We start from the raw sequence: 57,671 nt of genomic DNA on the forward strand, positions 1-57,671 counted from the left end.
TTTCATTACGTTCTGAGTCCGGGAGGGCACGGTCAAGCAGTGATTGCACCGCTTCATACCCCATCCGCAGGGCGCTATATAAAATATAGATACCAATCCCTAACGCAAATAACGCATCGGCCCGATGCCAGCCATACCAGGCCAGACCGAGCGCAATAAGAATAGCCCCATTCATCATAACATCAGATTGATAATGAAGCATATCCGCCCGTACGGCCTGGCTTTGCGTTTTGCGAACGACCCAGCGCTGGAACGTTACCAGAACAAGTGTGCATATAAGCGCGACGACAGTCACCACGACGCCAACGCCGGGATCGTTCATCGGGGTCGGCGAAACGAGATGCTGAATGCCGGTGAGGAACAGGAAAAGCGCAGAACCGGAAATGAACATACTTTGCGCCAGCGCGGCCAAAGACTCCGCTTTGCCGTGCCCAAACGTGTGCTCTTCATCCGCTGGCTGCAGCGAGTAACGTACCACCAGCAGATTGGTTAACGAGGCGGCAATGTCCATCAGCGAGTCCACCAGCGCCGCCAGAATACTGACCGAGCCGGTATACCACCAGGCAAAAATTTTAATCAGTAACAGGCTGGAGGCCATGACGGTCGCCGCAATGGCGGCCCGGCTTACCAGTCTTCCATAGGATTGATTCATAAACGCTCCTGTCATGTCATGCCGCTATTATAACGGAAGCATGGGGAGTCGAAGGATGAATAAACGGTTAGCAAATCAGAATGGCAGGCAAAAAAAACCCCCACATCATGTGGGGGAAGACAGGGATGGTGTCTATGGCAAGGAAAACAGGGTTTACTGGTTACTACGGGTACTGCTATTGCTACTGAAAAACGTTGTTTCTGAGCTTCGCTGCATCCGTGCAACCTCACGCAGCTGGTCCATTCGCTGCTGATGTCTGGCATTCAAAACCGCTTGCTGCTCGGGCGTTAGCAGGTGGAACATCTGGTTGCGGACCTTCGCCATCTCTACCTGGCGGGCAACCTGTTCCTGTGCCATTTTTTCGGCCTGAGCGCGTACAGCGCTTTCGTCAAAATTTTCTGCGGTGACAAGGCGATGCATTGTCTCCATTTCGCTAACATTAACAGGGGGCTGGTCGTGTCGTGCCCTCTGCATCAGATCTCGCATCTGTTGACGCTGATGTTCGGTTAAACTTATGCCGTCAAACATATGGCTTTGGCTACTGAGCTGCGTTGCGCCCTCTGGTGAGGGACCGTTATCGCCGTTGATAGCTACAGCAGCCTGGCTAAACGCACTGAACGCCAGCGTTGAGGCCATGACGGCAGCGGTAACTTTGCGCATCACTTGCTCCCAAAATCTTTCGTGTCGCGATTCAACGAGAGACAGTCTACGATTCAGGCTGCAAACATGCGTCAGGGGGTGTAAAACAACGTAAAGTCATGGATTAGACAGCCTTGATGTCGTAATTTCTGCCTCGGAGGTATTTAAACAATGAATAAAATCCTGTTAGTTGATGATGACCGAGAGCTCACATCCCTTTTAAAGGAGTTGCTCGACATGGAAGGTTTCAACGTCCTGGTTGCCCACGATGGCGAGCAGGCGCTGAGTCTCCTTGACGACAGCATCGATCTACTTTTGCTCGACGTGATGATGCCGAAGAAAAACGGCATTGATACGTTGAAAGAGCTTCGCCAGACACACCAGACCCCCGTTATCATGCTGACCGCGCGCGGCAGCGAGCTCGACCGCGTACTTGGCCTTGAGCTGGGCGCGGATGACTATTTACCGAAGCCGTTTAACGACCGTGAACTGGTTGCCCGTATTCGCGCGATCCTGCGTCGTTCCCACTGGAGCGAGCAGCAGCAAAATACCGACAACAGCTCGCCTACCCTTGAAGTCGACTCCCTGAGCCTGAACCCGGGCCGTCAGGAGGCGAGCTTTGATGGCCAGACGCTCGAACTCACCGGCACGGAGTTCACCCTGCTGTATCTGCTGGCACAGCATCTGGGCCAGGTGGTTTCACGTGAGCATCTGAGCCAGGAAGTGCTGGGCAAACGTCTGACCCCGTTTGACCGCGCCATCGACATGCACATCTCTAACCTGCGCCGTAAGCTGCCGGAGCGTAAAGACGGTCACCCATGGTTTAAAACCCTGCGTGGTCGCGGTTATCTGATGGTTTCCGCTTCATGATAGGAAGCTTAACCGCCCGCATCTTCGCCATCTTCTGGCTGACGCTGGCATTAGTTTTAATGCTCGTACTGATGTTGCCAAAACTCGACTCACGCCAGATGACTGAGCTTCTCGACAGCGAGCAACGTCAGGGCGTGATGATCGAGCAGCACGTGGAAGCCGAGCTGGCAAACGATCCGCCGAACGATTTAATGTGGTGGCGCAGGCTGTTTCGCGCTATCGACAAGTGGGCACCGCCCGGACAACGCCTGCTGCTGGTGACCAGCGAAGGCCGCGTTATTGGGGCCGATCGCAATGAAATGCAGATTATCCGCAACTTCATTGGTCAGGCAGATAACGCCGATCATCCTCAGAAGAAGAAATATGGCCGCGTAGAGATGGTCGGGCCTTTTTCCGTCAGGGACGGCGAGGATAATTATCAGCTCTACCTGATTCGCCCTGCGAGCAGCTCCCAGTCCGATTTTATCAACCTGCTGTTTGACCGCCCTCTCCTGCTGCTGATTGTCACCATGCTGGTCAGCTCGCCGCTGCTGTTATGGCTGGCGTGGAGCCTGGCGAAACCGGCCCGCAAGCTGAAAAACGCCGCCGATGAAGTGGCGCAGGGTAACCTGCGACAGCACCCTGAACTGGAAGCCGGACCGCAGGAGTTCCTTGCCGCCGGGACCAGTTTTAACCAGATGGTCAGCGCTCTCGATCGCATGATGACCGCACAGCAGCGTCTGCTGTCGGATATCTCGCACGAGCTGCGTACGCCGCTTACGCGCCTGCAGCTCGGCACCGCCCTGCTGCGCCGCCGCAGCGGTGAGAGCAAAGAGCTGGAGCGTATTGAAACGGAAGCTCAGCGTCTGGACAGCATGATCAACGACCTGCTGGTCATGTCGCGCAATCAGCAGAAAAACGCGCTGGTCAGCGAAACGGTGAAAGCCAATCACCTGTGGCATGAAGTGCTGGATAACGCGGCGTTCGAAGCGGAGCAGATGGGCAAATCCTTCACCGTCAACTTCCCGCCGGGCCCGTGGCCGCTGTACGGTAACCCTAACGCGCTGGAAAGCGCGCTGGAGAACATCGTGCGTAACGCCCTGCGCTACTCGCACACGAAGATTGAGGTGGCGTTCTCGGTAGATAAAGACGGGATCACCGTTATTGTCGATGACGACGGCCCTGGCGTCAGCCCGGAAGACCGCGAGCAGATTTTCCGTCCGTTTTACCGTACCGACGAGGCGCGCGACCGCGAATCCGGCGGCACGGGGCTGGGTCTGGCGATTGTTGAAACCGCCATGCAGCAGCACCGCGGCTGGGTGAAGGCCGATGACAGCCCGCTGGGTGGGCTTCGCTTGACGCTGTGGCTGCCGTTGTATAAGCGTTCGTAGTTTTCCCCTCACCCTAACCCTCTCCCCATAGGGGAGAGGGGACTGCTCAGTGCAGTCTTTTCACCCTCGCCCCTTTGGGGAGAGGGGACTGCTCAGTGCGGTCTTTTCACCCTCGCCCCTTTGGGGAGAGGGCCGGGGTGAGGGGCAGTTATTTCCCCCATAATCTCCGCGAATTATCCTCGATCTTGCCGCTTAAGCGCCGCTTCTGCATCGTTCTGGTCCAGCTTGTCGAGAGCCCCGCCGCCGACAGCAGGCGGTGATACTGCTCGTCATCAAACGGCATATGCCAGGCAATGGCGCAGGCGTCATAAACCGACACGTCGCTCAGGCGTGAAGCCAGCTCAAGCGGCGCGTCCGCCGAAACCTGTCCGGCCAGCACCACGCGATACAGCCAGCCGGTTTTACCCGCGCTTTGCAGCTGGGACGACATGTCATGAATACCGAAGTGGAAGTTGAGCTTGAAGCACGGCGAGCGCGGCTGCGTCACCTGAATCAGGGCATCGCCCCAGCGGTAGATATCGCCGATAAATACGTTCTTTTCGGTGAGCCCTTCAGTGGAGAGATTCTCACCAAACGCGGGGGCTACGAAGAGATCCGCCTGCTCGGGGAATTCGGTTTTCCAGTGCTGATAGTGCTCGCGGGGGTAGTGGCACAGCGCGCGCTCCGGCCCGCCGTGGATTTTCTTTTCGGCCTGCTCGTCGCCCGCCAGCCCAAGCTCGGTTAACGTCAGTTCGCCGTCGACCTGAATTTTGGCGATGGCGCTCGGGCGGCTGCCGTCGTACTCCCTTACCTTGCCTGTAAACACGTTGACCGGATAGTGGTGCATATCTACTCCTTCAGATACAAAAAAAGCGAGTCATCAGACTCGCTTCTCACAGGCGTCAATGCAACCTTATTTTTTAGCGGCGAAACGCGCTGCGGCTTCGTCCCAGTTCACCACGTCCCAGAAGGCTTTGATGTAGTCCGGACGACGGTTCTGGAATTTCAGGTAGTAAGCGTGTTCCCACACGTCCAGACCCAGGATTGGGAAACCGGATGCGCCAGAAATCGCTTCACCCATCAGCGGGGAGTCCTGGTTAGCGGTAGACACCACCGCCAGCTTGTCACCCTTCAGTACCAGCCACGCCCAGCCGGAGCCGAAACGGGTAGCAGCGGCTTTTTCAAATTCCGCTTTGAAGTTGTCAACGGAACCGAAGTCGCGCTCGATAGCCGCTTTCAGGTCGCCCTGCAGGGTGGTACCGGTTTTCAGGCCTTTCCAGAACAGGCTGTGGTTAGCGTGGCCGCCCGCGTTGTTGCGCAGCACGGTTTTCTTATCCGCTGGCAGCTGGTCCAGCTTGGTGATCAGCTCTTCAGCAGACAGGTTAGCGAACTCTGGCAGGCTTTCCAGCGCGGCGTTCGCGTTGTTCACGTAGGTCTGGTGGTGTTTAGTGTGATGGATTTCCATCGTCTGCTTGTCGAAATGCGGTTCCAGTGCGTCGTAGGCATACGGCAGGGATGGCAGTGTATAACTCATAATCCTCTCCATTATTGTCGGGCGGCACAGCTGTTAATGCCGCGTAAGCAGTTGGTTCATTATAGTTAATTAAATGATATTGAAAATGATTATCAATGCCGTAGTTTTTCTAAGGTTATTCGTTTTTCAATGAATAGCAGAAATGTGAGTCTGCTCACGTGGTTAACGTGCTGATTGCCATCAAGAACAGAAGGGCGGCAACCTTCTGAAGGTTCCCAAACTGCCTAATTTTTACACTCATCAAGTCGACGGGAAGCCGCCGACGCTAAAAACGACGAGGATGTAAAAATGAATCATGCGATTACGATGGGTATCTTCTGGCATCTGATAGGCGCCGCCAGTGCTGCCTGTTTCTATGCCCCGTTTAAAAAAGTGAAAGGCTGGTCATGGGAAACCATGTGGTCCGTTGGCGGTACCGTGTCATGGCTGATTTTGCCGTGGACCATCAGCGCCATGCTGCTGCCCGATTTCTGGGGCTACTTTGCCTCCTTCAACGCGTCTACCCTGCTGCCGGTGTTCCTGTTTGGCGCGATGTGGGGCATCGGTAATATCAACTACGGCCTCACCATGCGCTATCTCGGTATGTCGATGGGCATCGGCATCGCGATTGGCATTACGCTGATCGTCGGCACCCTAATGACGCCAATACTCAACGGTAATGTCGACGTGCTGATTAACACGCAGGGTGGACGAATGACGCTGCTGGGCGTCCTGGTCGCGGTGATCGGCGTCGGTATTGTCACCCGCGCGGGCCAGCTGAAAGAGCGCAAGATGGGCATCAGGGCCGAAGAGTTCAACCTGAAAAAAGGGCTGCTGCTGGCGGTAATGTGCGGCATCTTCTCGGCGGGGATGTCGTTCGCCATGAATGCCGCCAAGCCGATGCACGAAGCGGCCGCGGCGCTGGGCGTCGACCCGCTGTACGTTGCCCTACCCAGCTACGTGGTGATTATGGGCGGCGGCGCGCTGGTTAACCTCGGCTTCTGCATTGTTCGTCTGGCAAAAGTGAAGGATCTGTCGATAAAAAACGACTTCTCGCTGGCGAAACCGCTTATCATCACCAACGTGTTGCTCTCCGCCCTCGGCGGCCTGATGTGGTACCTGCAGTTCTTCTTTTATGCCTGGGGCCACGCCAGCATTCCGGCGCAGTACGACTACATGAGCTGGATGCTGCACATGAGCTTCTACGTGCTGTGCGGTGGACTGGTGGGTCTGGTGCTTAAAGAGTGGAACAACGCCGGACGCCGTCCGGTGGGCGTGCTGAGCCTGGGCTGCGTGGTGATTATTATCGCCGCCAACATCGTCGGCCTCGGCATGGCGAACTGATTACGCTGCCTTTCGACTGCGATGACGCCACTGAACCGGCGTCATCCCCACCTCGCGGTTAAACACGACCGAAAAGTAGTTACTGTCCTCAAAACCGCAGCGCATTGCCACTTCACTCACCAGCAGCTCCGTGTGCTGCAGCAGATACTGGGCGTGGCAGATGCGCAGCTGGCGCAGGTAATGGTTTACCGTCATCCCCGTCTGGGTGCGAAACTGCTGGCGCAGCGCGCGCTCGCTGCACTGTTCCTGCTCGCAGAATTTCTCCAGCCCGAAGCTTTTGTTCAGGCTGCCCGCAAGCGTGGTAATGAGCTTATCCAGCAGCGCTTCCTGCGCCGTGGCGGAAGGATTATCGGTAGCGTAACGATGGCGCTTCAGCGTCATCACCAGCTGGGCAAAAAGCAGCTCCGCCATCTGGTTTGCGACGGGGTCGTTCTTCTGGCTTTCCTGCTCCAGGTGGGAAATGACCTGCCGCACCTGCGCCATGCCGCTGCCGCTCAAGCGCCAGTGCGCTTCGCCTCGGGCATCAAGAAAACCGGGGATGCAGGCCGCCCAGTCCACGTTGAGCCTCAGCCTGTCCGGACAGTAAATGACGTTTTGCAGCACCAGATCGTTAACGGAGGCGTAGGCGTGTTTATCTTCAGCGCGAATGTAAAACAGATCGCCTCGCGTGATGCGGTAGGGTCGATCGTTGAGGACGTGCAGGCCGTTGCCGCGCCAGACCAGCACCAGCTCGCAAAACTCGTGCGTATGCTCGGCAAAGACGTTTTGCGGGTAGCGGTCTGCCACCGCGACGGCCTGACTCGCAGAGGCGAAAAAAACATCTTTGCGAAGAACTAAATGAGCAGCCACAGCACAACCTCTACCGCCAATAACCGAACATTATTAGTCTTTTTACGCCCTGAAAACGGTGATTACCCTCGCGTTACTGAAGCAACGCGTCTTTCCCCTGTCGAATTTCACGCGGCGACCAGCAAAACTCGCGGCGAAAAAGCGTTGAAAAGTGATTACTGTCGCCGAAACCGCAGCAATAGGCGATATCCGTAACGCTTTCATCCGTATGGCGCAAAAGGTGACGCGCCTTGATTAACCGCAGGCGGTTAAGATAGCGCTGCGGCGTCAGTCCGGTCTGCTGCTTGAGCTGGCGATGCAGCGTGCGCAACGAGAGCGAGAAATCGTCCGCCAGCGTTTCCCAGCAGACATCTTCGGCAAAATGATCTTCCAGCCAGGCCATTAGCTGGTTCAGGCGCGCGTCGTTATTGTCCAGCCCTTCCACCAGGCTGCTGCGGCGCAGCAGCACCAGCAGCTGCATAAACAGCAGCTCACGCGTGGCAATGGCGTGCGTCTCCTGCCCGTCCCCGCTCTGCTCCATCTGACCTACCAGCTGGCGCACCTGCTGCAATATGGACTGATTTACCCGCCAGTGGGACGGATAGTGCCCGTCCTGCTCCTGCGGCAACAGCTGGTCTAAGCCAGAAAGAAACTGGAACGCGTCCGGGGAACGATAGAGCACGTTGGTCAGACATAAATTGTCGGTATGTTCATACAGGTGCCGATCGTGGTCCCGCACAAAGCACACCGTACCGCCGCTGATGGTGTACGGCTGGCCGTTAAATACGTGAATACCCGTTCCATGCTCAACGATCACAATCTCATGAAAATCATGATGATGTTCCGGGAACGCGGCCTGAGGGAGCCGCGGCTCAATCGCGACCGGAGCCGCTCCCGATGGAAAGAAATCGACGCTGTGCAGTACGGTCATAACGGCCCCCACTAATGAGAAATGTTCTCAAAATAGTAATTAAGGCCTTTCATGCTCACCTTAAATTTCCGGCAGCAAACCGCGCAAAAGCGGTTCGATTTTCAAGAAATCAGCGGAAAGATCGGGAAATGCGGTCAGCGTCACACTGCCTGAAAACCCCGCCACGGCTGGAAACTGTGAACTCCCTCACGTTCACCTTTGCTTTCTTGCCAGCGCAGGATTTGACCTGTCAGTGGCGAAAAGGCAGCTTTTTCTTCCCTTTCTTACACTCACCGCTAATGACTTAAGAAAGGACCCGACCATGACTTTTCGCCATTGTGTGGCCGTCGATTTAGGCGCATCAAGCGGCCGCGTAATGCTCGCCACCTGGGATGGCGACGTGCGCACGCTTTCGCTTCGCGAAATGCACCGTTTCGCCAATTGCCTGCAAAAGCAGGACGGTTTTGATACCTGGGATATTGATGCCCTGGAAGCAGAGATCCGCACCGGGCTGAACAACGTCTGCAACGACGGCATTCGCATCGACAGCATTGGCATTGACACCTGGGGCGTGGACTACGTGCTGCTCGATAGCCACGGCGAGCGCGTCGGCCTGCCGATTTCCTATCGCGACAGCCGCACCGACGGCCTGATGGCTCACGCTATCGCCCAGCTTGGCAAAGACAACATCTACGGGCGCAGCGGCATTCAGTTCCTGCCGTTTAACACGCTTTATCAGCTGCGCGCTTTGGTCGAGCAACAGCCGGAGTGGGTCGCGGACGTGGCCCATGCGCTGCTGATCCCGGACTACCTGAGCTACCGCCTGACCGGCAACATGAACTGGGAATACACCAACGCCACCACCACGCAGCTGGTCAACATCAACTCGGATAGCTGGGATGAACGCCTGCTGGCCTGGACGGGGGCATCACCTTCCTGGTTCGGCACGCCGACCCATCCGGGGAATGTGATCGGTCAGTGGATGTGCCCGCAGGGGAACGCAATCCCCGTTGTTGCCGTCGCGAGTCACGACACCGCCAGCGCGGTCATTGCATCCCCGCTGGCGAGCAAAGACGCGGCCTACCTCTCTTCCGGCACCTGGTCACTGATGGGTTTTGAGAGCAAAACGCCGTACACCAGCGACGCCGCTCTCGCAGCAAACATCACCAATGAAGGCGGTGCCGAAGGGCGCTACCGCGTGCTGAAAAATATCATGGGCCTGTGGCTGCTCCAGCGCGTGTTGAAAGAACAGAACATAACCGACCTGACTGCGCTTATCGCACAAACCGACACGCTGAAGGCCTGCACCTTCCTGATCAACCCTAACGACGACCGCTTTATTAATCCCGTCCACATGAGCGCCGAAATCCAGGCCGCCTGTTTTGAAGCCGGCCAGCCGGTGCCGTCCACGCCTGCCGAGCTGGCGCGCTGCATTTTTGATAGCCTCGCCCTGCTCTATGCCGACATCCTGAGCGAGCTGGCTGAGCTGCGTGGAAAACCCTTCAGCCAGCTGCACATCGTGGGCGGCGGCAGCCAGAACCGGTTGCTTAACCAGCTTTGTGCCGACGCCTGCGGCATCACCGTGATAGCGGGACCCGTTGAGGCCTCCACGCTCGGCAATATTGGCATTCAGCTGATGGCCCTGGACGAACTCTCCAGCGTTGACGATTTCCGTTCGGTGGTGGCCGCGAATACCCGTCTGACCACCTTCGCACCCGATCCCCGACATGAAATTGCCCGCTACCGGGCGCAGTTTCAGCAAAACCGACTGACTAAGGAGCTTTGCGCATGACCACTCAACTTGAACAAGCCTGGGACCTGGCTAAACAGCGTTTCGCCGCCGTCGGCGTGGATGTCGAAGAGGCGCTGCGCCAGCTCGACCGTCTGCCCGTCTCTATGCACTGCTGGCAGGGCGATGACGTCGCCGGCTTCGAAAACCCAGGCGGTTCTCTGACGGGTGGCATTCAGGCAACCGGTAACTATCCGGGTAAAGCGCGTAACGCGAGCGAATTGCGCGCCGATCTGGAGCAGGCGCTGAGCCTGATCCCAGGACCCAAGCGCCTGAACCTGCACGCGATTTATCTCGAATCCGACGAGCCGGTCGCGCGTAACGAAATCAAACCGGAACATTTTAAGCACTGGGTTGAATGGGCGAAATCCCACCGGCTGGGACTGGATTTTAACCCCTCCTGCTTCTCGCATCCGTTGAGCGCCGACGGGTTTACCCTTGCCCACGCCAACGATGAAATCCGTCAGTTCTGGATCGACCACGTCAAGGCCAGCCGCCGCGTTTCCGCCTGGTTCGGCGAACAGCTCGGCACGCCGTCAGTGATGAACATCTGGATCCCGGACGGCATGAAGGACGTCACCGTTGACCGTCTGGCCCCGCGCCAGCGCCTGCTGGCCGCGCTGGATGACGCCATCAGCGAGAAGCTGGACCCGGCGCATCACATCGACGCCGTGGAGAGCAAGCTGTTCGGCATTGGCGCCGAGAGCTACACCGTCGGTTCGAACGAGTTCTACATGGGGTACGCCACCAGCCGCCAGACCGCCCTGTGTCTGGATGCCGGGCACTTCCACCCGACGGAGGTGATCTCCGACAAAATTTCCGCCGCCATGCTCTACGTGCCGCGCCTGCTGCTGCACGTTAGCCGTCCGGTGCGCTGGGACAGCGACCACGTAGTGCTGCTGGACGACGAAACCCAGGCAATTGCCAGCGAAATCATCCGTCACGACCTGTTTGACCGCGTACACATTGGCCTCGATTTCTTCGATGCCTCCATCAACCGCATCGCGGCGTGGGTCATCGGTACCCGCAACATGAAGAAAGCCCTGCTGCGCGCCCTGCTGGAGCCTGTCGCCGCGCTGAAACAGCTGGAGGCTAACGGCGACTACACCGCGCGTCTGGCGCTGCTGGAAGAGCAGAAATCCCTGCCGTGGCAGGCGGTGTGGGAGATGTACTGCCTGCGCAACGACGTGCCTGCGGGCAGCCAGTGGCTGGACAACGTGCGGGCGTATGAGAGAGACGTGTTGAGTAAGCGCGGGTAACTGCCCCCTCACCCCTGCCCTCTCCCCAAAGGGGAGAGGGAGCAAACCATCCCCTCTCCCCTCTGGGGAGAGGGTTAGGGTGAGGGGTTCAACCTCACCGCGATAACTGGAAAAATAACTATGCAGACCATCACCACCTCCTGGTTCGTCCAGGGCATGATCAAAGCCACTTCCGACGCCTGGCTGAAGGGCTGGGACGAGCGCAACGGCGGCAACCTGACGCTGCGCCTGGACGATGCGGACATCGAGCCGTTCGCCGCCGACTTCTACCAGCAGCCGCGCTATATTGCGCTGAGCCAGCCGATGCCGCTGCTCGCCAACACACCGTTTATCGTCACCGGTTCCGGCAAGTTCTTCCGTAACGTCCAGCTTAATCCTCAGGCCAACCTCGGCGTGGTAAAAGTAGACAGCGACGGCGCGGGCTACCACATTCTGTGGGGTCTGACCGATGACGCGGTGCCCACCTCTGAACTGCCGGCGCACTTCCTCTCGCACTGCCAGCGCATCAAGGCGACCCATGGCAAAGACCGCGTGATTATGCACTGCCACGCCACCAACCTGATTGCCCTGACCTATGTTCTGGAAAACAACGCCGATCTCATCACCCGCAAGCTGTGGGAAGGCAGCACCGAATGTCTGGTGGTGTTCCCGGACGGCGTCGGCATTCTGCCGTGGATGGTGCCCGGTACCGACGAGATCGGCCAGGCAACCGCCAAAGAGATGCAAAAGCATTCTCTGGTGCTGTGGCCGTTCCACGGCGTCTTCGGCAGCGGCCCAACGCTGGATGAAACTTTCGGCCTGATCGATACCGCTGAAAAATCAGCTGAAGTGCTGGTGAAGGTCTATTCCATGGGCGGCATGAAGCAGACCATTACCCGCGAAGAGCTGATTGCCCTGGGCAAACGCTTTGGCGTCACCCCGATGCAGTCGGCTTTGGATTTAGTCGTGTAACGCCATAGACGATAGTTAAGGAGAATTATCATGAGCTTTATGTTGGCACTTCCCAAAATCAGCCTGCACGGCGCGGGCGCAATCGGCGATATGGTCAACCTGGTCGCGAGCAAGCAGTGGGGAAAAGCGCTGATTGTCACCGACGGCCAGTTGGTGAAGCTGGGCCTGCTCGACAGCGTGTTTACCGCGCTGGACGCCCATCAGATGTCGTACCAGCTGTTCGATGAGGTCTTCCCGAACCCGACGGAAGCCCTGGTGCAAAAGGGATTTTCAGCCTACCGGGACGCGGAGTGTGATTACGTCATCGCCTTTGGCGGCGGCAGCCCGATTGATACCGCCAAGGCGATAAAAATCCTCACCGCCAACCCCGGCCCGTCCACCGATTATTCCGGCGTCGGGAAGGTCAAAAACGCGGGCGTGCCGCTGGTGGCGATCAACACCACCGCAGGCACGGCGGCGGAGATGACCAGCAACGCGGTGATCATCGACTCCGCGCGTCAGGTGAAAGAAGTCATCATTGACCCGAACATCATCCCGGATATCGCCGTTGACGATGCCAGCGTCATGCTTGAGATCCCAGCCTCCGTGACCGCCGCAACAGGTATGGATGCCCTGACCCACGCCATTGAAGCCTACGTGTCCGTCGGCGCGCACCCGCTCACCGACGCCAACGCGCTGGAAGCCATTCGCCTGATCGCTCTGTGGCTCCCGAAAGCGGTCGACGACGGTCATAACCTGGAGGCGCGCGAGCAGATGGCCTTTGGACAGTATCTGGCTGGCATGGCCTTTAACAGTGCGGGACTCGGGCTGGTGCATGCGCTGGCGCACCAGCCGGGCGCGACGCACAACCTGCCGCACGGCGTGTGCAACGCCATCCTGCTGCCGATCGTCGAAAACTTTAACCGGCCGAACGCGGTGGCTCGCTTCGCCCGCGTGGCGCAGGCGATGGGCGTCGACACCCGCGGCATGAGCGATGAAGCCGCAAGCCAGTCGGCTATACAGGCGATTCGCGACCTGAGCGCCCGCGTCGGCATTCCATCAGGCTTCAGCCAGCTCGGCGTAACCCAAGCGGATATCGAAGGCTGGCTGGATAAAGCGCTCGCCGATCCGTGCGCGCCGTGTAACCCGCGTTCCGCCAGCCGGGATGAGGTCCGCGAGCTGTACCTGGAGGGATTATGATCCGCAAAGCGTTTGTGATGCAGGTCAATCCGGACGCGCACGAGGAGTATGCGCGTCGCCACAATCCGATTTGGCCCGAGCTTGAAGCGGTGCTGAAAGACCACGGCGCGCACCATTACGCCATCTATCTCGACAAAGCGCGCCACCTGCTGTTTGCGACCGTTGAGATTGAATCGGAGGAGCGCTGGAACGCGGTGGCAAACACCGATGTCTGCCAGCGCTGGTGGAAACATATGGCCGACGTTATGCCGTCAAACCCGGATAACAGCCCGGTGAGTGCGGAGCTTGCCGACGTGTTTTACCTGGACTGATGCGTTAACGCTGCTGCCCCCGAGGCGGCAGCAATCTCCTGCCTGCTGCTCAACGTAAACGCCGACACCACCGTAATTGCCAGCACGAAGCAGCCCAGCATCAGGTACGTCTCCTGGAAGCCGATCCGGTCATACATATTCCCGGCAAAGGCAGAAAGGAAAATCGCCGCCGACTGTTTCGCGAACTGGAAGCCGATCAAATAGATAGTCGCCGACAGACGGGTATCAAATACCCCGGTGATGTACTTAAAGGCGCCCACCAGCAGGAACGGGACCTCCAGCGCGTGCAGCATCTTCAGGGCGATCACCTCCACGGCGGTGGTGGCGAACGACGAGCCGATAATGCGCGTCGCCATTATCACCCCGGCGATCAGCAGCGTATTTTTCGCGCCGATGCGGTTAATGATCCACGGCGAGCAGAACATGATGATGGCGTTACAGATTTCACCCGCCGTCGTCGCGAAACCAAAGGCGCGAGTGCCTTCCTGCGGCGTGGCGAAGAACGTTTTGAAGAAGGTGGCAAACTGCTGATCGAAAACGTCATACACGCAGGCGACGCCAACCACGTACAGAATGAACATCCACATTCTGCGCTGGCGGAACAGGTTAACGACGGTTCTGGCGGTGATCTGCGGCTGGTTGGCCCCCAGGGCGTTCATCACCTGCGCCGTCTGGTTGGGCTTCGGCTTCGCGACCACCAGCAGCAGCATCAGCAGCAGTGCCGCTCCCGACCCCATCCAGAAAACATACGACGGATCGATGCCGAACAGGATGCCGCCCGTCGACGCGCAGAGCCCCCAGCCGAGACAGCCAAACATGCGCGCCTTGCCGTATTCGAAGAAGCTGTTGCGGCTCACGCGTTCGATGTAGGCCTCGATTGCTCCCGATCCTGCCGAGAAGACAAAGCCGATATATAACCCGCCGCTCAGCGCCCCCAGCCAGATACTGGTCTTCAGCAGCGGCGCGAAGACGTACAGGAAGAACGGTGCGAACAGGAACAGCAGCACCGAGATTATCCACAGCAGGTGTTTTTTCAGCCCCAGCTTGTCCGAAATCACGCCCAGTACCGGCTGAAACGCAATGGCCGACAGCGAGATGCAGGAGAAAACAATCCCGGTGTGGGTTTTATTCAGCCCGATGATGTCCGAGAGCCAGATCGGCAGGAACGGAAAGCAGGTGGCCATGATGAAGAAGTAGAGAAAGAAGAACAGCCCGAAGATCCAGAAATTGGGGTTGTCTTTGTGGGTACAGGTTGTTGTGTTCATTATTTTTATCCTCAACGGAGGGCCAGTTTCCCGGCCCATCACCTTTACACGCGTTCCACGCCAATCAAAATGGCGGTTTCAGGGTCCAGAATCGGCAGCGCAAGGCCCGCCTCCATCAGCCACTCACCGCTCACCGTTTGCGGTGTTTCCATCCACGCCGGCAGCTTGCGCATGGTGTGCCCGCCTTCGCCCGTCACCTGAATATTCGGGTGATCGAGCAGCGCGACGCGGTACTGCGCGCTGGCCTCCAGCCCCGCCATGCGCAGCGGCATCATCAGGCTGTAGTCCGGCATCGCGAGCTGGCTGACCAAAAAAAGCCCCTGCGCCTTATCTTCGCTCACTATCCCCTGCGCCAGCGTGGTGGCGTCCGGCATATCAATCCGCCACTGGGTGCCGCGGTGGATCACCTCTCGCCACCGCTTGTGCAGCGCGGCGTAATGCCGATACCCCTCGCGCTCCTTCTCATCAACGGTGAGCGGATCCAGCTCCAGCCCCATATGGCCAAACAGCGCCGTCAGGCCGCGGAATTCAATGCTGTGCTGGCGGAAGGTGGCGTGGCATTTATGATGACCGATATGCGCCCCCATCACCTCCGGCGGGAAGAAATAGCTCATGCCGCGCTGGATGGTGCTGCGCTCCAGCGCGTCGTTGTTGTCGGACGCCCAGAAGCGGTGGCTGCGGGTCAGCACTTCGTAATCAATGCGCCCGCCGCCGGAAGAGCAGGATTCGAATTCAACGTGCGGGAAGCGCTCGCCCAGCACGTCCAGCAGCCGGTAAAACTGACGGGTCTGGGCGTCCGCGGCGGCTTTACCGTTGTGTCCCGGCTGCACCAGCTCGCGGTTCATGTCCCACTTCACGTAGTCGACCGCATGTTCGCCCAGCAGCCAGCTCATGCGTTCTACCAGATAATCAAAGGCCTGCGGGATGTTGAGGTTGAGCACCAGCTGATGACGCCCGGTCGCCTGGGCGTAGCCCGGCAGCGCCAGCACCCAGTCGGGATGGGCGCGATACAGATCGGAGTCCGGGTTGATCATCTCCGGCTCAACCCAGATGCCAAACTCCATGCCGAGCCGTTTGACGCGATCAATCACCGGCGTCAGGCCGTCCGGGTATTTTTTCTCATCCAGATACCAGTCGCCCAGCGCGGCGTGGTCGTCATTGCGGCCTTTGAACCAGCCGTCGTCAATAATAAAGCGCTCCACGCCCAGCGCGGCGGCCTCGTCGGCCATGCGCATGATGTAGTTCGGATCGTGGTTGAAGTAGATCCCCTCCCAGGTATTGAGGTGCACCGGACGCGGTTTATTTTCCGGGAAGCGGATGACGTTGTCGCGCAGGTAGCGGTGGAACGGCTGGCTCATGCCGTTCAGGCCGCGCGCGGAGTAGCTGGCGTACAGGCGCGGCGTCCAGAGCGTATTGCCCTCTTCAATCGCCATTTCCCCCGGCAGGTAGAGCGCTTCGGCCTGAATATAACGGCGGCCGTCGGTTTTCGCTTCCGCGCGCAGGCGGTGGTTCCCGCTCCAGCCCAGATGCACGCCCCAGACGTCACCCTGCATTTCGCTAAACGACGGCGTACCGGCTATCAGGGCAGGGAAATGTTCGTGGGAGGTTTTACCCCGGCGGTTTTCAATCACAAAGCTGTCGTGTTCGAGATCAACGCGGTGCGGCTGAAACTCTCTGATCCAGCGTCCGTGGAAGGCCATTACCTCCCGGGCGCGCTCGGCCACCGGCAGCGTAACGGCGAAGCGGTCAACCTGCCAGGGACGTGCTTTCAGGTTCGTTAAACCGTGACGAACCACCAGCACGCCGCTGGCGTCCAGCGCCAGCTCGCTGGTCAGGCGAAGGCCCGCGCAATCATCTTCAGCGGTAATCGTCAGGGCGTTGAGGTCCTGCTGCACCCGCGTCGTGTTGAATACCGGGGAGCCGTCCAGCCCCTGTCGGTGCCCCTCAATGCCCGGCGAGCCAAACAGGCCGTGACCGAGCTCAGCCATCAGCGTAACCGGGGAGTCAACGTCCAGCCTGCCGTTAGCAACGGGCCGGGAAAGGGTTTCAGCATTCTGCGGCGAAAAGTGCTGAAGATGCGGCCCCCAGTAAATAATTTCGGCGAACGGGCGCGTTTTTATCACCACATCCACCGTCGCGCTTTCAAGTCGTAAAATAGAATCTTGCATCAGACATCTCCTGTCATGGGATGCCTTGAGTTTTGATCCGAAACGTTTCGGATACAAACCAAAACGTTTCGGATTTGTGATCGGGTTTAGAAAATGGAGATATTCAGGCCGTCTGCCCGGGTGAGAATTCCGGCTGCCAGAGCACCTGAAGCTGCGCAATATCGTCGCCGTTAATCAGCCGGCGGACCATGTCGGCAATCTGTTTTCCGACGCCCTGACGGGTGGACTGGATCACCGACGCCACGTCGATATCCACGATACTGTCCTGCGGCAGTCCGTCGTAGACCACCAGCGACACGGCGTTGTCGCCGGATAAACGCCCCAGCTGTGCGAGCGCCATCGCCGCCCCGTCGCCGTGGGTGTTGCAGTCGGTGACGATCGCCGTAGGCGGCTGCGGCAGGGCAAGCAGCTCTTTCGTGGTGGCATACCCCACGCGGCGCGACGGCGGCATGGCGCGTAGCCATTCGCTGGAAAGCCCGGCTTCCCGCAGGGCGTCCAGATAGCCCTGACGGCGCTGGGTGATAAATGCCTGATTATTGCTTTCGCCGAGCAGCGCGATACGCTGATGGCCTTTCTCAATCAGCCAGCGGGTAGCATTGTACGTACCGGCATAGTTATCGAAATCAAACCACGCGTAAGGCTGCGGCAGCTGGCTACGCCCGAGCGCCAGGAAAGGGAACCCGGCGGCCTGCAGCTGCTCAAGACGCGGATCGCGATCCAGCGTATGCGCCACAATCAGCGCGTCGACGCGCCGGCTTTGCACCATGCGCATATAGCTGTGCTTATCCGCCAGATCGTCGTCGGCGATGAGCAGCAGGTCAATTTCATGTCGCGCCAGCTCGTGGCTAATTTCGCCGACCATGTCCATAAATACGCTGTTATTGAGCGGAACAGGATGGACGGGAAACACCAGCCCGACGGCGTCTATTTTGCCCATCTTCAGGCGGCGGGCGAAGGTGTTGGGTCGGTAACCACGGCGCTGAGCCTCGGCTTCCACGCGGGCGCGCGTCTCAGCAGAGACGTCGTCATAGCCGTTGAGGGCGCGGCTGACGGTGGTAATGGAGAGTCCCAGCTCTTTGGCAATGGCTTTAAGCGACATGATTTTCCGTATCTACGTTAATTTTGTTCCGCCACCAGCAGCGCGTGCGTGTCTGGCTCCAGCGCCTTAAAGATATGCGGCCGATCGGCGGGATAACAGATGTAATCTCCCGGCCCCAGCTCTTCCGCTGCGTCGGTCAAACCGACCATCGCACGTCCCTGCGTCACAATGATGTGTTCAACTGACCCCGGAGGATGCGGCTGGGAGATACGATCTGCCCCCGGCTGGGTGAGCAGCAGATAGATGTCGCGCCTGGCGCCGGGTGGACACGCCGCCAGCAATATGGCTTCATAGTTTGCCTGTCCGGCGACCACTTTCGTCCCTTCACCACGGCGGATCACCTGGGTGGTTGGCAGCTGCGGCTCAAGCAAGCGGGCGAAAGGAATATCCAGCGCCACGCAGAGCGACCACAGCGTTTCCAGGCTAGGGTTACCGTTGCCGGACTCCAGCTGTGAAAGCGTCGATTTCGCGATCCCGGCACGGCGGGCAATTTCCGCCAGTGAAAGCCCGGTTCGCAGGCGTTCGCGCACAAGGCTTTTGGCGATCACGCTGATTGGCTGCGTCATATAACGGCCCTTTTGTTCTATAAATCGAACGAATCGTTCGTCTTGAAAAACAGTTCTGTTGCGTTCATTATAATGGATACACGTTCGATATGGCTAAAATTGTATGAAGCATCATCTCTCCTGCCTGAAAGGCGACACCATAAAAGCAATCATTCTTGTCTGCCTCGCGGTCGGCGTGGTCGGCATGTCCTACGGCTCCCTGGCGATGGCCTACGGATTCCCGGTCTGGGTACCGTTTGTGCTCTCCATCACCGTGCTCGCGGGCGCCTCAGAGTTTATGTTTATCGGCATTGTGGCCAGCGGCGGTAACCCGCTGGCGGCCGCGGCGGCGGGGTTGCTGGTCAACGCGCGGCACGTGCCGTTTGGCGTGACGGTCCGTGAGCTGGTGGGCAAGCGCGGCCTGAGCCTGTTGGGCTGCCACATCATGAACGACGAAAGCGTGGTGTTTGGCCTGTCGCAAAAAACGCCCGAGCAGCGTAAGGCGGCATACTGGCTGTGCGGCTTAGGCGTGGCGATTATCTGGCCGCTGGGGGCCCTGCTGGGGGCCATGGTCGGTAAACTGCTCCCGGATCCGGAAACCATCGGGCTGGACGCGGTATTTCCCGCCATTCTGCTGGCGTTAGTGGTTCCCGCGTTTAAAAATCGTACCACGCTCATCCGCGCCTGCAGCGGCGCCGTATTATCTCTGGCCGCCGTGCCGTTCGCCCCGGTGGGTTTACCGGTGCTGCTCTCTTTACTCGGTCTCGCGGCGAGGAAAAAATAATGGGAAATATGACCTTTTTTATTCTCGGCATCGCCATTTTGTCTGCGGGAACGTATCTGATGCGTCTTGGCGGGGCGAAGCTGGGCAGCAGGCTGGCATTGTCCGAACGCTCTCAGGCGCTGCTGTCTGACGCGGCAACGGTGCTGCTGTTTTCCGTGGCGCTGGCGACAACCTTCTATGAAGGGGAGCATTTCGCCGGCATGGCCCGCGTGCTCGGCGTGGCTTTTGCGGTGTTTTTAGCCTGGCGGAAAATGCCGTTAATTGTGGTGATCGTGGCGGCGGCGGTCGTTACGGCGCTGCTGCGTCTGACGGGGATCCATTAAGAGAAATGCCCGGCAGTACACATTTGCCGGGCATCAGAGGGTTTATTGCGCAGGAAGAGCGTCAACGTTTAGCGTCAACGTCTCGTTAAAATCCGTGGTGTTGGTTACGCTAAACGCTTTGCCTGAAAGGTAGGTCGTTACCATCATCGTTGCTGTGAACTGTTCTCCCGTCACTTCCGAACCGTTAACGGCAGCCAGCGCTTTTTCTGGCGGCAGCGTGACCTGTGCGGCCCCGCCCTGAACGACGGCCGACCCGATATCGACAGCGGCCAGTTGCACCACACTCCCGTCTACCCGACCGTCCTTAAATTCGACCTTCATCGCTCCGCTATCCGTAAACCGATAGGCCAGATTCTCACGGGCAGCACCGGTGATGAAGATACGCATTTTACGCGCCTCCGGGCACATCACCGACACCAGGAATTCCCGCGTGACCGAGGCATAACCGTTATAGACTTTGCCCACATGCTCAGCGCTCCCCTTGCGCATGTCCTCTTTGCGGTAGCGGCCATAGTCGACCGTTTTTACCGCGGACATCATTTCGCATCCGCCGTCATCGGCCTGCGCCATCGCTGGCATACCCGATGCCCCGCAGAGCAACGCGATCGTCATCACGTACTTATGAACGTTTTTTAGAGACATTTCCCTGTCACCTCTTCATAAAATTTATTGGGTTCAGCCTCCGGCAGGGTATACGTCAGCCTGCAGCGTCCCCCATCGACCTTCGCGTAGAGCTGCTGGTTGGCAGAGATATCGTTGAGGAAGATCACCCCATCCTCAGGCGCGGTCGTCACATACTCACCCGCACCATCGACGATTGACACGCCTTCCGGCAGCGGCGTACCGTCCGCGCGGATGATAGAAAGCAGCACTCGGCGCTGGCTTAACGTCGCAAACTCCCACTTCGCGACCGCACCGTGAGAAGCCTTAATTGCCGTTCTGCCATTTCTGACATCCAGATTGCCCGGCAGACTTTCCGTGTTGATTTCGATGGTGCTCTCGCGGAACGGTGACAGCGAAGGGATCACCGCCTGGCCCCATTTATCCGTCCATACCGGGCCACGCGTTGTCGCAATCTCAATGCCTGCTACCGGTTTATCGAGTCTGGCGATGGCATAGGTATCGGCCACGCGGTAAGGCGAGAAGGTCACACCATCGCTGTGCGCCACAATCCCACCGCTCAGCGCCGCGGAGTAGTTGCTGTTGCTGTCGTTATCACCGCCAGCCGCCAGCGCCAGGCTGGTATAATGCAAATTGCTGCTCAGCGAGGTGTCCCAACTGGTGGTGTCATCGTTATGATCCTGAGATACGCCAACCATATACTGGTTCGCCTCGTTGAACGATCCCATCGCGCGTGTCCCGTAGGAGCTTTTACCTTCACTTTCACGATACCAGGAGCTGGTATTAACGCCAGTACGGCCGAGCGGCACTGAGACGTTCACGTAAAATTGATCGTTATCGCTTTCGTCGCGGCGGCTGACGTCAGATTCCCAGTTCACGCTCACGTTGAAGTATTTAAAGCTTTTCGACCACGATGAAATGAAGCGACGGCTATCGTACTCGCTGTTCCAGCTCTCATTGCGATAATAGCTAAGGGAAAAGCGTCCGAGCGTAGTGTTGGACCAGCTAATACCCACACTGGCGTCATACTTGGTTTGCGACATATCGTCGTCATCACCGTAAAGCTCCGTCATTTCGCGGTAATCCGGCGTGCCGTAGCTGCCGCCCATCGAAAGGCCGATGCCCCACGGCAATGAATATCCCAGGTCGAGCGTGGTTTTGTTACCGTCCGTTTGCGACTGATTGTCTATCGACGCCAGAAAACCGAGTGAGGCATACAGGTTCTGCATCGGTACGGTATCCACGTTTCCGGAGAATCCGTAATAGTGGTTATCCGCCATCACCATACCGGCGAGGAAGTTCATGCTCTTGTTGATGGACCAGCCGTTGTTGGCGGAGACAACCCACGGATTTTCAAAGCGCGAATCCATGTCGTCTTCAACGCGTCCTACCGCCATCGTAAAGCCCGGCGCGCGGCCTACGTGGTTGCTGCGGAAGGTGCTCGCCGCAATGGTAAAGCGGTTTTCACTCCCGTCAGTCTCGGTCACCGTCACGTTCAGGTCGGTATTGAGGCTAACCAGCGGCACGTCGTCAAGATTAAACGGCCCGGCAGGTACCAGCGTAGAATAAATCAACTGTCCGCCCTGGCGGATATCCACGCGCGCCTGCGGGGTGCGGGCGATACCGGTGACTTCCACACCGGTCCCCGCTTCAGACTGAAGTGCGTTATCCGGCATCATCTGTATCCCGTAGAGAGACGGAATACTGAAGCGGCTGTTGGCCACGTTAATCTGGCCGCCTTGAACCATCACGCCGTAATCGGTAAAGGTGCGCTGGGCGTAGGTATAAAGTGATTCAACATCAAAGCTTTGATCGCTACCGTCGCTGATGAATTGTGTGCTACGGACAATCCAGTCCCCGGCATTAAAGCCCAGTTCAAAAGTTGACTGAAAACGATCTGCTTTTTCATCGTCATATTGATTATGGGTACCGAACATGGAGTAATTCAGCATTGCCGCACGCCCGCCACGCACATCCGCATATTGACGCCCAAAATTAGGATCTAACGCTTCCGGTGGAACGACAATCGATATTTCTTCAATATCCGGGGACGACTGAAACGTCGAGCCAGACCAGTATTCATGAATTTTAGGGCAGGTGCCTCGTCTGGTTTTTTTAAGCAAACCCGCATTTTCCAAAAACTCGTTATCGATACAGGGCACACCCTCTTCATCAAATTTAACCGGCATAAGGGAACGCTGCTTGCCGTTAATATTGACGGTGACGTTATGGTAGCCGGGAGCAAAACGAGGAGCCATGGAGTAGTAATCAGCAATATTTGGATCAAGGCCCTGATTTTTTAATGCATCGGTATCAAATATCGCCCTTGCCAAATCTATCGATTCATTCGCGGAAGAATTTATTTCTGCTCGAATACTGAAAGCCAGCACCGTAAGGCAAAATGCCAGCATTCCCTTTTTACAGGAAACCTTTAACATAACCACTCCATGTATTGTTAAATTTACGGTTGTTATTTCAGCTCAACGGTATAACTCTGCGCTTTATAGCCATAGCGTGTTGCAGGGTATATTTCAATTTTCTTCTCAGACGACGCGACTTTTCCTTTACTGCTGGCCGTCATTTTTTCGCCCGGCAATATATAGGTTTTTGGGAACTGAACAAAAACACCCGATGGTATTAACTTTGCTTTTTGCTCCATGCGGACAACGTAAGGCGTTTTGTTCTCGACAATGATGTTCCCATTACTGATATTCCAGGTCAGATCCTTCCACGGCTCCAGATTAACCGCCAGTCCGGCTGGACGGATAATAACGGGCAGGTTCTGACTAAAGCTCACTTTGACTTTATTTTTCTCACGCTGAGGAATGGCGGTAAAGATAACGCGCTTAAAATGTTCCACCTTCAGCGGTTCAGCGCTGCTTTTCAGCACAAAGCGCACGCGCTGGGTTTTGCCCGCATCCACACGGACCACGGGCTGCGTAACAATCAGGCCGGGTTTAGGATCATCGGGTAAATCAATCAATTTGGTATACAGAAGCTGTGCATCACCGTCCGTGTTTTTGACGTCCATGCTGGCGCCCTGCTCGTCTTCATTCACAATTAACAACGACGTTTCTGGCACCATTCCGGCAGCCAGGATATTAAACGAGGCGAGCAAACCAGCGCAGATCAGCGTTCTATTTAACAGCAGCATAATATTAGTCCATTAATATTGAAATAATACTCCACTTACGTGGAGTATTTTCTATAACTCTATTACAGATAAACCAGCTCAACGTTGGTTAAACCATCCAGCGTCGCTTCATCGGTAATATCGAGATCGTTGGTTGGGCTGATCTGCGCCATGATACCGACAATAAAATTAACCTGTTTCTGTGCAACAGGTGCATCGCCGCCTGAAACATCGGTAAAGGAATACGTCTCACTTTTATCCGTAACAACTTGCAAATAATGTGTCCCGGCTTTAGTACCCCAACCTGAAGTGGCACTTGCATCTCTCGCAAAAATTGGGTAAAGATTTTCACCCTCATCATTTGTTAAGGTACCCGCATCCTTCTTAATTCCCATTGAGTAAGCACCAATCTTCTTGCTGTTATACATACCCAGGCCTGATGTAGCTGCCGTTGTAAGAAGAAAATCAGTGTCAGAATAAGGTACCGGCAGGGTTGCCGTTGGCGCGGAATCAGAATGCGCATCGTTGAAGGTCACACCCACACGGGTGGCTTCTTCGCAGGTAATCGTAATTGGGATAGTTTTCACATCCGACAGGGGCGTCCACGTAGTATCATTCAGTGACGCAACTTTAATGGTACCGAAGTCAGCGATACCCGTACCGGAAGTGAATGCCGGCGTACAGGAGGCTGGCACAATTTTACCCGTAACCTTAATATCAACACTCGATGCCGCCATTGCAGAAGACGCTGTTACAGCCAGCACGGAGGCCAGCAACCCTTTTTTAAATATCGCGTTCATTTTATTTCCTTATATAGGTGAAAAACAAAACAAACCAGATAATGAATATCTGGTCAGGACTTATTACAACAGTTTGTTTGGTGGAAGGTAGCACCTCAGATAACACTGATCAATATTTCAAAATCCTTTTAGGATTTACGCTTGAGGAATTCCTTAAAACGTAAGATCAATCATATTAAAACCGTATATAAAACCGGTATCAGATAACAAAAATGGCACAACACATTCATTTTAATGATACATTCTGAAGACTGGTCTGACCTTGTATTTAACTTGTGTATAGAATTGCTAAATTTCAAACAAAATAGACTAAAGAGGAGAAACGTTTACAGTTTCGTTAATCAGGAATATACAAGATGATATGCGGGAAATTCGGAGAAGGAACAGCAGAAAGGAAACCTGTCCCCGCTCCGAAGAGCAAGGGACAGCGGCTAAACGACTTATTTATTCAGTTCAGCGGTCATGTGTACGCGGTTACCGGAGAACGCCTGGGTAATTTTGTAGGATGATGCACCCGCTTCCTGAGCCTGCGCCGCGATTTTCGCTTCTGCGCCATCAATGGTAGAGGCGGTTGCGGTTACGGTCTGCGCAGCAAAAGAACCGAAAGAAGTAGCCAGAGCGATTACAGCGACAAAAGTTTTGATGCTTTTCATGATTTAAACCCTTTCGTTAAGTTGTTTAGGTAAGGCACCGTGCCTTGATGAGATAAATACTAGACCTCATCGTGGACAACTAAAAGCGGAAGGATTTGCTATTATCATTCAAAATTATTGATTAACTATTAATCGCTGTGGATGGGTATAAATTGTCGCCCTTCCCGGCTTGCAGAAGCCCACCAGCGTCAGGTTGCAGCGCTCCGCGACCTCCACCGCCAGCGTGGTCGCCGCCGACACTGCAAATAAAATTTCCACGCCGCACATGGCCGATTTTTGCACCATCTCATAGCTGGCCCGGCTGGAAACGAGCGCCGCGCCCTGTTGCCAGAGCTCGCTTTCCCGCGCCCGGCGACCGAGCAGCTTATCCAGCGCCACGTGGCGGCCCACGTCTTCGTGCCCACCGGCAATCTCTCCCGACGGCAATACCCACGCCGCTGCGTGCGTGCAGCCGCTCAGCTGGCCGATGGGCTGCACGTCGTTGAGATGCTCAAGCGCAGGGTCGAGGTTTGCCAGATTAAAGGTCTGGGTAAAGGGCAGTGGCGCAACGGGTTTGCCGATGTCATTGAGCTGCTCAACGCCGCAGACGCCGCAGCCGGTGCGCCCGGCCAGCGCGCGGCGGCGCTCTTTCAGCCCCATAAAGCGACGGCTGGAGAGTTCGATTTGCACTTCAAGACCGTTGCACGCCTGAACCACGTCCATCCCGTAGATCTCCCGCGGATGCGCAATGATGCCTTCCGACAGAGAAAAGCCAATGGCGAACAGCTCGAGATCCTTCGGTGAAGCCATCATCACCACGTGCGAAATACCGTTGTAAACAAGCGCAACGGGCACTTCTTCCGCCAGCAAATCGGGCGTGGCGTGGGTAATGTGGGGCGGTCTGCGCACCGACAGTTCCACAATGCCTGCAGGCAGCGGTGACGAGTGGGTAGCACGGTTTTGTTTAGACACAGCGGTATTCCTGAACAACCACGGAGGTGAGCCTGCTATTGCAGCATAAACGACAGGCCTTACGCATAGTATGGATCAACTTTTCGACAATCATTCTCCTACTCATTCAGAAGGGGTGCAACCCGGCCAGCGCTACACGGCTTTAACATGCAGGAGCAATATCGTGATCCGTATCACACTTTATAATCAGCATGGTGATAATACGTTCACTTTGTATTAACGCCATTAGAACAGGTGTACCGACATTGTGGTATTCTGATGATATCCCTCGGAGAAATGAGGGATTAACGCAAATTTTTTCCTTTGCGGTCAATTCTCAACCGCGAAGTCAAAACTACATATGTAAGCAATGTCGAAACAAGGAGTGACCCATGCAGGTCAGCAGAAGGCAGTTCTTTAAGATCTGCGCTGGCGGTATGGCAGGCACCACGGCAGCGGCGCTGGGCTTTGCCCCCAGCGTAGCGCTGGCGGAAACGCGGCAGTATAAACTGCTGCGCACCCGTGAAACCCGTAATACCTGTACGTACTGCTCTGTCGGTTGCGGGCTGTTGATGTATAGCCTCGGCGACGGTGCTAAAAACGCCAAAGCGTCTATTTTCCATATCGAAGGCGACCCGGATCACCCGGTCAACCGCGGCGCGCTGTGCCCGAAAGGGGCCGGTCTGGTGGACTTTATCCACTCCGAAAGCCGCCTCAAATTCCCGGAATATCGCGCGCCTGGCTCCGACAAATGGCAGCAAATCAGCTGGGAAGAGGCGTTCGACCGCATCGCAAAACACATCAAAGAAGATCGCGATGCCAACTTTGTTGAGAAGAACGCCGACGGCGTGACGGTCAACCGCTGGCTCTCCACCGGGATGCTGTGTGCTTCTGCCTCCAGCAACGAAACCGGCTATTTAACCCAGAAATTTACGCGCGCGCTCGGTATGCTCGCGGTCGACAACCAGGCGCGTGTCTGACACGGACCAACGGTAGCAAGTCTTGCTCCAACATTTGGTCGCGGTGCGATGACCAACCACTGGGTCGACATCAAAAACGCCAACCTTATTGTGGTGATGGGCGGTAACGCCGCTGAAGCGCACCCTGTCGGGTTCCGCTGGGCGATGGAAGCCAAAATCCACAACGGTGCGAAACTGATTGTGATCGATCCCCGCTTCACGCGTACGGCGTCAGTGGCGGATTTCTACACCCCTATTCGTTCAGGTACTGACATCACTTTCCTGTCAGGCGTATTGCTTTACCTGATGACCAACGAAAAATATAACCGCGAATACACCGAAGCCTATACCAACGCCAGCCTGATCGTGCGTGAGGATTACCACTTCGAAGATGGCCTGTTCAGCGGTTACGACGCCGAAAAACGCAAATACGACAAAACCAGCTGGAACTACGAGCTGGATGAGAAAGGTTTTGCGAAGCGCGACACCACCCTGCAACACCCGCGCTGCGTGTGGAACCTGCTGAAAGAGCACGTTTCCCGCTACACGCCGGAGGTAGTCGAAAACATCTGCGGTACGCCGAAGGCGGACTTCCTGAAGGTGTGCGAGCTGATCGCCGAAACCAGCGCGAAGGATAAAACCGCGTCGTTCCTGTACGCCCTCGGCTGGACGCAACACTCCATCGGCGCGCAGAACATCCGTACCATGGCGATGGTTCAGCTCCTGCTCGGGAACATGGGCATGGCAGGCGGCGGCGTGAACGCCCTGCGCGGTCACTCCAACATTCAGGGCCTGACCGACCTCGGCCTGCTGTCGCAAAGCCTGCCGGGCTATATGACCCTGCCAAGCGAGAAGCAGACCGACCTGCAAACCTACCTCACGGCCAGCACGCCTAAACCGCTGCTGGAAGGCCAGGTGAACTACTGGGGCAACTATCCGAAGTTCTTCGTCTCGATGATGAAAGCCTTCTTCGGCGACAAAGCGACGGCGGAAAACAGCTGGGGCTTTGACTGGCTGCCGAAGTGGGACAAAGGCTACGACGTTCTGCAGTATTTCGAGATGATGCACCAGGGCAAAGTGAACGGCTATCTGTGCCAGGGCTTTAACCCGGTGGCCTCGTTCCCGAACAAGAACAAGGTTGTTGAGTCTCTGTCGAAGCTGAAGTTCCTGGTGACGATTGACCCGCTCAATACCGAGACCTCAACCTTCTGGCAGAACCACGGCGAATCGAACGACGTCGATCCGTCGAAGATTCAGACCGAAGTGTTCCGTCTGCCGTCCACCTGCTTCGCGGAAGAGAACGGGTCTATCGTCAACTCCGGACGCTGGCTGCAGTGGCACTGGAAAGGCGCGGACGCCCCGGGCATCGCCATGAACGACGGCGAGATCCTGGCCGGTATCTTCTTGCGCCTGCGTAAGATGTACGCGGCTGAAGGCGGCGCGAACCCGGAACCGGTGCTGAACATGACCTGGAACTACTCGACGCCGGAAAACCCTGCGCCGGAAGAAGTGGCGATGGAGAGCAACGGTAAGGCGCTGGCGGACGTTATCGACCCGGCCACCGGCACCGTGCTGGCGAAGAAAGGCGATCAGCTCAGCACCTTCGCCCATCTGCGCGATGACGGTACTACGTCAAGCGGCTGCTGGATCTTTGCCGGTAGCTGGACGCCGAAAGGCAACCAGATGGCCAACCGCGACAACGCCGATCCGTCGGGCCTCGGCAATACGCTGGGCTGGGCGTGGGCGTGGCCGCTCAACCGCCGCATTCTCTATAACCGTGCCTCCGCTGACCCGCAGGGCAACCCGTGGGATCCGAAGCGTCAGCTGCTGAAGTGGGACGGCGCGAAATGGGGCGGCGTGGATATTCCGGACTACAGCACTGCCGCACCGGGCAGCGACGTCGGGCCGTTTATCATGCAGCCTGAAGGGATGGGACGCCTGTTTGCCATTGATAAGATGGCAGAAGGGCCGTTCCCGGAACACTACGAGCCGTTTGAGACGCCGCTGGGCACTAACCCGCTGCACCCGAACGTGGTCTCTAACCCGGCAGCCCGTATCTTCAAGGGCGACTTTGAAGCGCTGGGTAAAAAGGACAAGTTCCCGTACGTGGGCACCACCTACCGTCTGACCGAGCACTTCCACTACTGGACCAAGCACGCGCTGCTTAACGCCATCGCGCAGCCGGAACAGTTTGTGGAGATCGGCGAGAAGCTGGCGAACAAGCTCGGCATCGCCCATGGCGATACCGTGAAGGTCTCCTCTAACCGCGGCTACATTAAGGCCAAGGCGGTGGTGACCAAGCGTATTCGCACGCTGAACGTTCACGGTCAGCAGGTGGATACCATCGGCATCCCAATTCACTGGGGTTATGAGGGCGTGGCGAAGAAAGGGTTCATTGCGAACACCCTGACGCCGTTCGTCGGCGATGCGAACACGCAGACGCCGGAGTTTAAGGCCTTCCTCGTGAACGTGGAAAAGGTGTAACGGAGACGACCTATGGCTTATCAATCTCAAGACATTATCCGTCGTTCCGCGACTAACGGTTTCACGCCCGCGCCTCAGGCGCGGGACCACCAGCAGGAAGTGGCGAAGCTTATCGACGTGACCACCTGCATCGGCTGTAAAGCCTGTCAGGTGGCCTGCTCGGAGTGGAACGATCTGCGTGACGAAGTGGGTCACAACGTCGGGGTGTACGACAACCCGGCGGACCTGACCGCCAAGTCCTGGACGGTGATGCGTTTCTCTGAAGTGGAGCAGAACGACAAGCTGGAATGGCTTATCCGCAAAGATGGCTGTATGCACTGCGCGGATCCGGGCTGCCTGAAGGCATGTCCGTCAGAAGGGGCTATCATTCAGTATGCCAACGGCATCGTCGACTTCCAGTCCGAGCAGTGCATCGGCTGCGGCTACTGCATCGCGGGCTGTCCGTTCGACGTACCGCGCCTGAACCCGGAAGACAACCGCGTCTACAAATGCACCCTGTGCGTGGACCGCGTTACCGTCGGCCAGGAGCCTGCATGCGTGAAGACCTGCCCAACCGGCGCTATCCACTTTGGTTCCAAAGAGGATATGAAAACGCTGGCGGCAGAGCGCGTGGGCGAGTTGAAAACCCGTGGTTACGACAACGCGGGCCTGTACGATCCGGCCGGGGTGGGCGGTACGCACGTGATGTACGTGCTGCACCACGCCGACAAGCCGAACCTGTATCACGGCCTGCCGGAGAACCCGGAAATCAGCGCCACCGTGAAGTTCTGGAAAGGCATCTGGAAACCGCTGGCCGCGGTGGGCTTTGCTGCGACCTTTGCAGCGAGCATCTTCCACTACGTCGGCGTCGGTCCGAACCGCGCGGAAGAGGAAGACGACAACCTGCATGAAGAGAAAGACGAGGTGCGCAAATGAGAAAACGTGACACCATCGTGCGCTACACCGCGCCGGAACGCATCAACCACTGGGTCACCGCCTTCTGCTTCATGCTGGCGGCGATAAGCGGGCTGGGGTTCTTCTTCCCGTCCTTCAACTGGCTGATGCAGATCATGGGGACACCACAGCTGGCGCGTATCCTGCACCCGTTTGTGGGCGTCATCATGTTCGCGTCGTTCATCATCATGTTTTTCCGCTACTGGCACCATAACCTAATCAATCGGGATGATATCTTTTGGGCGAAGAATATTCGTAAGATCGTCGTCAACGAGGAAGTGGGTGACACCGGGCGTTATAACTTCGGCCAGAAATGCGTATTCTGGGCGGCGATTATCTTCCTGGTCCTGTTGCTGGTGAGCGGCGTGATCATCTGGCGTCCGTACTTTGCGCCTGCTTTCTCAATCCCGGTGATCCGATTCGCGCTGATGCTGCATTCATTTGCCGCAGTGGTGTTAATTGTGGTTATCATGGTGCATATTTACGCCGCCCTTTGGGTGAAAGGCACCATTACCGCGATGGTGGAAGGATGGGTCACCAGCACGTGGGCGAAGAAACATCACCCGCGCTGGTACCGTGAAGTCCGAAAGACAACGGAAAAGAAAACTGAATGAGTATTCGCATAATCCCGCAAGATGAGCTGGGGTCGAGCGAGAAACGCACGGCGGATTATATTCCGCCGTTGTTATTCCCCAGACTCAAGAACCTCTACAACCGCCGCGCAGAGCGTCTGCGCGAGCTGGCAGAGAATAACCCGCTGGGCGATTTTCTGCGTTTTGCCGCGCTGGTTGCCCACGCGCAGGAAGTGGTGCTGTACGACCACCCGCTGCAAATGGATCTGACCGCGCGCATCAAAGAAGCCAACGCGCAGGGCAAGCCGCCGCTGGACATTCACGTCCTGCCGCGCGACAAGCACTGGCAAAAGCTGCTGCATTCGCTGATTGCCGAGCTGAAGCCGGAGATGAGCGGTACCGCGCTGGCGGTGATCGAAAATCTGGAAAAAGCCTCTGACCTGGAGCTGGAAGAGATGGCGAGCGCGCTGTTTGCCTCCGACTTCTCGCTGGTCAGCAGCGATAAGGCGCCGTTTATCTGGGCGGCACTGTCGCTCTACTGGGCGCAGATGGCCAGCCTGATCCCCGGCAAAGCCCGCGCCGAGTACGGCGAGGCGCGCCAGTTCTGCCCGGTCTGCGGCTCCATGCCGGTCTCAAGCATGGTGCAAATCGGCACCACGCAGGGGCTGCGCTACCTGCACTGCAACCTGTGTGAAACCGAGTGGCACGTGGTGCGCATCAAGTGCAGCAACTGCGAGCAGACCCGCGATCTCAACTACTGGTCGCTGGAAAATGAAGAAGCGGCAGTGAAAGCCGAAAGCTGCGGCGACTGTGGGACCTACCTGAAGATTCTGTATCAGGAAAAAGACCCCAAAGTTGAAGCGGTGGCCGACGATCTCGCCTCGCTGATTCTGGATGCCAAAATGGAGCAGGAGGGCTTTGCCCGCAGCTCGATCAACCCGTTCCTGTTCCCGGGTGAAGGGGAGTAATCTCCCGTAACCGTGCCGGGCGGCGCAAGCCTGCCCGGCCAGTCATATCTGCTTTAGTCCGCTTCCGCACTTCACCCCACTTTCAGATTTTATTTAGCCGCCACGCGTAGAAAACTCGCGGTGACTTGGTCACGATCCCCTGCAAGAAAACATTACATTTTGCAAGGGAAAATGTTGGAAAGGGAATTTCTACCGGTAGCAACGAAGCGCACCGGCTTTTTTGTCTGTGCTGTTCTCAGCCTTTCATCGGGTGCCCTTGCCGCGCCGGGTGATGAGCCGTTTATCCTGCAACAGCAGCGTCAGCAGGCGCTGGAAACCCAACTGACGCCCCAGGCGCCTGACGTCCGGCTGCAATCTCCGGCAGCCAGTAACGAAAGCGGCGAATTTGCCGCCGAAACGCCCTGCTTTACAATCCACGACGTCACGCTGACTGGACAGGACGCCCTCCCGCACTGGGTGCCGCTGCAGCGCATGGCGAATCAGGCCGTGGGCAAATGCCTGGGCGCTAAGGGTATCAACCGCATCATGAGCCTGCTGCAAAACCGGCTGATCGCCCACGGCTGGACCACCGCCCGCGTGCTGGCTCCCGCTCAGGATTTAAAAAGCGGCCATTTAGCGCTGGCCGTTATCCCAGGGAAAATCCGCCACGTCACGTTGACCGATAACAGCAGCCGCGGGTTATGGCTTTACAGCGCCTTTCCGGCACATGACGGTAACCTGCTGGACCTGCGGGATATCGAGCAGGGTCTGGAGAACCTCCAGCGCCTGCCCACCGTCCAGGTTGAGATGGATATCGTTCCGGCTGAACAGCCGGGTGAGAGCGATATCGTGATTACCCGCCAGCAGAGCAAATTCTGGCGGCTTGGCCTGTCGCTTGATGATTCTGGCTCGTCGTCAACGGGCCGCTATCAGGGGGTGCTAACGCTGTCGCTGGATAACCCGCTGGCGCTGAGCGATCTCTTCTGGTTTTCCATTAACCATGACCTGCAAACCGGGCCGGAAAAAGGCAACCAAAACCTCAGCGCCCACTGGTCAGTTCCCGTGGGCTGGTGGGCCTTTTCCGTTACCGGCAGCGATTACCACTACCACCAGACCGTGGCGGGGCTAAACGGCGACATTCGTTACAGCGGCAAAAGCCAGAGTCTGGTGGCGCAGGCCAGTCGGGTTCTGCATCGCAGCAGCGCACAAAAAACCACGTTCACCTGGGACGTGGAGAGCCGGACAACGAAAAACTACATCAACGACACGGAAGTGGAAGTTCAGCGCCGCCACGTCTCCTCCTGGAAGGCCGGGCTTCAGCATCGCCACTATATCGGCCCCGCCACGCTTGATGCTGGCATCAGCTACCAGCGCGGCACGCGATGGTTTGGCGCCCAGCCAGCCCCCGAAGAGACGTTCGATGAAGCCACGGCGCTGGGCCGAATTCTTCGCACCAACGCACGCCTGAGCCTGCCGTTTGCACTCAGCGCACAGCGCTTTCGTTACGACGTGGCATGGCAGCGTCAGACCAGCAACACCCCGCTCACGTCACAGGATCAGTTCGCCATCGGCGGGCGCTGGACGGTGCGCGGCTTTGACGGCGAACGCACGCTAAACGCCGATCGCGGCTGGCTGGTTCGAAACGATCTCTCCTGGCAGACCCCGCTTGCCGGTACCGAGTTCTATCTGGCTGCCGACTACGGCGAGGTCGCGGGCAACGGCACGGAGTACCTGACGGGTAACCACCTGGCCGGTGGCGCGGCGGGCCTGCGCGGTGCGCTCTGGAAAGTGGGTTACGACGCCTTCGCGGGCGTGCCGTTCTCCCGCCCGGACGGCTTTAAAACCAGCCCGGCAACCTTCGGCTTCAACCTCAACATGGATTTCTGAGTATGCGCTATGGCGATTTGACGGTTCATTGTCCGCTGCTCCAGAACGTCGCGCTGAGTGAAGCCGAAGTGCTGGGCGCGTCGGTCTGGCTTTGGATGCATTCCCTTAACCACCGTGACGCGCCGCTGCACGTCCTGCCCGTGGTGCTCCTGCCCATCATTAAACGCCAGCAGTACGTGCTGGTAGAGGAGAAAGGACGCCCGATCTTTTTTCTGAGCTGGGCATGGATGAGCGAAGCCGCCGAACGCCGCTATCTCACCCAGGAGACGGTTCTCCTGCCGGAAGAAGACTGGTGTAGCGGCGATCGGATGTGGTTTCGCGACTTTATCGCGCCATTTGGGCACGCGGAAGCCCTGTTTCGCCTGGTACGCGCGGAGATTTTTCCGCACCACGTCGCGCGCTTTCTCTGGCATCGCGGCAATGAGAAAGGCCGTCGTATCAAAACGTTTTATGGCAGGCAGGTCACGCGCGAAGCGCTGCTGAACTGGAAACACGCGCACCCGCTGCACGGATAAAAATAAAAAGGATTTCACCATGAATAAACGTCTGTACCGTATCGTCTTTAATAAGGCCCGCGGCATGCTGATGGTCGTCTCCGAACTGGCGCGCGGCTGTTCCGGCGGGTCGCCTTCCTCCGGGATCGGGCACGCGCTTCAGCGCCTTGTCTGCCGCATCGGGGCGCTCAGCCTTGCGCTGTGGCTGGCTTCTGGCGCGGTCACGGTGCAGGCCGCCGGGATTGTGGCGGACGCCTCCGCGCCCGGTAAGCAGCAGCCCACCGTCATCAGCACCGCTAACGGCACGGCGCAGGTGAATATTCAGACCCCGTCGGCAGGCGGCGTGTCCCGCAACACCTACAGCCAGTTCGACGTGGGCCGGGGCGGGGCCATCCTCAACAACTCCCATAAAAATACCTCAACCGAACTCGGCGGGATGGTTGCCGCCAACCCGTGGCTGGCGAAAGGCGAGGCGAAGGTCATCCTCAACGAGGTGAACGCGCGCAACCCGAGCCAGCTTAACGGCTACATTGAGGTGGCCGGACAGAAGGCCGACGTGGTCATTGCCAGCCCGTCGGGCATCACCTGCGACGGCTGCGGCTTTATCAACGCCGGGCGCGCCACGCTGACGACCGGCACCGCGCAGATGCAGGATGGCCGGATAACCGGCTATCAGGTGGATCGCGGTGAGATTACCGTGAACGGCAACGGGCTGGACGCCTCCGGGCAGGCGCATACCGATATCATCGCCCGTGCGGTTCAGGTGAATGCGGCGATTCACGCGCAGGATTTACGCGTCACTACCGGGCGCAACGCGGTGGATGCGGCGCATGAAAAGGTGACCGCCCTCGCGGATAACGGTGCGGCAAAACCCGTCATGGCGCTGGACGTTTCCCAGGTCGGCGGCATGTACGCCGGAAAAATCCGTCTGATCGGGACGGAAAAAGGCGTCGGCGTGCGCAACGCGGGCAATATCGGCGCGGAAGCCGGGACGGTCACCCTCTCCGCCGACGGGCGTATTGAAAACAGCGGCGCAATCTGGTCTTCCGCTGACGTGGCCCTTTCTGGCACCGACGCCGTGCACAACAGCGGATCCCTAGCAGCACGGCGCAACGTCAGCCTGACGGGCAAAACGATCGCCAGCACCGGCACGCTGGCCGCAGGCGTGCAGCCCGATGGCACCACGGGACGCGACGGCGATCTGACGCTTACCGCCAGCGGTAAACTTGAGATGCATGGCCTGAATGTGGCGGGTGGCAACATCAGGGCCACGGGTCAGGGGCTGGATGCATCAGGCAGCGTGACGCAGGCCAGCGCCATAACCCTTCACGCCGGAGAAGGCAACCTCAGCACCGCCGGTGCGCAAGTCATCGCGAATGACGCCCTCAGCGTCACGACAGGCGGCACGCTGGATAACAGCAGCGGCCTGCTCGCCGCCGACCGGCTCACGCTCGCGGCAAAACGCCTGAACAACCAGAAAGGCCAGATAAGCCAGAGCGGCACGCGGGGGCTGACGTTGAACCATCAGGACGGCATCGATAACCGTGAAGGCGTCATTGCCGCCAACGCCACGGTCAACGTCAACGCCGCGTCGCTGGATAACCGCAATGGCCAGATCGTTGCCGCCGATGCCGACAGCGCCCTGACGATCAACACGGCTGGCCTGACGGACAACCGCGAGGGCGAACTGGCTGCGGCAGGCAGCATCAGCGTGAGCGCCAGCACTCTGGACAACAGCAGCGGCTTTATCAGCGCGGAATACGGCCGCGTCGGGCTGACCAGCCGCAACGCGCTGACTAACGTCGGCGGGACAATTGTTGCCCGCGATACCCTGACGCTCGACAGCGCCGGGTTGAATAACGACGAAGGATTAATTCAGTCCGGGGCGGACACGATCGTTGACACCCACGGGAACCGCCTGTCAAACGACAATACCCTGACAACCGGCGGCATCGTCAGCGCTGGCACCCTGAACGTTAACGCCGGCAGCATCAGCAACCAGCTCGGCATGCTGGCCAGCGCGAAAGAAGCCGTCGTAACGGCCACGGACGTGGACAACCGCAGCGGTACCCTGAGCGCCGCAGGCGCGCTGAATCTTCGTGCCGGGTCGCTGGAGAATACGCAAGGTACGCTGGTATCCGATGAAGACGTGCGGATAGACGCCTCCCGGATCGCCAACCAGAAAGGGATGATTGCCGCCCAGGGCACGCTTGCCGTCACGGCACAGCGTCTGGACAACGACAGCAGCGGGCTGCTCCAGAGCGGAGGGGATCTCACGCTGGCCGCTGAAGGTATCAGCAACCGCAACAGCGGGGACACGGGCGGCATCGTTAGCCAGGGAAACCTGACCCTAACCACGACCGATCTGCAAAATGATGCGGGCGTACTGCTCGCCGAAAAACGGGCGACGCTGGACGCCGCGCGCTTGAGCAACATCGCCGGGACGCTGTATGCCCTGGATACGCTGACGCTTGCCACGCGCAGCGATACCGACAACCGTCAGGGGGTTATTCAGGGAGGCGGGCTTGCCCTTGATACCCACGGCTTCCAGCTGGATAACCGCGAGGGGACGATTTACAGCCTGGCGGACATGCAGCTCGCCACCGCCGCGCTGCACAACCAGAACGGCACTTTGGGCGCAAAAGGAGATTTCACGCTGCGGGCAACCTCGCTGGATAACCGTTCCGGCGGGCGTCTGGTGGGTGAGCAGGAGATGAGCCTCAACCTCAATCGTCTTGATAACCAGGACGGGCAGATCCAGTCTCTCGGTGAACTGGCGGTGAACGCCGTAACGGGTGCGATCGACAACACGCTGGGCCTGATACGCAGCGGCGCAACGGTTACGCTCAACGCGGCTTCGCTGATCAACCGCAACACGCAGGCCGACGACAAGGGCATTGAAGGGCTGGATGTGAACATCAACAGCCAGCAGTTCGATAACGCTCAGGGAACGACGCGGGCAGGCGATACGTTATCGATCGCCAATGCCGAAACCCTGGATAACGCGCAGGGTGAGCTGTCCGCTGCGGGCGCGCTGTCGCTGAGCGGCGCGGCTTTGCGGCTCCTCAACGCTGACGGTATCGTTATTGGTGGGGAAAACGTCACGCTTGACGCCGACGCGCTTACCGGAGACGGTCAGGTTCTGTCGCTCGGCGATATGACGATTCACACGCAGCAGAGCTTTAACAACGCGGGTGATGTGATTGCCAACGGCAGCATGACCTTCACCACGCCAGGCAGCGTGACCAACAGCGGCAACCTGCTGGCGGGCGCAAAACTGGATCTCAGCGCCGCCAGCCTGCTCAACGCCGCGTCCGGCGAGATTGCCGCCGGAGCGACCTGGCTGACCCTCTCCTCGAGCCTCAGTAATGACGGTCTTATCGACGGCAGCCAGACGTGGCTGCGTGCCGAAACCCTGACGAACGCGGGCACCGGCCGCATCTACGGCGATCACCTGTCGATTCAGGCGACAACGCTCAATAACCTCGCCCAGGACGGAACGGCGGCAACCCTCGCCGGACGCCAGCGCGTGGACATCGGCGCGCGGACAATCAACAACCGCGACCACGCGCTGATCTACAGCGACGGAGCGATGGCCATCGGCGGGCGCGTGGACGGCGACGGCTTCGCCATCGGGCAGGCGCAAACCCTCAACAACCACAGCGCGACCATTGAATCCGCTGGCGACATGGCGCTCTCCGTCGGCCAGCTCAATAACATCAACGACCATTTCAGCACCGAAGTGGCGCTCATCTCCACGGAGCAGATCCACGAGTACCAGCAAAAGGGATCGCCCACCCGCTGGGATGCCAATGCTGACGGCGTGTTCGTCGACCGCAACTCGGCCGACCACCTGTTAAACCTCAACACTCCGGACGATACCGGAGCCAACAACGACAACTTTTACGAGTACAGCTACACCCGCACCATTGAAGAAGAGGTGATTGCCGAAAGCGACCCGGGCAAAATCCTCTCCGGCGGCAATATGCTGATTACGGCAAATCAGGTACTGAACGACAAAAGCCAGATTGTGGCGGGGGGAACGCTCGGGATCTTCGCCGATTCGGTGGACAACGTGATGCCGGAAGGCAGCCGGTGGATCGCCGATGCAGGCTCGGTCACGCACTACAGCCGTAAATCCAGAAAGGGCGGCGACTCTCAGGGAAAAAGCACCTCGGACTACGCCCCGCCGGTGGTGATCCAGTCGATCACCCTGTCGCCGGGCAAAATGGAAGGCAACAGCCAGGCCGATGGCAGCGGCATGACCCTTTCGCCCGCCACCGCCCACAAAACGGATGCCACGCTCAGCGGGACGGGTAGCCTGGCGGTAGGTGTGGACACCACCTCACCAAATTCTCCTGCCCTGCCCTCCGGCAATGCGCCGGGCAAATGGATTGAAACGCCCGCCAGCGATGCGCAGGACGTGGTGGTGCGTGCCGTCGGGCCGAACATCCGTCTGCCGGACAGCAGCCTGTTTAACACCCTGCCGGATCCGGACGCGCATTACCTGATCGAAACCGATCCACGCTTCACCAACAACAAGACGTGGCTCGGCAGTGATTATATGCAGAATGCGTTCACGACGGATCCGGATAACGTGCACAAGCGTCTTGGCGACGGCTATTACGAACAGCGTCTGGTGCGCGAGCAGATCGTCGCCCTCACCGGCGGCCGCTACCTGGGCGACTACCGCGACGATGAGACCCAGTTCAGGGCGCTGATGGATGCGGGCATTGCTTTCGGACAGGCGCATCAGCTTGTCCCGGGCGTGGCGCTCACCGCCGAACAGATGAGCCTGCTGACGGAGGACATGGTCTGGCTGGTCAACACCCGCGTTCAGCTTGCCGACGGCAGCTGGCAGACGGTGATGGTCCCGCAGGTGTATGTTCGCGTACAGCCTGGCGACATCGACGGCTCCGGCGCGCTGATGGGTGGCCAGAACGTGGTGATGAACCTGAACCGCGACCTGGTCAACAGCGGCACCCTGCACGGCCGTGACGCGGTGCAGCTCAGCGCTGACAACATCAACAACAAAGCCGGAACGATACGGGGGGCTGACGTCAGCCTGTTCGCCCGCACGGACATCAGCAACACCGGCGGCACGATTTCAGGCAAACATGCCGTACTGGCCACCGCCGGGCGCGACATCAGCCTCATCACCACCACCCGCAGCGCACAGCGCAGCAGCGGGAAAAACAGCTTTGAGCGCACCACCGTGGAGCGCGTGGCGGGGATCTACGTCCAGGGCGATGACGGTAAGCTGGTGCTGAACGCCGGGCGCGATCTCACCCTGACCGGCGCGCAGGTCGTTAACCGCGGCAGCGACAGCCAGACGGTGCTTAATGCCGGGCGGGATCTGAACCTCACCACCGTCACCACCTCCGCCAGCGATAACCTGACGTGGGATAAAAATAACTGGCTGAAGCAGTCCGTCACGCAGCAGGCAGGCAGCGAGGTGGCCGGCGGAGGCGATATCCTGATGATGGCCGGCCGCGACGTGCATGCGCAGGCCGCAACCGTGGAGGCGGGCAACAGCCTCGGCGTCAGCGCGGGGCACGACATCTCCGTCACCGCCGCCACCGACAGCAGCGCGTTTGAGTCGCACCATCAGTCCACCGGCAGCAGCGGCGCGCTGTCGAAAAAAACCGTGACCACGCACGATGTGGTGAACCGCGAGACCGCCCAGGGCACCCTGTTCAGCGGCGACAGCGTCACCCTGCAGGCGGGCAATAACCTGCGGGTACAGGGCAGCGATATCGTGGGCGATAACGATGTCCGGCTGGCGGCGGGCAACAGCCTGACCGTGACCACGGCGGAAGAGCACAGCCAAGAGAGCCATCAGCGCCAGGAGAAAAAATCCGGCTTCTCCGGCACGGGCGGCATCGGCGTCAGCTACGGCAGCCAGAGCCTGAAGATCACCGACACCGCGCAGGACACCACCCATCGCGGCAGCACCATCGGCTCCGTGAACGGCAGCGTCACGCTGAGCGCGGGCAGCGACCTGAGCGTCCACGGCTCGGACCTGATTGCCGGGCAGGACATGACGCTCGTCGGGAAAAACGTCAGCATCACCGCCGCCACGGAGAGCGGCACGCAGACCCACACCGTGGAGCAAAAATCCTCCGGCCTGACCCTTGCGCTCTCCGGCGCGGCGGGCGGTGCGCTCGACAGCAGCGTGAGCACCCTGAAGCAGGCCAGGGAGACCGATAACGACCGCCTCGCCGCGCTGCAGGCGGTGAAAGGCGCACTGACCCTAGGACAGGGCGCGCAGTCCGTCATGCTCGACCAGGCCACCGGCAACCAGAAGGGCAACGACAACACCGTCGGCATCAGCCTCTCCTACGGCAGCCAGTCGTCAACATCCACGCAGACCAGCACGCAGGCCACCGCAAAAGGCAGCAGCCTCACCGCCGGGAATAACCTCACCGTGGTGGCAACCGACGGCGACCTGCTGGTTCACGGCAGCCAGCTTGATGCGCAGAACGACCTGTGGCTACAGGCCAGCCGGGACGTGAACCTGATATCCGCGCTGAACACCTCCACGCTCGAAGGCAAAAACGAGAGCCACGGCAGCAGCGCGGGCGTCGGTATCGGCTACGGCTCCGGCGGCGCGGGCATCTCCGTCTCCGCCAGCATGAACGGCGGCAAAGGAACCGAGCGCGGCAACGGCACCACCCGCACCGAAACCACGGTTAACGCGGGCGAGACGCTCAGCATCGTCAGCGGGCGCGACGCGAATATCACCGGGGCGCAGGCCAGCGGGAAAACCGTCGTAGCCGACATCGGGCGCAACCTGACCCTCGCCAGCGAGCAGGACACCGACCGCTACGACAGCAGCCAGAAGAACGCCAGCGCGGGCGGCAGCTTCACCTTCGGCACCATGAGCGGCTCGGCCAGCGTTAACTACAGCCGCGACAGGATGAACAGCGACTATGCCTCCGTGAAGGAGCAGACCGGCATCTTCGCGGGCTCCGGCGGGTTCGATATCACGGTGGGCGGCCACACCCAGCTCGACGGCGCGGCTATCGCCTCCACCGCCGCGGCGGATAACAACCGCCTCGACACCGGGACGCTCGGCTGGCGGGATATCCACAACGCCGCCGAATACGACGTGGAGCACCAGAGCGCGGGCATCAGCACCGGCGGCAGCATCGCGGGGCAGTTCGCCGGGAACATGGCGAGCAATCTGCTGGTCGGGGCGGACAGCAGCGGCAGCGCGGAGGGCACGACGCGGGCGGCCATTGAAAACGGCACGGTGGTGGTTCGCGATAAGGCGCATCAGACGCAGGATATAGCCACCCTCTCCCGCGATACGGCGAATGCAAACGGCAGCATCGACGCCATCTTCGATAAGGAAAAAGAGCAGCGCAGGATGGAGGAGGCGCAGCTTATCGGGGAAATCGGCAGCCAGGCGGCGGATATCGCCCGCACGCAGGGCGAGATAAACGCGCTGGAGGAAGCGCGTAAGGTACATCCGGAGATGACCGCCGACCAGCTGAAAGACACGAAGGCCTACCGTGACGCGCAGGCAGAGCACGGCACGGGCAGCGACATGCAGCGCGCCATTCAGGCCGCTACCGCTGCGGCTCAGGGGCTGGCGGGCGGCGACATGACCGCCGCGCTGGCCGGAGCCGCCGCACCGTACGTGGCGGAGATTATCGGCCACCGTTCCGGGCTGGACGACGGAATGGAAAAAGCCGCCGCCCACGCGGTGGCGAACGCCGTGCTGGCCGCGATGCAGGGGAAAGATGCGCTGGCGGGCGCAGCTGGAGCTCTCACCGGAGAACTGGCAGGCAGTATTGCGCTGGAGATGTACGGGAAGGATGTTACTGCGCTGAGCGAAAGTGAAAAGCAGACCATCAGCGCCCTGGCAACCCTTGCAGCAGGGATTGCGGGCGGCGTGGCGGGAGATGGTACGGCAAGCGCCATTGCGGGAGCGCAGTCCGGGAAGACGGTGGTGGAGAATAATGCGCTTGCAAATGTATTAGCTGCCGCGAATAAAGCCAAACCGGGAACGGCAGAGAAATGGCAGGAAGAGCAACAGGCGGCAATTAAAGAAGTCTGTAGCGGAAATACGCCGATGTCTTGCCAGATGGCAGTGGCTGCCATGGTCACGGTGATGTCAGGGGGTGTGCTCCCTGAGGCGATGGTTGTTTCTGGAGTTATCAGTAGTGGCGTAGTCAGTGCAGTTGATTATTCAATGACAGGAACGGTTGATCCCAAAAATGCCATGGCAGCATATTGGGTGGGAGCACTGACTAGAAATACAGGCCTAGAAGCAACAATAGCCATAAATGCAGCGGGAGGAGCTACAACAAGTTATCTTGACGGCAAAAATCCATGGATAGGCGGGTTGGTTAGTGGTCTCACTGGCGGAGTCGCCTATGGCATAGGCAATAAAGTTGTTGAACCTGCTTTGGATGAAGTCTTCAATCCTGTTTGGAAAAACTTAGGTTGGGACGGCATTGGGATGGGAATATCTAAGCCTGTTCAACCAAGCTTATGGCCTTCAGTTGCCGGAGCAACGAGCGGAACTTCAGGGGGTGAATATATTTCCAATAAGATAAATGACAAGATAGATGAAGTGAAAGGTAATCATGGAGGCGAGACTAAATGAAGTTTCTTGCCATTTTCCTATATTATTTTCTTGCTACATTTATGACCGTAGCCTTGACATTAATGATTTTAGGTACAGCTATTGATGCATTCTTTTGGCTGTTTTACAAAATACCTTTCAATTTTTCTATAGAAGACGTAGTTAACTATCTAAAAATAGCCTGTGTCGCTGGCGGAGTGTGCGGAATTGGAGGTGTATATTATTACACCAGAACAATGAAGCGGCATTGATTACGCTGGGACAGACAACACCCCCAGTTTAGTAGCTGGGTTTGTTGTGGAAAACAACCTGATGGCCGGGAGTGAGGATGCACAGGTTGCGTGGTTACAACAGCACGGAACTGATATGGCAAGCTGTGCGGATAATCCATCCGGGGCAGCATGTCAGAAAGCGCAGAACGAAGCCAATGCAGTAGCATTCGCAATGGCATCAGCAGGGCTGATTTATTTGCCAGTAGGAATGCAGGTGACTGCGGGGATAGGTGGGACGGCGAATGCAGGCATCCAATATCTCATTAACGGAACGGTTAACCCAACTGATGTATTGATTGCAAGCTATGTCGGTGCGTTTACAGCAAACACTGGTTTTTACGGAACAGTAGGCTGGAATGCGGCAGGCGGTGCCACATCAAACTGGCTGAAAGGGGATGATCCGTTGATGGGGGCTGCGGGTTCTGCAGTAGGTTATGGAATAGGTAATAAGATTGTTTCACCTGCTCTGGACAAAGTATTTAATCCTAAATGGAAAAATTATTCGTGGGTTGATATGGGGATGGGGATTAGCAAACCTTTACCACCATCCCCTGTACCAGGAATGGCGGGTGCTGCAACAGCTTCTTTTGCAACAGAAAGCACCGGGCAAGGCATTCCCAAGTCTTTAGACGAGCTAAACAAAGGTAGCAAATGATGAAAATAAGCTTGCTGCGCTGGGTTATCACAGCCTTGATCTTAGTTATAGCGATGACGATATGTTCACTTATCATCACTGCATCTAAGTATATGATTTTATACTTTAAAACAGGCTCATTTAATGACTCATTAGTTCAGATATTGTACCTCAGTATGAAAATTGGTTTATTTACTGGCGTATTAATAACTATCGGTATTTGGATCATGTACCGTTTTAATATTCGATTGTGAGTTGAATCCCGGTAAGCATACGGGCAACTCACATTGATAGAACTGTTTTCGACCATGTTTGCATTTCCCATATGTTACCACTGGTGGGATCCTGGGCCAGGAGTCGGATGCATAAGGCATGATGAAGGAAACAGACGCACGCACTGCACGGATAAAGATGCAATCCTTCATCACACGAATTTTGACCGGCATGCCGTCAATGAAACCTGCGTTCGACAACCACTTCCTGTTTAGGGGGAGGTAGTTTCTATCCATCCGGGAATAAAGTTCACAACAGGCTGAACTGCTCTGCGGCGTTATTGCACAAATCTCGCATTAGCCATTCCATCAGAATACGTCCTCGATCCATCAAGCACCCTCGACCCATTGCTACGATTAATACTTCCTATTCTTCCTCAAAATAAAACAGAGCACCCACCATGAAGGTATAAATTTATTCCTAATTATATGCACTAAAGCTATTCCACTCTGTTTTTATCTATCCTACTAATTTAAAATTCCTTCTCTAATAAAATACAAATGGAATATATAAATGAATAAAATATCTTTGGCTATTATTCTGGCAACTTCGGTTGCAAGCAGCGTCGTCTTCGCGAATGAACAAACGTTATCCCTTGGCTATGCTCACGCGGATGTGCAAAACTTTAATAGTCTGAGCGGGGTAAACCTGCAGTATCGCTACGAATTTAACTCACCGTTAAGTATTGTTGGCTCTTTCACCTATATGCAGGGTGATGGTTCCAACCAGTATTATGTGGTAAACGACTTTGTTCAAAACGATGCGGATGTGAAATATTATTCAGTACTTGCAGGTCCTGCATACCGTATTAATAATTACCTCTCTCTGTACGCTCTGGCAGGTGTTTCTTATGTTAAGGCCACCGGGTCAACAACCTGGATTAACTCTACGCTCGATTATACAGGTCATGACAGCATTTCTTTAAACTCGACCTCTTTTGCCTATGGTGCAGGTCTGATGGTTAATCCTGTTGAAAATATTTCAGTGACGATCGGCTATGAAGGAACGAACGCCGATCTGGATGGCAACTACGCCATCAATGGATTTAATTTGGGTATTGGCTATCGCTTCTAATACTATATGAGAGTTATCTACTAAGAAGATAACTCTCTTTTAATTGAGTTATTCCTCCTCGTTCCCACCCTCTTCATACGCGCCAAAAGGCTTCGCCGGAAGAACAATGTAGGTGCCTTCAAACACCGCGCCCGGGGTTTCATCGCCAAACAGCTCAACCTGCATCTGCACGCGCGCTTTGCGGCCACGCGCCAGACGATCAAGGTCGCCGCCCAGTGCGCCAAGGTCAGCCACCGCGCTCGGTTTGCCGCTGATCGGCGCGCTGTAACGAATATGGGCATCGGCCAGAATGATGGTGCCGCCAAGGTGGCGCTCGCGCAGCATCAGCCAGATCAGCCCCCAGCCGGTGAGCGTGGCCAGAGAAAACAGGCTGCCCGCAAACAGGGTGTGGTGAGGGTTCTGATTGCCGGTTTCCGGCATGGTGGTAATGAATTTTTGCCCGGTGTACTGCTGGATGCGCACGCCCATTTTTTCGCTGAGCGGAATGTGCTGATACCAGGCCTGCTGGAGCTGCCCGCACCAGTCTGCGCGATGAAGAATGTCGTCCAGCGTGGCGATGGGTTTGATCATTAAAAAGTGACGAATCGGCGTGGTTTGCGGGGCGGTGATTTCCCCCTGATTCACAAAACCGAGCTTGGCAAAGAACTCCACGGCATCTTCGCGGGCGCTACAGGTGACGCGCTTAACGCCTTCCTGACGGGCCACGGACTCCAGGGTCATCGCCATGAGCGTCCCCAGCCCTTTGTCCTGTACGGAAGGGTGAACCGCCATAAAGCGAATTGACGCTTCGTTATCGGCGTTGATATACAAACGCCCGACGGCGACGAGGTTGCCCTCTTCGTCCATCACCATCTGGTGATGGGCCATCGCGTCCCAGGCGTCGCGCTCAGAGCCTTTCGGCTGATGTAATGGCTTGCGCAGCATTTCCCAGCGAAACTGGTAATAGGCTTCTAACTCTTCTTCCGTTTGCGGTACTCGAAGGTGATACATAGCTGTACTCTCTCTTGTTACCCGCGGCCATGCCGTAAGTATGCTCATACCTGGAGCCAGAATGTGACGGGGCCATCGTTCACCAGCGATACCTGCATATCTGCAGCGAATCGTCCGGTTTGCGTATTCATTTCCTGCTGGCGACAACGCTCAACAAAGTACTCGTAAAGTGCTTCTGCACGATCCGGCGCGGCGCCCTTAGAGAAACCCGGGCGCATTCCGCGCTCCGTATCCGCTGCCAGCGTAAACTGGGACACCACCAGCACGCTGCCGCCCGCCTGCTGGACGTTCAGGTTCATCTTGCCTTCCGCATCGCTGAAAATGCGGTAGCCCAGCACGCGCTCGCACAGGCGGTTGGCTTTTTGTTCGTCATCATCCTTTTCGACACCTAACAACACCAAAAGTCCTGGGCCAATTTCACCCGTCACCTCTCCCTCCACGGTGACGCTGGCACGGGTTACGCGCTGTATCAATGCAATCATGGTTGGTCTGCTTCTTGTTGTTTTTCAGCTGCTGCTGCTTTTTTAAGTTCGCGGTATACGCCGAGAGTGACAGTTATTTCGGCACCAAGCAAGACGATACACCAGGTCCAGTAGACCCAGACAAACAAAATGGGGATCACCGCCAGCACGCCGTAAATGAGCTGATAGGACGGAAACATAGTGATGTAGAGGGCAAACCCTTTCTTACCGAGCTCAAAGAGTAACGCCGCCACCAGCGCCCCCACTACCGCATCGCGGTTAGGTACGCGCGAGGTCGGGACAACGCTGTAGAGCAGCCAGAAAGAGAGCCACGACAAAATCAGCGGAAAGATGCGCAGGACGTTATCAATGGCACCGTTAAAATCGCTCGCCCAGCGCAGCGAAAGAAGGTACGAGCTGATCGCAAGGCTTGCCCCGGCCAGCAGCGGGCCAAGCGTGAGGATCATCCAGTAGACGGCAAACGAGTAAACCTTGGGCCGCGCTTTTTTACTGCGCCAGATGGTGTTGAGCGCGCTATCAATGGCGTACATCAACAGCAGCGCGGTGACGATAAGACCGCACGCCCCCACCGCCGTCATCTTGTTAGAGTTAGCAACAAACTGCTCGATATAGTTCTGAATGATGTCGCCGGTAGCGGGAATGAAATTCGCGAAAACGAAGTGGCGAAGCTGTACGCTCACTTCCGCAAACATTGGAAAAGCGGAAAAAAGCGCAAAAATCACCGCCACCAGCGGCACTAATGAAAGCAACGACACGTAGGCGAGGTTTCCCGCCAGCGTGGTCATATTGTCCTCATCAATCCGGTGCCAGAGCAGCTTCAGCCAGGCCCGCAGCGGACGCGTATGGTGTGTGGCTTTTTGATGAACGGTTTTTAGCATAGCTGCTTCGCAAAGTAGTTGGGGATCGTCTCTTTTCCGGTCACCAGAATTGACGTGATACCCAGCTGGTTAGCTCCCTCTATATTATCGGCATTGTCGTCGAAAAAGACCGTATCCGCCGCCGTAAATCCTTCTTCCTGCAGAACAGCCTGATAAATTCGCGCTTCAGGCTTACGCATGCCCATCTCCTGCGAGAGATAGATCTTATCTGCCGCCGCCTTAACCTCAGGGTATTCCTCAGGCCAGAACGTGGTGTGGAGGCGGTTGGTATTGGAGAGAACAACCACGCGGTGCCCCTGCTCGCGCAGTTTGTGCATGATGTCGATCGCTTCGGGGCGAATCGCCACAAATACCGCCTGCCAGCCGTGGGAAAACTGCTCGTAGCTTAACGAGAGCCCCATCTCCTGGCAGAAACGTTCAGCGAATGCTTCATCGCTGATTTCGCCGCGCTCGTGCTGGTGGAAGGTCTCGCCCATCGCGAAATTTTGCTTTAACGTCGCCAGCGGAACACGGCTAAAATCGCTCCATGCGCCCAGCACCCGATTAAAATCGATATCGACGATTACGTTTCCTAAGTCAAAGATATAAAGCATGTTTATCTCCTGCTCGCCGTGGAAAATTAACTGTAGCGGGAAAGAGAAGGTTTGGCTATGCGTCAGATTCAGCTTAGAGAAAGGAGCAGCCCGAACCTGAAATCCGGGCCGTAAACGGATTAACCCGCCTGCTGTTCGTCGTTTGAATTCACTTCAACGACCTCAACCTTGCTGGATTTTAGATGGTTTTGCAGCGTGGAGCCGGGGAGCTCATCAGTAAAGAGCGCCGTGGCCTGCGCCACGTTGCCAATTTCCACGGCGGCGGAAGCGGTGTACTTCGTATGATCGGCTGCCAGTAGAATATGACGCGAGTGAGCCATCATGGCTTTCACCACGCTGGCTTCATTGACGTCAAACTCCATCATCGCGCCGTCGTGCTCAATCGCGCCGACGCTGGTCACGAGATAGTCCGCCCGAAAGCCGGACACAAACGCCGTCGCCGCCGGGCCGATAATGCCGCCGTTATGCGGGCGCAGCGTGCCGCCGGGGACCATCACTTCAAAGCGCGGGTTTTTATAGAGAATGTGCGCCACCCGCAGGCTGTTGGTGATAATGCGCAGATGGTTGTGATTGAGCAGCGCCCGGGCGACATGCTCTACGGTCGTCCCGATGGTGATGAAGATGGTGGAGCCATCGGGAATGTAGTCCGCAATCGCTTCGGCAATCGCCCGCTTCTCTTCGGTGAGCGACACTTCACGCTGCTCAAACGCCGTATTCACCACGCTGGATGCCCTGCCCGCACCGCCATGATGGCGCGTAATCAGTCCCTGCTCGCTGAGCTTGCGGATATCGCGCCGCACCGTTTGCGTAGAGACATCCAGCAGCTGCGCCAGTTCATCAATGTTCATATAGCCGCGATCGGCAATCAGCGTCAGCAGCTGATCGTGACGCGGGTTGCCGGTCAGTTCGGTAAGGCTCATGGGCTGTCCTCTGAAAACCATCACGCCCCGCATTTTATACAAAAAGTGACAAAAAAGAGCGGGTTTGATCACAGTCGGGTATCCCCGCACGCCCGCCGGGCCTGGTGCACTTCAGGGCGGCGACCGCGCTGGCAAACCGCACGGCGTCGTCCACAGGGACATGCTGCCCCAGGCTGGCCGCCAGCGCGCCGTGGAAAACGTCGCCCGCGCCGGTGGTATCAATGACATCCACCTCAAAGCCGGGCTGGTGGCATAACCTGCCGTTCTCCAGCCAGAAGCAGCCGTCTCGCCCCTGGGTCACATACACATGTCCATTTGTGAGCGTTTGTGCTTTTTTCAGCGCACCTACGGTTTCATCCAGCTGCGTTAAGCGCCGCAGCCCCGGCGCGGAGAAGGCGGCGTGGTCGCTTAAGGCGATCAGTTCCGCGATGTCCTGCGGGGTGACGTCGGCGTCCAGCAGGGTCGGAACGCCCTGCCGACGGGCAAGGGTAAACGCCTGCTTTGCCCCGTCGTGCCAGCGCACGTCCGCTAATACAAGGTCCCACTGTGAGAAGTCGATTTCATGCAGCCAGTCAGCCTCAGCGGGGAGATCGGGGCTGGGGTAGTTCGCAATGACGCGCTCCCCGCTGGCGTCCACCAGCACCGCCGATTGTGACGAGCGGGCACCCTTTACTACGCGCGTGTAGCGGGTGTTCACCCCCAGGGATTCCAGCTCCGCGAGCAGCCGTCTGCCGGTATCGTCATCACCCACCCGGCCAATAAAATCCACTTCCGCCCCCAGTTTAGCCGCCGCCACCGCCGCAGTAGCCGCCGGGCCGCCGCCCACTTCCGTATAGTCTTTTGCGACATATTTCCCACCTTCCTTTGGTAAATCATCGAGATACCAGATGCGATCCAGCACGGTAATGCCGACACAAACGATGCGAGTCATGGTGATTCCTTGTGCGATTTCTGATGCTCTCATTTTAATTTCACCAAATGTTTAAAAAGTGACCCATGTCTATTTTTTGACTATAAATTACAAATACGATCAAAAACAGACAACACAAACGCGCAAAAATTGACACGATGTGACAGGAGAAAGGCATGTCAGCAATCGCATTTATCGGTTTAGGGCAGATGGGCGCGCCAATGGCGAAGAATCTGCTGAAGCAGGGACACCGGCTGAGCGTATTTGATGTGAACCCGCAGGCGGTTCAGGCGCTGGTGGAGCATGGCGCACGGGCGGCGGCAACGCCCGCGCAGGCCGCAGCGGACGCCGAATTCGTCATTACCATTCTGCCAAACGGTGACCTGGTGCGCAGCGTATTGTTCGGCGAGCACGGCGTGTGCGATGGGTTATCCCGCGACGCGCTGGTGATAGATATGTCCACCATTCATCCGCTGCAAACCGACGCGCTGATCCGCGACATGGCGGCGCGCGGCTTCAGCCTGATGGACGTCCCGGTCGGGCGCACGTCTGACCATGCCATCGCCGGTACGTTACTTCTGCTGGCCGGCGGCACGGCGCAGCAGATTGAGCGCGCTACCCCGGTACTCATGGCGATGGGCAACGAGCTGATTAACGCCGGCGGGCCGGGCATGGGCATCCGCGTGAAGCTTATCAATAACTACATGAGCATCGCCCTGAACGCGCTGTCGGCCGAGGCCGCCGTGCTCTGCGAAGCGCTCGGTCTCTCCTTCGACGTGGCGCTCAAGGTGATGAGCGGCACGCCTGCGGGCAAAGGCCACTTCACGACCTCATGGCCGAACAAGGTGCTGAAAGGAGATCTTTCACCCGCCTTCATGATCGACCTGGCGCATAAAGATCTGGGCATTGCGCTCGACGTGGCCAATCAGCTCCACGTTCCGATGCCGCTCGGCGCGGCCTCCCGCGAAGTTTACAACCAGGCACGCGCCGCCGGGCGCGGGCGCGAAGACTGGACGGCCATTCTCGAACAGGTTCGCGCATCTGCCGGGCTGAAAAAAATCACACTGATACGAAAGGACTGAGGAATGACGATGTACACCCTGAAAGATATCACCCGACCTTCCGGCGGTTTTGCGATGCTGGCCGTAGACCAGCGCGAAGCGATGCGCCTGATGTTTGCGGCGGCAGGCGCGCCGGTGCCGGTCACCGACCAGCACCTCACGGATTTTAAGGTTAACGCCGCCAAAATCCTGTCGCCTTACGCCTCCGCCATTCTCGTCGACCAGCAGTTCTGCTATCGCCAGATTGTGGCGCAGCAGGCCGTTGCCAAGAGCTGCGCGATGATTGTGGCCGCCGACGAGTTCATACCGGGCAACGGTATTCCGGTCGACAGCGTGGCGATCGACAAGAACATCGACGCGCAGGCGGTCAGGCGCGACGGCGGCAAGGCGCTGAAGCTGCTGGTGCTGTGGCGCAGCGATGAAGATCCGCAGCAGCGGCTGGAGATGGTGCAGGCGTTCAACACGCTGTGCCACAGCAACGGGCTGCTCAGCATCATTGAGCCGGTGGTGCGTCCGCCGCGTCACGGTGCCGCGTTTGACCGCGAACAGGCGATTATTGATGCGGCGAAAGAGCTGGGCGACAGCGGTGCCGACCTCTACAAAGTGGAGATGCCGCTGTTCGGAAAAGGTACGCAGCAGGCGCTGCTGGCCGCCTCGCAAAAGCTGAACGCGGAAATCAATATGCCGTGGGTGATCCTCTCTTCCGGCGTGGACGACAAGCTCTTCCCGCGCGCGGTGCAGGTTGCCATGCAGGCGGGGGCTTCCGGCTTTTTAGCCGGTCGCGCCGTGTGGTCCTCCGTGGTGGGGCTGCCGGATACGGAAATGATGCTGCGCGACGTCTCCGTGCCAAAACTGCAGCGTTTAGGTGAGATCGTCGACGAAATGATGGCTCGCCGCTAGGAAAGGACCCGAACATGAAATGGTTTAACACCCTGAGCCATAACCGCTGGCTCGAACAAGAGACCGACCGTATTTTGGATTTCGGTAAAAACGCCGCCGTGCCGACCGGCTTTGGCTGGCTGGGCAATAACGGCCACGTGCGTAACGACATGGGCACGCATCTGTGGATCACCGCCCGCATGCTGCACGTGTATGCGGTGGCGGCCAACATGGGCCGTCCCGGGGCGTATGCCCTGGTTGAGCACGGCATTAATGCCCTCAACGGCCCGCTGCGCGATAACCAGCACGGCGGCTGGTACGCCTGCGTGAACGATGAGGGCGTGATCGACGCCTCCAAGCAGGGCTATCAGCACTTCTTCGTGCTGCTGGGCGCGGCGAGCGCCGTGACCACCGGCCATCCGCAGGCGCGCAGGCTGCTGGACGACGCGATTGAGGTGATCGAGCGCTATTTCTGGAGCGAGGAAGAGCAAATGTGCCTCGAATCCTGGGACGAGGCCTTTAGCAAAACCGAGGATTACCGCGGCGGCAACGCCAACATGCACGCCGTGGAAGCCTTCCTGATCGTCTATGACGTGACGCACGACCGGAAGTGGCTCGACCGCGCCCTGCGCATCGCCTCGGTGATTATTCACGAAGTAGCGCGCAAAGGGGAGTACCGCGTTAACGAGCATTTCGACACCGACTGGAACCCGATCCGCGATTACAACATCGACAATCCTGCCCACCGTTTCCGCGCCTACGGCGGCACGCCGGGGCACTGGATCGAGTGGGGCCGCCTGATGCTGCACCTGCGCGCCGCGCTGGAAGCCCGCTTTGAAACCCCGCCGGAGTGGCTGCTGGAAGATGCGAAAGGATTGTTCCACGCCACCATTCGCGACGCCTGGGCACCGGACGGCGCGGACGGGTTTGTCTACTCCGTGGGCTGGGACGGCAAGCCTATCGTGCGTGAACGCGTGCGCTGGCCGATCGTCGAGGCGATGGGAACGGCTTACGCGCTCTACACCGTGACCGGCGAGGCGCAGTACGAAGCCTGGTATCAGAGGTGGTGGGATTACTGCATCAAGTACCTGATGGATTACGAGAACGGCTCCTGGTGGCAGGAGCTGGACACCAATAACGAAGTGACGACCAAAGTCTGGGACGGCAAGCAGGATATTTACCATCTGCTGCACTGTCTGGTGATCCCTCGCCTGCCGCTGGCGCCGGGCTTAGCCCCGGCAACGGCCGCCGGCCTGCTGGATAGCCTGGCCAAATAATAAAAGACGGAGTTCTTATGCGTACCCTACACAATATTGACCTGAAAAATAACGAAAGGGGTTTCACCCTGCACTGGGAAAACCGCCTGATTTTGTCCCATAGCGCGGAAGCGCCCTGCCTGTGGATCGGCGCGGGCGAGGCCGATATCGAGATGTTTCGCGGCAACTTCAGCATCAAGGACAGGCTCAACGAAAAGATTGCCCTGACGGACGCAACCGTCACGCAGCAAAGCGCGGGCTGGGCGATCCGCTTTACCCGGGGCGACGCGGTGAGCGCGACGCTGCGGGTGGGCGTGGATGCCGAAGGCCGTCTGGAGCTGAAGCTTAACAATGATGCCACTCGCCATAACCGCATCTGGCTGCGGCTGGCGGCCCAGCCGGAAGATCATATCTACGGCTGCGGCGAGCAGTTCTCTTATTTCGATCTGCGCGGCAAGCCGTTCCCGCTGTGGACCAGCGAGCAGGGCGTGGGCCGTAACAAGCAAACCTTTGTCACCTGGCAGGCAGACTGCAAGGAGAACGCGGGCGGCGACTACTACTGGACCTTCTTCCCGCAGCCTACCTTCGTGAGCACCCAGAAGTACTACTGCCACGTGGATAACAGCTGCTACATGAACTTCGACTTCAGCGCGCCGGACTTCCACGAGCTTGCGTTCTGGGAAGATAACGCCACGCTGCGCTTCGACGGTGCGGAAACCTACGTCGATCTGCTGGAAAAACTGACCGACCTGCTGGGCCGACAGCCAGAACTGCCGGACTGGGTGTACGACGGCGTGACGCTGGGGATTCAGGGCGGCACCGAGGTGTGTCAGCAGAAGCTCGACGTGATGCGCAAAGGCGGCGTGAAGGTGAACGGCATCTGGGCGCAGGACTGGTCCGGCATCCGAATGACCTCCTTCGGCAAACGCGTGATGTGGAACTGGAAGTGGAACCGCGAGCTGTACCCGCAGCTTGATGCGCGTATTCAGCAGTGGAAAGAGGAAGGCGTGCAGTTCCTCTCCTATATCAACCCGTACGTTGCCAGCGATAAAGACCTGTGCGAAGAGGCGGCGAAACGCGGCTATCTGACCAAAGACGCCGACGGCAAGGACTACCACGTCGAGTTCGGTGAGTTCTACGCGGGCGTTATCGACCTGACCAATCCGGAAGCCTACGGCTGGTACAAAGAGGTCATCAAACAGAACCTGATCGAACTGGGCTGCGGCGGCTGGATGGCAGACTTCGGGGAGTACCTGCCGACCGATACCTTCCTGCACAACGGCGTCAGCGCGGAGATCATGCACAACGCCTGGCCTGCCCTGTGGGCGAAGTGTAACTACGAGGCGCTGGAAGAGACCGGCAAGCTCGGGGAGATCCTGTTCTTCATGCGCGCGGGCTACACCGGCAGCCAGAAGCACTCGGTGATGATGTGGGCGGGTGACCAGAACGTCGACTGGAGCCTGGACGACGGCCCGGCCTCGGTGATTCCGGCGGCGCTCTCCCTGGCGATGACCGGGCACGGCCTGCACCACAGCGACATCGGCGGCTATACCACCCTCTTCGGGATGAAGCGCAGCAAAGAGCTGCTGCTGCGCTGGTGCGATTTCAGCGCCTTCACGCCGATGATGCGCACCCATGAGGGCAACCGCCCCGGCGACAACTGGCAGTTCGACGGCGATGCGGAAACCATCGCGCACTTCGCGCGCATGACCACCGTCTTCACCACCCTGAAGCCGTATATCAAAGCCGCCGTCGCGCAGAACGCGAAAACCGGCCTGCCGGTAATGCGCCCGCTGTTCCTGCACTACGAGGACGACGCCCGCGCCTACACGCTGAAGTACCAGTATCTGTTTGGCCGCGATCTGCTGGTGGCGCCGGTTCACGAAGAGGGGCGCACCGACTGGACGCTCTATCTGCCGCAGGACAGCTGGGTGAATGCATGGACCGGAGAAACCTGCCGGGGCGGAGAGGTGACCGTTGATGCCCCGCTCGGCAAGCCGCCGGTCTTCTATCGCCAGCACAGCGAATGGGCAGATCTGTTTAGCACCTTACGTCATATCTGATAAGGCTCGCCCGCAGGGAAACCTGCGGGCAGACGGAGAATAATAATGAGTCAACATACTTCCGATCCGGCAACCCTACGCCTGCCGTTTAAAGAGAAACTCGCCTACGGGATGGGCGACCTCGGCTCGAACATCCTGCTGGATATCGGCACCCTGTATCTGCTGAAGTTTTATACCGACGTGCTGGGGCTACCGGGCACCTACGGCGGGATCATCTTCCTGATTGCCAAGTTCTTTACCGCCTTCACCGACATGGGCACCGGGATCATGCTCGACTCCCGGCGCAAGATTGGCCCGAAGGGGAAATTCCGCCCGTTCGTGCTGTACGCCGCCTTCCCGGTGACGCTGCTGGCGATTGCCAACTTCGTCGGCACGCCGTTTGAGGTCACGGGTAAGACGGTCATGGCGACCGTGCTGTTCATGCTGTACGGCCTGTTCTTCAGCATGATGAACTGTTCTTACGGCGCGATGGTGCCCGCCATGACCAAAAACCCGAACGAGCGCGCCTCGCTGGCCGCCTGGCGTCAGGGCGGCGCCACGCTGGGCCTGCTGCTCTGTACCGTGGGCTTTGTTCCGGTGATGAACCTGATTGAGGGCAACGATCGGCTTGGCTATATCTTTGCCGCCACCCTCTTCTCGCTGTTCGGGCTGTTCTTTATGTGGTGGTGCTATAAGGGCGTGACCGAGCGTTACGTCGAGACGCGGCCTGCCAATCCGGCGCAAAAGCCGGGGCTGCTGCAGTCGTTTCGCGCCATCGCCGGGAACCGTCCGCTGTTTATTCTGTGCATTGCTAACCTGTGCACGCTGGGCGCCTTCAACGTCAAGCTCGCCATCCAGGTGTACTACACGCAGTACGTCCTGAACGACCCGCTCCTGCTGTCGTATATGGGCTTCTTCAGCATGGGCTGTATTTTTATCGGCGTCTTTATGATGCCCGGCGCGGTGCGGCGCTTCGGTAAGAAAAAGGTCTACATCAGCGGGCTGACGATTTGGGTGGCGGGCGATCTGCTCAACTACTTCTTCGGCGGCGGCTCGGTGAGCTTTGTGGCGTTCTCCTGCCTGGCCTTCTTCGGCTCCGCGTTTGTGAACAGCCTGAACTGGGCGCTGGTGTCCGATACCGTGGAGTACGGCGAGTGGCGTACCGGCGTGCGCTCCGAGGGAACGGTCTACACCGGGTTTACCTTCTTCCGCAAGGTGTCTCAGGCGCTGGCGGGCTTCTTCCCGGGGATTATGCTGACGCAGATCGGCTATGTGCCCAACGTGGCGCAGTCCGCCGGGACGGTTGAAGGGCTGCGGCAGCTGATCTTTATCTATCCGAGCCTGCTGGCGGTCATCACCATCGTGGCGATGGGCTGCTTCTACAACCTCAACGAGAAGATGTATGTGCGCATCGTCGAAGAGATTGAAATGCGCAAGCGTACGGCATAAAAGACGAGATAGCGCGCCCTACGGGGCGCTCTGAGGATCGACCATGACACATAACAGTGATCCGTTAACCCTGAAATTGAGCCTGCGAGAGAAGTGCGCCTACGGGATGGGCGATTTTGGCTCGAACCTGATGCTGTGTATTGGCACGCTGTATCTGCTGAAGTTTTACACCGATGAACTGGGCCTGCCCGCGTTCTACGGCGGCATTATTTTCCTGGTGGCGAAATTCTTCACCGCGCTTACCGACATGCTGACCGGCGTGCTGCTGGACTCCCGGCGCAATATCGGCGCGAGGGGAAAATTCAGACCGTTTATTCTTTACGCTTCCGTCCCGGTGGCGCTGGTCGCGACGGCGCAGTTTATGGCCAACGACTTTAGCCTGACGGTGAAAACGGCGCTCGCCACGGTGCTCTTTATGCTGTTTGGCCTGTGCTACAGCCTGATGAACTGCTCTTACGGGGCGATGGTACCGGCCATGACCAAAAACCCCAACGAGCGCGCGCAGCTTGCCGCCTGGCGTCAGGGCGGCGCCACGGTCGGGCTGTTGCTCTGCACCGTCGGCTTTATGCCCATTCAGGCGCTGTTCGTCCACCAGCCCTCTCTCGGTTATCTGGTGGCCGCGCTGGCGTTTGTGACGGGTGGTCTGTTCTGCATGTGGTGGTGCTACAGCGGCGTGAAGGAGCGCTACGTGGAGCTCACGCCCGATCACCATAAGCCCGGCATTCTGAAATCGTTCTGCGCGATTTTCCGCAACCCGCCGCTGCTGGTGCTGTGCATCGCCAACCTGTGTACCCTCGCCGCCTTTAACATCAAGCTGGCGATTCAGGTCTATTACACCCAGTACGTGCTGAACGATCTGCATCTGCTGTCGTGGATGGGCTTTTTTAGCATGGGCTGCATTCTGATTGGCGTGTTTCTGGTGCCCGGCGCGGTGAAGCGCTTTGGCAAGAAGCCGGTCTATCTGGGCGGGCTGGCGCTGTGGGCGGTGGGTGACGTGCTGAACTTCTTCTGGGGGACCAGCTCCCTGCTGTTCGTGCTGTTTTCCTGCATGGCCTTCTTCGGCACGGCGTTTGTGAACAGCCTGAACTGGGCGCTGGTGCCGGATACCGTCGATTACGGCGAGTGGAAAACCGGCATCCGCGCCGAAGGGTCGGTGTACACCGGGTATACC

General features: G+C 58.1%; 48 protein-coding genes and 1 pseudogene (2 of these 49 running past the window's edge). 26 read left to right on the forward strand and 23 right to left on the reverse strand.

Translation table 11 applies throughout. The annotated features are described in order from the left end of the window. On the reverse strand, nucleotides 1-652 hold the 5' portion of the coding sequence (fieF, locus tag FY206_RS24065; RefSeq protein WP_008501817.1) for a CDF family cation-efflux transporter FieF. 242 nt of this gene lie to the left of the window's left edge; 652 of the gene's 894 nt are visible here — the first part of the coding sequence; its start codon is at nucleotides 650-652; its stop codon lies beyond the left edge, outside the window. Nucleotides 653-805: 153 nt separating this feature from the next. After that, the gene (gene cpxP / locus FY206_RS24070; protein ID WP_032644352.1) at nucleotides 806-1,312 is read right to left on the reverse strand and encodes a cell-envelope stress modulator CpxP; all 507 of its coding nucleotides are present in this window, start codon (nucleotides 1,310-1,312) and stop codon (nucleotides 806-808) included. Between the two features lie 150 nt (nucleotides 1,313-1,462). Here cpxP and cpxR point away from each other — a divergent pair, with 150 nt between their 5' ends. Together cpxR and cpxA are read left to right on the forward strand one after the other, a co-directional pair. Then, nucleotides 1,463-2,161, forward strand: a complete 699-nt coding sequence (cpxR, locus tag FY206_RS24075; RefSeq protein WP_006179159.1) for an envelope stress response regulator transcription factor CpxR — start codon at nucleotides 1,463-1,465, stop codon at nucleotides 2,159-2,161. Next, nucleotides 2,158-3,531 (forward strand): envelope stress sensor histidine kinase CpxA, encoded by a 1,374-nt coding sequence (gene cpxA / locus FY206_RS24080; RefSeq protein ID WP_032644351.1) that lies wholly within the window; start codon nucleotides 2,158-2,160, stop codon nucleotides 3,529-3,531. The genes cpxR and cpxA overlap by 4 nt, the downstream gene beginning before the upstream one ends. Before the next feature lie 148 nt (nucleotides 3,532-3,679). On the opposite strand, the gene yiiM is transcribed toward cpxA, so the two are convergent. Together yiiM and sodA are read right to left on the reverse strand one after the other, a co-directional pair. Next, the gene (yiiM, locus tag FY206_RS24085) at nucleotides 3,680-4,357 is read right to left on the reverse strand and encodes a 6-hydroxyaminopurine reductase (RefSeq protein WP_032644350.1); all 678 of its coding nucleotides are present in this window, start codon (nucleotides 4,355-4,357) and stop codon (nucleotides 3,680-3,682) included. Nucleotides 4,358-4,423: 66 nt separating this feature from the next. Beyond that, nucleotides 4,424-5,044 (reverse strand): superoxide dismutase [Mn], encoded by a 621-nt coding sequence (gene sodA / locus FY206_RS24090; RefSeq protein ID WP_004203668.1) that lies wholly within the window; start codon nucleotides 5,042-5,044, stop codon nucleotides 4,424-4,426. A gap of 288 nt (nucleotides 5,045-5,332) precedes the next feature. On the opposite strand from sodA, the gene rhaT reads away from it, so the two are divergent. Then, on the forward strand, nucleotides 5,333-6,367 hold the full coding sequence (gene rhaT, locus FY206_RS24095) for an L-rhamnose/proton symporter RhaT (protein ID WP_032644349.1): 1,035 nt from the start codon (nucleotides 5,333-5,335) through the stop codon (nucleotides 6,365-6,367). Here rhaT and rhaR read toward each other — a convergent pair whose 3' ends face one another. Then, the gene (gene rhaR, locus FY206_RS24100) at nucleotides 6,368-7,216 is read right to left on the reverse strand and encodes an HTH-type transcriptional activator RhaR (protein WP_032644348.1); all 849 of its coding nucleotides are present in this window, start codon (nucleotides 7,214-7,216) and stop codon (nucleotides 6,368-6,370) included. A gap of 73 nt (nucleotides 7,217-7,289) precedes the next feature. Next, entirely contained in the window at nucleotides 7,290-8,126 is an 837-nt protein-coding gene (gene rhaS / locus FY206_RS24105; RefSeq protein ID WP_077064420.1) for an HTH-type transcriptional activator RhaS, read from the reverse strand. 301 nt (nucleotides 8,127-8,427) lie between these two features. On the opposite strand from rhaS, the gene rhaB reads away from it, so the two are divergent. The 5 genes from rhaB (at nucleotide 8,428) to rhaM (ending at nucleotide 13,594) form a co-directional block, all read left to right on the forward strand. After that, nucleotides 8,428-9,897, forward strand: a complete 1,470-nt coding sequence (gene rhaB / locus FY206_RS24110) for a rhamnulokinase (RefSeq protein WP_045890571.1) — start codon at nucleotides 8,428-8,430, stop codon at nucleotides 9,895-9,897. After that, nucleotides 9,894-11,153 (forward strand): L-rhamnose isomerase, encoded by a 1,260-nt coding sequence (gene rhaA, locus FY206_RS24115; RefSeq protein WP_032644345.1) that lies wholly within the window; start codon nucleotides 9,894-9,896, stop codon nucleotides 11,151-11,153. The genes rhaB and rhaA overlap by 4 nt, the downstream gene beginning before the upstream one ends. Nucleotides 11,154-11,273: 120 nt before the next feature. Beyond that, on the forward strand, nucleotides 11,274-12,104 hold the full coding sequence (rhaD, locus tag FY206_RS24120) for a rhamnulose-1-phosphate aldolase (protein WP_032644344.1): 831 nt from the start codon (nucleotides 11,274-11,276) through the stop codon (nucleotides 12,102-12,104). 30 nt (nucleotides 12,105-12,134) lie between these two features. Beyond that, a complete protein-coding gene (fucO, locus tag FY206_RS24125) occupies nucleotides 12,135-13,283 on the forward strand; it encodes a lactaldehyde reductase (protein WP_032644343.1) in 1,149 nt (382 codons plus the stop codon). After that, a complete protein-coding gene (gene rhaM, locus FY206_RS24130) occupies nucleotides 13,280-13,594 on the forward strand; it encodes an L-rhamnose mutarotase (RefSeq protein WP_032644342.1) in 315 nt (104 codons plus the stop codon). The genes fucO and rhaM overlap by 4 nt, the downstream gene beginning before the upstream one ends. Here rhaM and FY206_RS24135 read toward each other — a convergent pair. The 4 genes from FY206_RS24135 to FY206_RS24150 form a co-directional block, all read right to left on the reverse strand. Continuing rightward, nucleotides 13,582-14,859, reverse strand: coding sequence for an MFS transporter (locus tag FY206_RS24135; protein WP_032644341.1), 1,278 nt, complete (start codon nucleotides 14,857-14,859; stop codon nucleotides 13,582-13,584). The two genes, rhaM and FY206_RS24135, sit on opposite strands and share 13 nt — an antisense overlap. 44 nt (nucleotides 14,860-14,903) lie before the next feature. Then, entirely contained in the window at nucleotides 14,904-17,027 is a 2,124-nt protein-coding gene (locus FY206_RS24140; RefSeq protein ID WP_032644340.1) for an alpha-galactosidase, read from the reverse strand. A gap of 103 nt (nucleotides 17,028-17,130) precedes the next feature. Continuing rightward, nucleotides 17,131-18,126 carry a LacI family DNA-binding transcriptional regulator gene (locus tag FY206_RS24145; RefSeq protein ID WP_032644339.1) on the reverse strand — a complete coding sequence of 332 codons (996 nt, stop codon included), beginning with the start codon at nucleotides 18,124-18,126 and terminating at the stop codon, nucleotides 17,131-17,133. Between the two features lie 17 nt (nucleotides 18,127-18,143). Then, a complete protein-coding gene (locus tag FY206_RS24150; RefSeq protein WP_032644338.1) occupies nucleotides 18,144-18,692 on the reverse strand; it encodes a helix-turn-helix domain-containing protein in 549 nt (182 codons plus the stop codon). 103 nt (nucleotides 18,693-18,795) lie between these two features. Here FY206_RS24150 and FY206_RS24155 point away from each other — a divergent pair, with 103 nt between their 5' ends. Together FY206_RS24155 and FY206_RS24160 are read left to right on the forward strand one after the other, a co-directional pair. After that, entirely contained in the window at nucleotides 18,796-19,455 is a 660-nt protein-coding gene (locus tag FY206_RS24155; RefSeq protein WP_032644337.1) for an AzlC family ABC transporter permease, read from the forward strand. Further along, nucleotides 19,455-19,778, forward strand: a complete 324-nt coding sequence (locus FY206_RS24160; RefSeq protein WP_032644336.1) for an AzlD domain-containing protein — start codon at nucleotides 19,455-19,457, stop codon at nucleotides 19,776-19,778. Before FY206_RS24155 ends, FY206_RS24160 begins: the two co-directional genes overlap by 1 nt. Nucleotides 19,779-19,820: 42 nt before the next feature. On the opposite strand, the gene FY206_RS24165 is transcribed toward FY206_RS24160, so the two are convergent. The 6 genes from FY206_RS24165 to fdhD form a co-directional block, all read right to left on the reverse strand. Next, complete coding sequence (locus FY206_RS24165; protein ID WP_032644335.1) at nucleotides 19,821-20,420, reverse strand: DUF1120 domain-containing protein; 600 nt, start codon at nucleotides 20,418-20,420, stop codon at nucleotides 19,821-19,823. Then, nucleotides 20,411-22,837, reverse strand: a complete 2,427-nt coding sequence (locus FY206_RS24170; protein WP_077064421.1) for a fimbrial biogenesis usher protein — start codon at nucleotides 22,835-22,837, stop codon at nucleotides 20,411-20,413. Before FY206_RS24170 ends, FY206_RS24165 begins: the two co-directional genes overlap by 10 nt. Nucleotides 22,838-22,869: 32 nt before the next feature. Further along, nucleotides 22,870-23,553 carry a fimbria/pilus chaperone family protein gene (locus FY206_RS24175; RefSeq protein ID WP_077064422.1) on the reverse strand — a complete coding sequence of 228 codons (684 nt, stop codon included), beginning with the start codon at nucleotides 23,551-23,553 and terminating at the stop codon, nucleotides 22,870-22,872. A 62-nt stretch (nucleotides 23,554-23,615) separates the two neighbouring features. Continuing rightward, complete coding sequence (locus FY206_RS24180; protein WP_032644330.1) at nucleotides 23,616-24,332, reverse strand: DUF1120 domain-containing protein; 717 nt, start codon at nucleotides 24,330-24,332, stop codon at nucleotides 23,616-23,618. Nucleotides 24,333-24,772: 440 nt separating this feature from the next. Next, nucleotides 24,773-24,985 carry a YdgH/BhsA/McbA family protein gene (locus FY206_RS24185; protein WP_014072382.1) on the reverse strand — a complete coding sequence of 71 codons (213 nt, stop codon included), beginning with the start codon at nucleotides 24,983-24,985 and terminating at the stop codon, nucleotides 24,773-24,775. A 114-nt stretch (nucleotides 24,986-25,099) separates the two neighbouring features. Beyond that, nucleotides 25,100-25,936, reverse strand: coding sequence for a formate dehydrogenase accessory sulfurtransferase FdhD (gene fdhD / locus FY206_RS24190; protein ID WP_032644329.1), 837 nt, complete (start codon nucleotides 25,934-25,936; stop codon nucleotides 25,100-25,102). 371 nt (nucleotides 25,937-26,307) lie between these two features. Here fdhD and fdnG point away from each other — a divergent pair, with 371 nt between their 5' ends. From fdnG to FY206_RS24235, 9 genes are all read left to right on the forward strand, one after another. Further along, nucleotides 26,308-29,358, forward strand: a complete 3,051-nt coding sequence (fdnG, locus tag FY206_RS24195; RefSeq protein ID WP_086379740.1) for a formate dehydrogenase-N subunit alpha — start codon at nucleotides 26,308-26,310, stop codon at nucleotides 29,356-29,358. A 12-nt stretch (nucleotides 29,359-29,370) separates the two neighbouring features. Then, on the forward strand, nucleotides 29,371-30,273 hold the full coding sequence (fdxH, locus tag FY206_RS24200) for a formate dehydrogenase subunit beta (RefSeq protein WP_008501831.1): 903 nt from the start codon (nucleotides 29,371-29,373) through the stop codon (nucleotides 30,271-30,273). Continuing rightward, nucleotides 30,270-30,905: a formate dehydrogenase cytochrome b556 subunit gene (gene fdoI, locus FY206_RS24205; RefSeq protein ID WP_077064423.1), complete on the forward strand. Its 636-nt coding sequence runs from the start codon at nucleotides 30,270-30,272 to the stop codon at nucleotides 30,903-30,905. Before fdxH ends, fdoI begins: the two co-directional genes overlap by 4 nt. Then, a complete protein-coding gene (gene fdhE, locus FY206_RS24210; protein ID WP_010436850.1) occupies nucleotides 30,902-31,831 on the forward strand; it encodes a formate dehydrogenase accessory protein FdhE in 930 nt (309 codons plus the stop codon). The genes fdoI and fdhE overlap by 4 nt, the downstream gene beginning before the upstream one ends. A 171-nt stretch (nucleotides 31,832-32,002) precedes the next feature. Next, on the forward strand, nucleotides 32,003-33,697 hold the full coding sequence (locus tag FY206_RS24215) for a ShlB/FhaC/HecB family hemolysin secretion/activation protein (protein ID WP_032644323.1): 1,695 nt from the start codon (nucleotides 32,003-32,005) through the stop codon (nucleotides 33,695-33,697). A gap of 2 nt (nucleotides 33,698-33,699) precedes the next feature. Further along, nucleotides 33,700-34,212, forward strand: a complete 513-nt coding sequence (locus FY206_RS24220; RefSeq protein WP_032644322.1) for a toxin-activating lysine-acyltransferase — start codon at nucleotides 33,700-33,702, stop codon at nucleotides 34,210-34,212. A 19-nt stretch (nucleotides 34,213-34,231) separates the two neighbouring features. Further along, nucleotides 34,232-42,808, forward strand: coding sequence for a hemagglutinin repeat-containing protein (locus FY206_RS24225; RefSeq protein WP_077064424.1), 8,577 nt, complete (start codon nucleotides 34,232-34,234; stop codon nucleotides 42,806-42,808). After that, nucleotides 42,805-43,038 (forward strand): hypothetical protein, encoded by a 234-nt coding sequence (locus FY206_RS24230; protein WP_032644320.1) that lies wholly within the window; start codon nucleotides 42,805-42,807, stop codon nucleotides 43,036-43,038. The genes FY206_RS24225 and FY206_RS24230 overlap by 4 nt, the downstream gene beginning before the upstream one ends. Before the next feature lie 46 nt (nucleotides 43,039-43,084). Beyond that, entirely contained in the window at nucleotides 43,085-43,714 is a 630-nt protein-coding gene (locus tag FY206_RS24235) for a hypothetical protein (RefSeq protein WP_032644319.1), read from the forward strand. A gap of 383 nt (nucleotides 43,715-44,097) precedes the next feature. Here FY206_RS24235 and FY206_RS25885 read toward each other — a convergent pair. After that, nucleotides 44,098-44,250, reverse strand: a pseudogene (locus tag FY206_RS25885) (SymE family type I addiction module toxin); the annotation flags it as partial. Nucleotides 44,251-44,479: 229 nt separating this feature from the next. Here FY206_RS25885 and FY206_RS24245 point away from each other — a divergent pair. Further along, nucleotides 44,480-45,040 (forward strand): Ail/Lom family outer membrane beta-barrel protein, encoded by a 561-nt coding sequence (locus tag FY206_RS24245; RefSeq protein WP_032644317.1) that lies wholly within the window; start codon nucleotides 44,480-44,482, stop codon nucleotides 45,038-45,040. A gap of 48 nt (nucleotides 45,041-45,088) precedes the next feature. On the opposite strand, the gene fabY is transcribed toward FY206_RS24245, so the two are convergent. From fabY to FY206_RS24275, 6 genes are all read right to left on the reverse strand, one after another. After that, entirely contained in the window at nucleotides 45,089-46,030 is a 942-nt protein-coding gene (gene fabY / locus FY206_RS24250; RefSeq protein WP_032644315.1) for a fatty acid biosynthesis protein FabY, read from the reverse strand. Between the two features lie 44 nt (nucleotides 46,031-46,074). Next, nucleotides 46,075-46,512 (reverse strand): D-aminoacyl-tRNA deacylase, encoded by a 438-nt coding sequence (gene dtd / locus FY206_RS24255; protein ID WP_032644314.1) that lies wholly within the window; start codon nucleotides 46,510-46,512, stop codon nucleotides 46,075-46,077. After that, the gene (locus FY206_RS24260) at nucleotides 46,509-47,390 is read right to left on the reverse strand and encodes a virulence factor BrkB family protein (RefSeq protein WP_032644313.1); all 882 of its coding nucleotides are present in this window, start codon (nucleotides 47,388-47,390) and stop codon (nucleotides 46,509-46,511) included. Before FY206_RS24260 ends, dtd begins: the two co-directional genes overlap by 4 nt. Continuing rightward, nucleotides 47,384-47,983: a glucose-1-phosphatase gene (gene yihX / locus FY206_RS24265; protein ID WP_032644312.1), complete on the reverse strand. Its 600-nt coding sequence runs from the start codon at nucleotides 47,981-47,983 to the stop codon at nucleotides 47,384-47,386. Before yihX ends, FY206_RS24260 begins: the two co-directional genes overlap by 7 nt. A 119-nt stretch (nucleotides 47,984-48,102) precedes the next feature. Continuing rightward, nucleotides 48,103-48,903 (reverse strand): DeoR/GlpR family DNA-binding transcription regulator, encoded by an 801-nt coding sequence (locus tag FY206_RS24270; protein WP_032644311.1) that lies wholly within the window; start codon nucleotides 48,901-48,903, stop codon nucleotides 48,103-48,105. A gap of 34 nt (nucleotides 48,904-48,937) precedes the next feature. Then, complete coding sequence (locus FY206_RS24275; RefSeq protein ID WP_032644310.1) at nucleotides 48,938-49,834, reverse strand: sugar kinase; 897 nt, start codon at nucleotides 49,832-49,834, stop codon at nucleotides 48,938-48,940. A gap of 155 nt (nucleotides 49,835-49,989) precedes the next feature. Between FY206_RS24275 and yihU the strand changes: the two genes are divergently transcribed. The 6 genes in view from yihU to FY206_RS24305 are tightly spaced (at most 45 nt apart) and all read left to right on the forward strand, a layout consistent with a single transcriptional unit that may run on beyond the window. After that, complete coding sequence (yihU, locus tag FY206_RS24280; RefSeq protein WP_032644309.1) at nucleotides 49,990-50,895, forward strand: sulfolactaldehyde 3-reductase; 906 nt, start codon at nucleotides 49,990-49,992, stop codon at nucleotides 50,893-50,895. A gap of 3 nt (nucleotides 50,896-50,898) precedes the next feature. Beyond that, entirely contained in the window at nucleotides 50,899-51,774 is an 876-nt protein-coding gene (gene yihT / locus FY206_RS24285; RefSeq protein WP_032644308.1) for a sulfofructosephosphate aldolase, read from the forward strand. Between the two features lie 14 nt (nucleotides 51,775-51,788). Then, complete coding sequence (yihS, locus tag FY206_RS24290; protein WP_032644307.1) at nucleotides 51,789-53,030, forward strand: sulfoquinovose isomerase; 1,242 nt, start codon at nucleotides 51,789-51,791, stop codon at nucleotides 53,028-53,030. Between the two features lie 17 nt (nucleotides 53,031-53,047). Continuing rightward, nucleotides 53,048-55,072 (forward strand): alpha-glucosidase, encoded by a 2,025-nt coding sequence (locus FY206_RS24295; RefSeq protein ID WP_032644306.1) that lies wholly within the window; start codon nucleotides 53,048-53,050, stop codon nucleotides 55,070-55,072. Nucleotides 55,073-55,117: 45 nt separating this feature from the next. Next, nucleotides 55,118-56,500: an MFS transporter gene (locus tag FY206_RS24300; protein WP_032644305.1), complete on the forward strand. Its 1,383-nt coding sequence runs from the start codon at nucleotides 55,118-55,120 to the stop codon at nucleotides 56,498-56,500. 43 nt (nucleotides 56,501-56,543) lie between these two features. Further along, nucleotides 56,544-57,671 carry the 5' portion of an MFS transporter gene (locus FY206_RS24305; RefSeq protein ID WP_032644304.1) on the forward strand. 297 nt of this gene lie beyond the right edge of the window, so 1,128 of the gene's 1,425 nt are visible here — the first part of the coding sequence; its start codon is at nucleotides 56,544-56,546; its stop codon lies beyond the right edge, outside the window.

Source organism: Enterobacter chengduensis (assembly GCF_001984825.2).
GTDB classification, from domain to species: Bacteria; Pseudomonadota; Gammaproteobacteria; order Enterobacterales; family Enterobacteriaceae; genus Enterobacter; species Enterobacter chengduensis.

Bases quoted from the DNA above. Each gene is read 5' to 3' on its own strand.
- cpxP (WP_032644352.1), bottom strand. From the start codon at position 1,312: ATGCGCAAAGTTACCGCTGCCGTCATGGCCTCAACGCTGGCGTTCAGT.
- cpxR (WP_006179159.1), top strand. From the start codon at position 1,463: ATGAATAAAATCCTGTTAGTTGATGATGACCGAGAGCTCACATCCCTT.
- cpxA (WP_032644351.1), top strand. From the start codon at position 2,158: ATGATAGGAAGCTTAACCGCCCGCATCTTCGCCATCTTCTGGCTGACG.
- yiiM (WP_032644350.1), bottom strand. From the start codon at position 4,357: ATGCACCACTATCCGGTCAACGTGTTTACAGGCAAGGTAAGGGAGTAC.
- sodA (WP_004203668.1), bottom strand. From the start codon at position 5,044: ATGAGTTATACACTGCCATCCCTGCCGTATGCCTACGACGCACTGGAA.
- rhaT (WP_032644349.1), top strand. From the start codon at position 5,333: ATGAATCATGCGATTACGATGGGTATCTTCTGGCATCTGATAGGCGCC.
- rhaS (WP_077064420.1), bottom strand. From the start codon at position 8,126: ATGACCGTACTGCACAGCGTCGATTTCTTTCCATCGGGAGCGGCTCCG.
- rhaB (WP_045890571.1), top strand. From the start codon at position 8,428: ATGACTTTTCGCCATTGTGTGGCCGTCGATTTAGGCGCATCAAGCGGC.
- rhaA (WP_032644345.1), top strand. From the start codon at position 9,894: ATGACCACTCAACTTGAACAAGCCTGGGACCTGGCTAAACAGCGTTTC.
- rhaD (WP_032644344.1), top strand. From the start codon at position 11,274: ATGCAGACCATCACCACCTCCTGGTTCGTCCAGGGCATGATCAAAGCC.
- fucO (WP_032644343.1), top strand. From the start codon at position 12,135: ATGAGCTTTATGTTGGCACTTCCCAAAATCAGCCTGCACGGCGCGGGC.
- rhaM (WP_032644342.1), top strand. From the start codon at position 13,280: ATGATCCGCAAAGCGTTTGTGATGCAGGTCAATCCGGACGCGCACGAG.
- FY206_RS24135 (WP_032644341.1), bottom strand. From the start codon at position 14,859: ATGAACACAACAACCTGTACCCACAAAGACAACCCCAATTTCTGGATC.
- FY206_RS24140 (WP_032644340.1), bottom strand. From the start codon at position 17,027: ATGCAAGATTCTATTTTACGACTTGAAAGCGCGACGGTGGATGTGGTG.
- FY206_RS24145 (WP_032644339.1), bottom strand. From the start codon at position 18,126: ATGTCGCTTAAAGCCATTGCCAAAGAGCTGGGACTCTCCATTACCACC.
- FY206_RS24150 (WP_032644338.1), bottom strand. From the start codon at position 18,692: ATGACGCAGCCAATCAGCGTGATCGCCAAAAGCCTTGTGCGCGAACGC.
- FY206_RS24155 (WP_032644337.1), top strand. From the start codon at position 18,796: ATGAAGCATCATCTCTCCTGCCTGAAAGGCGACACCATAAAAGCAATC.
- FY206_RS24160 (WP_032644336.1), top strand. From the start codon at position 19,455: ATGGGAAATATGACCTTTTTTATTCTCGGCATCGCCATTTTGTCTGCG.
- FY206_RS24165 (WP_032644335.1), bottom strand. From the start codon at position 20,420: ATGTCTCTAAAAAACGTTCATAAGTACGTGATGACGATCGCGTTGCTC.
- FY206_RS24170 (WP_077064421.1), bottom strand. From the start codon at position 22,837: ATGTTAAAGGTTTCCTGTAAAAAGGGAATGCTGGCATTTTGCCTTACG.
- FY206_RS24175 (WP_077064422.1), bottom strand. From the start codon at position 23,553: ATGCTGCTGTTAAATAGAACGCTGATCTGCGCTGGTTTGCTCGCCTCG.
- FY206_RS24180 (WP_032644330.1), bottom strand. From the start codon at position 24,332: ATGAACGCGATATTTAAAAAAGGGTTGCTGGCCTCCGTGCTGGCTGTA.
- FY206_RS24185 (WP_014072382.1), bottom strand. From the start codon at position 24,985: ATGAAAAGCATCAAAACTTTTGTCGCTGTAATCGCTCTGGCTACTTCT.
- fdxH (WP_008501831.1), top strand. From the start codon at position 29,371: ATGGCTTATCAATCTCAAGACATTATCCGTCGTTCCGCGACTAACGGT.
- fdoI (WP_077064423.1), top strand. From the start codon at position 30,270: ATGAGAAAACGTGACACCATCGTGCGCTACACCGCGCCGGAACGCATC.
- fdhE (WP_010436850.1), top strand. From the start codon at position 30,902: ATGAGTATTCGCATAATCCCGCAAGATGAGCTGGGGTCGAGCGAGAAA.
- FY206_RS24215 (WP_032644323.1), top strand. From the start codon at position 32,003: ATGTTGGAAAGGGAATTTCTACCGGTAGCAACGAAGCGCACCGGCTTT.
- FY206_RS24220 (WP_032644322.1), top strand. From the start codon at position 33,700: ATGCGCTATGGCGATTTGACGGTTCATTGTCCGCTGCTCCAGAACGTC.
- FY206_RS24225 (WP_077064424.1), top strand. From the start codon at position 34,232: ATGAATAAACGTCTGTACCGTATCGTCTTTAATAAGGCCCGCGGCATG.
- FY206_RS24230 (WP_032644320.1), top strand. From the start codon at position 42,805: ATGAAGTTTCTTGCCATTTTCCTATATTATTTTCTTGCTACATTTATG.
- FY206_RS24245 (WP_032644317.1), top strand. From the start codon at position 44,480: ATGAATAAAATATCTTTGGCTATTATTCTGGCAACTTCGGTTGCAAGC.
- fabY (WP_032644315.1), bottom strand. From the start codon at position 46,030: ATGTATCACCTTCGAGTACCGCAAACGGAAGAAGAGTTAGAAGCCTAT.
- dtd (WP_032644314.1), bottom strand. From the start codon at position 46,512: ATGATTGCATTGATACAGCGCGTAACCCGTGCCAGCGTCACCGTGGAG.
- FY206_RS24260 (WP_032644313.1), bottom strand. From the start codon at position 47,390: ATGCTAAAAACCGTTCATCAAAAAGCCACACACCATACGCGTCCGCTG.
- yihX (WP_032644312.1), bottom strand. From the start codon at position 47,983: ATGCTTTATATCTTTGACTTAGGAAACGTAATCGTCGATATCGATTTT.
- FY206_RS24270 (WP_032644311.1), bottom strand. From the start codon at position 48,903: ATGAGCCTTACCGAACTGACCGGCAACCCGCGTCACGATCAGCTGCTG.
- FY206_RS24275 (WP_032644310.1), bottom strand. From the start codon at position 49,834: ATGACTCGCATCGTTTGTGTCGGCATTACCGTGCTGGATCGCATCTGG.
- yihU (WP_032644309.1), top strand. From the start codon at position 49,990: ATGTCAGCAATCGCATTTATCGGTTTAGGGCAGATGGGCGCGCCAATG.
- yihT (WP_032644308.1), top strand. From the start codon at position 50,899: ATGACGATGTACACCCTGAAAGATATCACCCGACCTTCCGGCGGTTTT.
- yihS (WP_032644307.1), top strand. From the start codon at position 51,789: ATGAAATGGTTTAACACCCTGAGCCATAACCGCTGGCTCGAACAAGAG.
- FY206_RS24295 (WP_032644306.1), top strand. From the start codon at position 53,048: ATGCGTACCCTACACAATATTGACCTGAAAAATAACGAAAGGGGTTTC.
- FY206_RS24300 (WP_032644305.1), top strand. From the start codon at position 55,118: ATGAGTCAACATACTTCCGATCCGGCAACCCTACGCCTGCCGTTTAAA.